At 68.8% G+C, this 56,657-nt stretch carries 51 protein-coding genes and 2 pseudogenes; 24 read left to right on the forward strand and 29 right to left on the reverse strand.

What is annotated here, in order from left to right; genetic code table 11:
- Nucleotides 1-78 precede the first annotated feature (78 nt).
- Nucleotides 79-516, reverse strand: a complete 438-nt coding sequence (locus tag ACWD0F_RS45165; protein WP_449888277.1) for a hypothetical protein — start codon at nucleotides 514-516, stop codon at nucleotides 79-81.
- Between the two features lie 531 nt (nucleotides 517-1,047).
- Nucleotides 1,048-1,482, reverse strand: a complete 435-nt coding sequence (locus tag ACWD0F_RS45170) for an organic hydroperoxide resistance protein (protein WP_449888279.1) — start codon at nucleotides 1,480-1,482, stop codon at nucleotides 1,048-1,050.
- 104 nt (nucleotides 1,483-1,586) lie between these two features.
- Between ACWD0F_RS45170 and ACWD0F_RS45175 the strand changes: the two genes are divergently transcribed.
- Genes ACWD0F_RS45175 through ACWD0F_RS45185 form a run of 3 tightly spaced genes read left to right on the forward strand, consistent with a single transcriptional unit; the run spans nucleotide 1,587 to nucleotide 3,946 of the window.
- On the forward strand, nucleotides 1,587-2,540 hold the full coding sequence (locus tag ACWD0F_RS45175; RefSeq protein ID WP_449888280.1) for an LLM class flavin-dependent oxidoreductase: 954 nt from the start codon (nucleotides 1,587-1,589) through the stop codon (nucleotides 2,538-2,540).
- A complete protein-coding gene (locus tag ACWD0F_RS45180; protein WP_449888281.1) occupies nucleotides 2,540-3,247 on the forward strand; it encodes an alpha/beta fold hydrolase in 708 nt (235 codons plus the stop codon). Before ACWD0F_RS45175 ends, ACWD0F_RS45180 begins: the two co-directional genes overlap by 1 nt.
- Before the next feature lie 9 nt (nucleotides 3,248-3,256).
- The gene (locus ACWD0F_RS45185; RefSeq protein WP_449888282.1) at nucleotides 3,257-3,946 is read left to right on the forward strand and encodes a winged helix-turn-helix transcriptional regulator; all 690 of its coding nucleotides are present in this window, start codon (nucleotides 3,257-3,259) and stop codon (nucleotides 3,944-3,946) included.
- 105 nt (nucleotides 3,947-4,051) lie between these two features.
- Here ACWD0F_RS45185 and ACWD0F_RS45190 read toward each other — a convergent pair whose 3' ends face one another.
- From ACWD0F_RS45190 to ACWD0F_RS45200, 3 genes are all read right to left on the reverse strand, one after another.
- Nucleotides 4,052-4,597 (reverse strand): hypothetical protein, encoded by a 546-nt coding sequence (locus tag ACWD0F_RS45190; protein ID WP_449888284.1) that lies wholly within the window; start codon nucleotides 4,595-4,597, stop codon nucleotides 4,052-4,054.
- A gap of 405 nt (nucleotides 4,598-5,002) precedes the next feature.
- Nucleotides 5,003-5,443, reverse strand: a complete 441-nt coding sequence (locus ACWD0F_RS45195; protein ID WP_406314659.1) for a nuclear transport factor 2 family protein — start codon at nucleotides 5,441-5,443, stop codon at nucleotides 5,003-5,005.
- A gap of 151 nt (nucleotides 5,444-5,594) precedes the next feature.
- The gene (locus ACWD0F_RS45200) at nucleotides 5,595-5,831 is read right to left on the reverse strand and encodes a hypothetical protein (RefSeq protein ID WP_449888286.1); all 237 of its coding nucleotides are present in this window, start codon (nucleotides 5,829-5,831) and stop codon (nucleotides 5,595-5,597) included.
- Nucleotides 5,832-6,328: 497 nt separating this feature from the next.
- Between ACWD0F_RS45200 and ACWD0F_RS45205 the strand changes: the two genes are divergently transcribed.
- Nucleotides 6,329-6,709, forward strand: a complete 381-nt coding sequence (locus tag ACWD0F_RS45205; RefSeq protein WP_449888287.1) for a hypothetical protein — start codon at nucleotides 6,329-6,331, stop codon at nucleotides 6,707-6,709.
- Between the two features lie 391 nt (nucleotides 6,710-7,100).
- Nucleotides 7,101-7,583 (forward strand): annotated as a pseudogene (locus tag ACWD0F_RS45210) (hypothetical protein); the annotation flags it as partial.
- A 208-nt stretch (nucleotides 7,584-7,791) separates the two neighbouring features.
- Here ACWD0F_RS45210 and ACWD0F_RS45215 read toward each other — a convergent pair.
- Complete coding sequence (locus tag ACWD0F_RS45215) at nucleotides 7,792-8,265, reverse strand: SNF2-related protein (RefSeq protein WP_449888371.1); 474 nt, start codon at nucleotides 8,263-8,265, stop codon at nucleotides 7,792-7,794.
- A 311-nt stretch (nucleotides 8,266-8,576) separates the two neighbouring features.
- On the reverse strand, nucleotides 8,577-10,172 hold the full coding sequence (locus ACWD0F_RS45220; protein WP_449888288.1) for an MFS transporter: 1,596 nt from the start codon (nucleotides 10,170-10,172) through the stop codon (nucleotides 8,577-8,579).
- Between the two features lie 841 nt (nucleotides 10,173-11,013).
- Here ACWD0F_RS45220 and ACWD0F_RS45225 point away from each other — a divergent pair.
- Both ACWD0F_RS45225 and ACWD0F_RS45230 read left to right on the forward strand, forming a co-directional pair.
- A complete protein-coding gene (locus ACWD0F_RS45225; RefSeq protein ID WP_449888290.1) occupies nucleotides 11,014-11,874 on the forward strand; it encodes an SDR family NAD(P)-dependent oxidoreductase in 861 nt (286 codons plus the stop codon).
- 10 nt (nucleotides 11,875-11,884) lie between these two features.
- A complete protein-coding gene (locus ACWD0F_RS45230; RefSeq protein WP_449888291.1) occupies nucleotides 11,885-12,418 on the forward strand; it encodes a MerR family transcriptional regulator in 534 nt (177 codons plus the stop codon).
- Here the strand turns inward: ACWD0F_RS45230 and ACWD0F_RS45235 are convergent.
- Both ACWD0F_RS45235 and ACWD0F_RS45240 read right to left on the reverse strand, forming a co-directional pair.
- On the reverse strand, nucleotides 12,394-12,726 hold the full coding sequence (locus tag ACWD0F_RS45235; protein ID WP_449888292.1) for a hypothetical protein: 333 nt from the start codon (nucleotides 12,724-12,726) through the stop codon (nucleotides 12,394-12,396). The genes ACWD0F_RS45230 and ACWD0F_RS45235 overlap by 25 nt on opposite strands.
- Nucleotides 12,727-12,907: 181 nt before the next feature.
- A complete protein-coding gene (locus tag ACWD0F_RS45240) occupies nucleotides 12,908-13,477 on the reverse strand; it encodes a hypothetical protein (RefSeq protein ID WP_449888293.1) in 570 nt (189 codons plus the stop codon).
- Nucleotides 13,478-13,836: 359 nt separating this feature from the next.
- On the opposite strand from ACWD0F_RS45240, the gene ACWD0F_RS45245 reads away from it, so the two are divergent.
- Nucleotides 13,837-14,445 (forward strand): GNAT family N-acetyltransferase, encoded by a 609-nt coding sequence (locus tag ACWD0F_RS45245; RefSeq protein WP_449888294.1) that lies wholly within the window; start codon nucleotides 13,837-13,839, stop codon nucleotides 14,443-14,445.
- Nucleotides 14,446-14,784: 339 nt separating this feature from the next.
- On the opposite strand, the gene ACWD0F_RS45250 is transcribed toward ACWD0F_RS45245, so the two are convergent.
- The 3 genes from ACWD0F_RS45250 to ACWD0F_RS45260 all read right to left on the reverse strand — a co-directional run bounded on the left by ACWD0F_RS45250 (nucleotide 14,785) and on the right by ACWD0F_RS45260 (nucleotide 17,128).
- Nucleotides 14,785-16,077: an MFS transporter gene (locus ACWD0F_RS45250; protein WP_449888295.1), complete on the reverse strand. Its 1,293-nt coding sequence runs from the start codon at nucleotides 16,075-16,077 to the stop codon at nucleotides 14,785-14,787.
- The gene (locus ACWD0F_RS45255; RefSeq protein WP_449888297.1) at nucleotides 16,074-16,613 is read right to left on the reverse strand and encodes an ArsR/SmtB family transcription factor; all 540 of its coding nucleotides are present in this window, start codon (nucleotides 16,611-16,613) and stop codon (nucleotides 16,074-16,076) included. Before ACWD0F_RS45255 ends, ACWD0F_RS45250 begins: the two co-directional genes overlap by 4 nt.
- 128 nt (nucleotides 16,614-16,741) lie before the next feature.
- Complete coding sequence (locus ACWD0F_RS45260; RefSeq protein ID WP_449888299.1) at nucleotides 16,742-17,128, reverse strand: hypothetical protein; 387 nt, start codon at nucleotides 17,126-17,128, stop codon at nucleotides 16,742-16,744.
- Nucleotides 17,129-17,178: 50 nt separating this feature from the next.
- On the opposite strand from ACWD0F_RS45260, the gene ACWD0F_RS45265 reads away from it, so the two are divergent.
- Complete coding sequence (locus tag ACWD0F_RS45265; RefSeq protein WP_449888301.1) at nucleotides 17,179-17,442, forward strand: hypothetical protein; 264 nt, start codon at nucleotides 17,179-17,181, stop codon at nucleotides 17,440-17,442.
- Nucleotides 17,443-17,653: 211 nt separating this feature from the next.
- Here ACWD0F_RS45265 and ACWD0F_RS45270 read toward each other — a convergent pair whose 3' ends face one another.
- Nucleotides 17,654-18,301 carry a TetR/AcrR family transcriptional regulator gene (locus ACWD0F_RS45270; protein WP_449888303.1) on the reverse strand — a complete coding sequence of 216 codons (648 nt, stop codon included), beginning with the start codon at nucleotides 18,299-18,301 and terminating at the stop codon, nucleotides 17,654-17,656.
- A 160-nt stretch (nucleotides 18,302-18,461) separates the two neighbouring features.
- Between ACWD0F_RS45270 and ACWD0F_RS45275 the strand changes: the two genes are divergently transcribed.
- On the forward strand, nucleotides 18,462-19,931 hold the full coding sequence (locus ACWD0F_RS45275; protein ID WP_449888304.1) for an MFS transporter: 1,470 nt from the start codon (nucleotides 18,462-18,464) through the stop codon (nucleotides 19,929-19,931).
- 20 nt (nucleotides 19,932-19,951) lie between these two features.
- Entirely contained in the window at nucleotides 19,952-20,281 is a 330-nt protein-coding gene (locus tag ACWD0F_RS45280) for a hypothetical protein (protein ID WP_449888305.1), read from the forward strand.
- Here ACWD0F_RS45280 and ACWD0F_RS45285 read toward each other — a convergent pair.
- Both ACWD0F_RS45285 and ACWD0F_RS45290 read right to left on the reverse strand, forming a co-directional pair.
- Nucleotides 20,263-21,198 (reverse strand): SDR family oxidoreductase, encoded by a 936-nt coding sequence (locus tag ACWD0F_RS45285; RefSeq protein ID WP_449888306.1) that lies wholly within the window; start codon nucleotides 21,196-21,198, stop codon nucleotides 20,263-20,265. The genes ACWD0F_RS45280 and ACWD0F_RS45285 overlap by 19 nt on opposite strands.
- Before the next feature lie 81 nt (nucleotides 21,199-21,279).
- On the reverse strand, nucleotides 21,280-21,912 hold the full coding sequence (locus tag ACWD0F_RS45290) for an NADPH-dependent F420 reductase (RefSeq protein ID WP_449888307.1): 633 nt from the start codon (nucleotides 21,910-21,912) through the stop codon (nucleotides 21,280-21,282).
- A gap of 269 nt (nucleotides 21,913-22,181) precedes the next feature.
- Here ACWD0F_RS45290 and ACWD0F_RS45295 point away from each other — a divergent pair, with 269 nt between their 5' ends.
- The 4 genes from ACWD0F_RS45295 to ACWD0F_RS45310 all read left to right on the forward strand — a co-directional run bounded on the left by ACWD0F_RS45295 (nucleotide 22,182) and on the right by ACWD0F_RS45310 (nucleotide 28,444).
- The gene (locus ACWD0F_RS45295) at nucleotides 22,182-23,093 is read left to right on the forward strand and encodes a LysR family transcriptional regulator (protein WP_449888308.1); all 912 of its coding nucleotides are present in this window, start codon (nucleotides 22,182-22,184) and stop codon (nucleotides 23,091-23,093) included.
- Between the two features lie 275 nt (nucleotides 23,094-23,368).
- The gene (locus ACWD0F_RS45300) at nucleotides 23,369-23,848 is read left to right on the forward strand and encodes a MarR family winged helix-turn-helix transcriptional regulator (protein ID WP_449888311.1); all 480 of its coding nucleotides are present in this window, start codon (nucleotides 23,369-23,371) and stop codon (nucleotides 23,846-23,848) included.
- Between the two features lie 95 nt (nucleotides 23,849-23,943).
- Complete coding sequence (locus ACWD0F_RS45305; RefSeq protein ID WP_449888312.1) at nucleotides 23,944-25,548, forward strand: MFS transporter; 1,605 nt, start codon at nucleotides 23,944-23,946, stop codon at nucleotides 25,546-25,548.
- Nucleotides 25,549-26,197: 649 nt separating this feature from the next.
- The gene (locus ACWD0F_RS45310) at nucleotides 26,198-28,444 is read left to right on the forward strand and encodes a tetratricopeptide repeat protein (RefSeq protein WP_449888314.1); all 2,247 of its coding nucleotides are present in this window, start codon (nucleotides 26,198-26,200) and stop codon (nucleotides 28,442-28,444) included.
- Between the two features lie 11 nt (nucleotides 28,445-28,455).
- Here ACWD0F_RS45310 and ACWD0F_RS45315 read toward each other — a convergent pair whose 3' ends face one another.
- The 3 genes from ACWD0F_RS45315 to ACWD0F_RS45325 all read right to left on the reverse strand — a co-directional run bounded on the left by ACWD0F_RS45315 (nucleotide 28,456) and on the right by ACWD0F_RS45325 (nucleotide 35,381).
- The gene (locus ACWD0F_RS45315) at nucleotides 28,456-28,617 is read right to left on the reverse strand and encodes a hypothetical protein (RefSeq protein WP_449888315.1); all 162 of its coding nucleotides are present in this window, start codon (nucleotides 28,615-28,617) and stop codon (nucleotides 28,456-28,458) included.
- Nucleotides 28,618-28,793: 176 nt separating this feature from the next.
- A complete protein-coding gene (locus tag ACWD0F_RS45320; protein WP_449888316.1) occupies nucleotides 28,794-32,894 on the reverse strand; it encodes a DddA-like double-stranded DNA deaminase toxin in 4,101 nt (1,366 codons plus the stop codon).
- A gap of 54 nt (nucleotides 32,895-32,948) precedes the next feature.
- Complete coding sequence (locus ACWD0F_RS45325; protein ID WP_449888317.1) at nucleotides 32,949-35,381, reverse strand: S1 family peptidase; 2,433 nt, start codon at nucleotides 35,379-35,381, stop codon at nucleotides 32,949-32,951.
- A gap of 914 nt (nucleotides 35,382-36,295) precedes the next feature.
- Here ACWD0F_RS45325 and ACWD0F_RS45330 point away from each other — a divergent pair.
- Entirely contained in the window at nucleotides 36,296-37,438 is a 1,143-nt protein-coding gene (locus tag ACWD0F_RS45330; RefSeq protein ID WP_449888319.1) for an RCC1 domain-containing protein, read from the forward strand.
- A 322-nt stretch (nucleotides 37,439-37,760) separates the two neighbouring features.
- Here the strand turns inward: ACWD0F_RS45330 and ACWD0F_RS45335 are convergent, their stop codons facing one another.
- Both ACWD0F_RS45335 and ACWD0F_RS45340 read right to left on the reverse strand, forming a co-directional pair.
- Complete coding sequence (locus ACWD0F_RS45335; protein ID WP_449888322.1) at nucleotides 37,761-38,579, reverse strand: hypothetical protein; 819 nt, start codon at nucleotides 38,577-38,579, stop codon at nucleotides 37,761-37,763.
- 156 nt (nucleotides 38,580-38,735) lie between these two features.
- A complete protein-coding gene (locus ACWD0F_RS45340) occupies nucleotides 38,736-40,718 on the reverse strand; it encodes a hypothetical protein (RefSeq protein ID WP_449888324.1) in 1,983 nt (660 codons plus the stop codon).
- A gap of 266 nt (nucleotides 40,719-40,984) precedes the next feature.
- Between ACWD0F_RS45340 and ACWD0F_RS45345 the strand changes: the two genes are divergently transcribed.
- The gene (locus ACWD0F_RS45345) at nucleotides 40,985-41,185 is read left to right on the forward strand and encodes a helix-turn-helix domain-containing protein (protein WP_449888326.1); all 201 of its coding nucleotides are present in this window, start codon (nucleotides 40,985-40,987) and stop codon (nucleotides 41,183-41,185) included.
- A gap of 299 nt (nucleotides 41,186-41,484) precedes the next feature.
- Nucleotides 41,485-42,342, forward strand: a complete 858-nt coding sequence (locus ACWD0F_RS45350; RefSeq protein WP_449888329.1) for a site-specific integrase — start codon at nucleotides 41,485-41,487, stop codon at nucleotides 42,340-42,342.
- Nucleotides 42,343-42,477: 135 nt separating this feature from the next.
- Here ACWD0F_RS45350 and ACWD0F_RS45355 read toward each other — a convergent pair whose 3' ends face one another.
- Nucleotides 42,478-43,581, reverse strand: a complete 1,104-nt coding sequence (locus tag ACWD0F_RS45355; RefSeq protein ID WP_449888330.1) for a Gfo/Idh/MocA family protein — start codon at nucleotides 43,579-43,581, stop codon at nucleotides 42,478-42,480.
- Between the two features lie 83 nt (nucleotides 43,582-43,664).
- Between ACWD0F_RS45355 and ACWD0F_RS45360 the strand changes: the two genes are divergently transcribed.
- The 3 genes from ACWD0F_RS45360 (at nucleotide 43,665) to ACWD0F_RS45370 (ending at nucleotide 47,965) form a co-directional block, all read left to right on the forward strand.
- Nucleotides 43,665-44,312 (forward strand): TetR/AcrR family transcriptional regulator, encoded by a 648-nt coding sequence (locus tag ACWD0F_RS45360; protein WP_449888332.1) that lies wholly within the window; start codon nucleotides 43,665-43,667, stop codon nucleotides 44,310-44,312.
- A gap of 407 nt (nucleotides 44,313-44,719) precedes the next feature.
- Nucleotides 44,720-46,825 (forward strand): prolyl oligopeptidase family serine peptidase, encoded by a 2,106-nt coding sequence (locus ACWD0F_RS45365; RefSeq protein WP_449888335.1) that lies wholly within the window; start codon nucleotides 44,720-44,722, stop codon nucleotides 46,823-46,825.
- A gap of 474 nt (nucleotides 46,826-47,299) precedes the next feature.
- Nucleotides 47,300-47,965, forward strand: a complete 666-nt coding sequence (locus ACWD0F_RS45370) for a hypothetical protein (RefSeq protein WP_449888337.1) — start codon at nucleotides 47,300-47,302, stop codon at nucleotides 47,963-47,965.
- A gap of 674 nt (nucleotides 47,966-48,639) precedes the next feature.
- On the opposite strand, the gene ACWD0F_RS45375 is transcribed toward ACWD0F_RS45370, so the two are convergent.
- A complete protein-coding gene (locus ACWD0F_RS45375; protein WP_449888339.1) occupies nucleotides 48,640-49,176 on the reverse strand; it encodes a MarR family winged helix-turn-helix transcriptional regulator in 537 nt (178 codons plus the stop codon).
- Nucleotides 49,177-49,227: 51 nt separating this feature from the next.
- On the opposite strand from ACWD0F_RS45375, the gene ACWD0F_RS45380 reads away from it, so the two are divergent.
- Nucleotides 49,228-49,947, forward strand: coding sequence for an SDR family NAD(P)-dependent oxidoreductase (locus ACWD0F_RS45380; RefSeq protein WP_449888342.1), 720 nt, complete (start codon nucleotides 49,228-49,230; stop codon nucleotides 49,945-49,947).
- A 90-nt stretch (nucleotides 49,948-50,037) separates the two neighbouring features.
- On the opposite strand, the pseudogene ACWD0F_RS45385 reads toward ACWD0F_RS45380, so the two are convergent.
- The 4 genes and pseudogenes from ACWD0F_RS45385 to ACWD0F_RS45400 all read right to left on the reverse strand — a co-directional run.
- Nucleotides 50,038-50,271 (reverse strand): annotated as a pseudogene (locus tag ACWD0F_RS45385) (site-specific integrase); the annotation flags it as partial.
- Nucleotides 50,272-50,605: 334 nt separating this feature from the next.
- Complete coding sequence (locus ACWD0F_RS45390) at nucleotides 50,606-51,790, reverse strand: hypothetical protein (RefSeq protein ID WP_449888344.1); 1,185 nt, start codon at nucleotides 51,788-51,790, stop codon at nucleotides 50,606-50,608.
- A gap of 22 nt (nucleotides 51,791-51,812) precedes the next feature.
- Complete coding sequence (locus tag ACWD0F_RS45395) at nucleotides 51,813-52,178, reverse strand: RNA polymerase sigma factor (RefSeq protein ID WP_449888346.1); 366 nt, start codon at nucleotides 52,176-52,178, stop codon at nucleotides 51,813-51,815.
- A gap of 155 nt (nucleotides 52,179-52,333) precedes the next feature.
- A complete protein-coding gene (locus tag ACWD0F_RS45400; protein WP_449888372.1) occupies nucleotides 52,334-52,930 on the reverse strand; it encodes a recombinase family protein in 597 nt (198 codons plus the stop codon).
- Nucleotides 52,931-53,355: 425 nt separating this feature from the next.
- Here ACWD0F_RS45400 and ACWD0F_RS45405 point away from each other — a divergent pair, with 425 nt between their 5' ends.
- Complete coding sequence (locus ACWD0F_RS45405; RefSeq protein ID WP_449888348.1) at nucleotides 53,356-53,547, forward strand: hypothetical protein; 192 nt, start codon at nucleotides 53,356-53,358, stop codon at nucleotides 53,545-53,547.
- A 170-nt stretch (nucleotides 53,548-53,717) separates the two neighbouring features.
- Nucleotides 53,718-54,038 (forward strand): DUF6247 family protein, encoded by a 321-nt coding sequence (locus tag ACWD0F_RS45410; RefSeq protein ID WP_449888350.1) that lies wholly within the window; start codon nucleotides 53,718-53,720, stop codon nucleotides 54,036-54,038.
- Nucleotides 54,039-54,078: 40 nt separating this feature from the next.
- Here ACWD0F_RS45410 and ACWD0F_RS45415 read toward each other — a convergent pair whose 3' ends face one another.
- The 3 genes from ACWD0F_RS45415 to ACWD0F_RS45425 form a co-directional block, all read right to left on the reverse strand.
- Nucleotides 54,079-55,137 carry a hypothetical protein gene (locus tag ACWD0F_RS45415; protein ID WP_449888352.1) on the reverse strand — a complete coding sequence of 353 codons (1,059 nt, stop codon included), beginning with the start codon at nucleotides 55,135-55,137 and terminating at the stop codon, nucleotides 54,079-54,081.
- 548 nt (nucleotides 55,138-55,685) lie between these two features.
- Nucleotides 55,686-55,919, reverse strand: a complete 234-nt coding sequence (locus ACWD0F_RS45420; protein ID WP_449888353.1) for a hypothetical protein — start codon at nucleotides 55,917-55,919, stop codon at nucleotides 55,686-55,688.
- 469 nt (nucleotides 55,920-56,388) lie between these two features.
- Nucleotides 56,389-56,598: a hypothetical protein gene (locus ACWD0F_RS45425; protein ID WP_449888355.1), complete on the reverse strand. Its 210-nt coding sequence runs from the start codon at nucleotides 56,596-56,598 to the stop codon at nucleotides 56,389-56,391.
- Between the last annotated feature and the right edge of the window lie 59 nt (nucleotides 56,599-56,657).

The following is a 56,657-nucleotide window of genomic DNA, read 5'->3' on the forward strand; positions in this document are numbered from 1 at the left end:
TCGGCGGGCGGGCTGCTCAGCCAGCTCATCGCCGTGGAGGCGCCGGAGCGGGTACGCTCGCTGACCCTCATCGCCTCCTCACCGCTCGGCGGCGGGCCCGCTCACCCGTCCCCGAGCGGCCAGCATCTCGTGCACCCGATGACTGTTCACCAGCGTCATAGCCTGGCCCGTCACCACACCGATGCCGAGCAAGTTGTACGGCTCGTGCTCTTCGGTGATCTTGTCCCAGACCTTGCCCGGTGCCACCTCCTTCCCCAGCATCTGCATGTACGCCGCATCGCCCGTCCGAATGAGCCGCCCGCGCAAGCCCTCGCCCAGATCGGCGGAGACGTCCTGGTCCTGCCCCTTGGTGACCACAGTGGCGCTCTGAACCCCCTTCGTCGCCACCCGCTTGACGTCCGAGTGCGCCTGCAGATAAGTCCTGACGTATCCAGCCACCTCGGGAGCGGTCTTCGCTGCCGAGCCGCAACCCGCCATCAGCAGCGCCAACACGGCGATCATCACGTATCTGGACATGCCCGGGATGCTCGCACGACGGTGTGCAGAACCCTTGGGGCAGGACGTGCAGATTGTGCGCAGAAAGGTCCGTCCGTACCTTCCGACGGTCAAAGGCTCTTCGCTCACATCGCCCGCATGCTAGAGATCAACATGCTGCGGACCAATCATCCGAAAGTCGTCGAGACGCCCGCCGAATCTCCTCGCCATCAGCATGCCGCAGCTCCTGCCCAATGGCGCTGTTGTGTCCGTGTTCGCCCCGCTACGGTGTGTCTCGTCCGTTGGCGGGGTGAAGACCGACACCGATGAGCACCTGCTGGCGTTGACGCTCGCGCTGAAGTGCTTTCAGCGGCTGGGTCGTTTCGCCAAGTCCCGCGAGGTGCCGCCAGCAGTCCCTGCGACCGTCTCAAGGCCCTGGGATGTGACCGCGTCTACATCGACAAGATCAGCGGAACTCTGGCCGCCCGACCGGAGCAGATCGGCTCCGCCCAACGCACACGCCGCGCGATGGGTGCACTCTCCATGAAGGCGCACCCATCGCGCGGCGGGAGGTCACAGTCGCGTGCCGTTGACGACCAGCGCCACGTCGATGTTGCCGCGGGTGGCGTTGGAGTAGGGGCACACCTGATGCGCCACCCGGACCAGGTCGCCGGCCTGGGTGGCGTCCGCGATCGACGGCAGCCCGATCTCGAGTTCGACACCCAGCTTGAATCCGCCGTTGCCGGCGGGGATGAGCATGACCTTCGCGTCGATCGCCGCGTCGTCCGCGCGCAACTGCTTGCGCTGGCCCACCAGCGCCAATGAGGCGGCGAAGCAGGCGGCGTAGCCGATGGCGAACAGCTGCTCGGGGTTGGTCCCCTCGCCGTCCCCGCCCAACTCCTTGGGCTGTCGCAGGTCCACTTCCAGCCTGCCGTCGGCGGTGCGCCCGTGGCCGTCCGCCCGGCCGCCGGTCACGTAGGCCTGTGCGGTGTAAAGCGCGCTCGTCATATGAGGTCCTCTCAGTTCGTCTTTCTCGAAAATGAATCTTAGACTTCAAAATCAGGAAGTCAACGCCTAGGATCAGGAACCTGACGACCTTGAGAGGCGACCGCATGACTCCACGGAAAATCGGCTACCTGCTGCCGACACGCGATCAGGCCGTCCGCGGCGACCACGATCCGGAGCAGCTGATCGACCTGGCACGCCGCGCTGAGGCACTGGGTTTCGACTCCGTCTGGGCCGGCGACAGCCCCGTGACCAGGCCACGCGCCGACCCACTGCTTCTACTGGCGGCCGTGGCCGTCGCCACTCGACGCATCACACTCGGTACCGCGGTGTTGCTGCCCGCGCTGCGCCACCCGATCCTGCTGGCGCACCAGCTCGCCACCTTGGACCGGCTCGCCGACGGGCGGCTGATCGTCGGTATGGGCGGCGGGTTCCCCAACCCCAACACCGAGGCCCAGTTCGCCGCTGTCGGAGTCGCCTTCCCACGCCGCATCAGCCGCCTGGAGGAGTCGATCGAGGCGATGCGGCGGCTGTGGACCGCAGAGGAGGTCTCCTTCACCGGGCGCCACTTCGACTTCCATGACGTGAGGCTGGCTCCTGCGCCGACTCGGCCGGCAGGCCCGCCGATCTGGCTGGCGGGAGGCGGCGAACCGGCGTTGCGGCGGGTGGCGCGGCTGGCCGACGGCTGGCTGCCCTATCCGCCCGCCGTACCGGATTATGCTCGCGACCTGGCCGTCATCCAGCAGTCCGCGGCCCGCACGCTCTCCCCCGCGCTGTACGCGACGCTGTGCCTGGACGAGGATCCCGAGCGTGCGCGCAGGCGTCTGCGAACCAGCATCGAGCGCTACTACAACGCCCCGCTGGAGGCCGTCGAGACCATCCAGGCCATGTTCGCCGGTACGGCACACCAGGCCGCCGGCTGGCTCAACGCCTACACCGGCGCCGGAGCACGCCACGTGGTGATCCGCCTGGCCGTCGACGACCACCACACGGGCCTGGAAGAGTTCGCCGGCCGCGTTCTGCCCCTGATTCGCCCCATGGCCGGCACGGAAGGACACTAATGACCACCTTCGTCCTCGTACACGGCGCCTGGCACGGCCCCTGGGCCTGGGACCGCCTCACCCCGTTCCTTCACCGAGCGGGAGCGCGCACCATCACTCCCTCCCTCACTCTGGACGGCGACATCGGCCTGCACGCGCACGTCCAGGAGGTCCTCACGGCCCTCGACACCCTGGCAGCTGATTTGAGCGACGATCTGGTGCTGGTCGGGCATAGTTACGCGGGCCTGGTCGTCCGGCAGGCGGCCGATCTGCGGCCTGATCTGGTGGACCACGTCATCCTGGTGGACGGCTGGGCCGGCGACGACGGCGCCAGCATGTTCGGCCTGGCGCCTGCGGCCTTCGTGCACGCGATCCAGGCCGCCGCCCGCACCAGCGCAGGCAACCAGGTCCCCGCCCCAGCTCCGGCGATGTTCGGCATCACCGACCCCGACGACGTGGCCTGGCTCACCCCGCGCCTGCGCCCCCAGCCCCTGCGCACCTTCACCGAGACGACCCGGCTGAGCGGAGCGATCAACCGGATACCGGGCACCGGCATCTATTGCCGGCCGCAGACCTATGCCTTCGACCAGTTCGCCGCGGCGATCGGCTACCGGACCATCGTCCTGGACGGCCCGCACGACGTGATGCTCACCCACCCGCAGGATCTGGCCCGCCTCCTCTTGGAGGCCCACGCCTTTCAGTTCAATAACAAGAAGCTTCAGGATTAGAATGCTGAAGTGGAACAGCGAACCTACAACCAGTACTGCGCGACCGCGCGCACCCTCGACCTCGTCGGGGAACGCTGGACCCTGCTACTCATCCGCGAGCTGCTGACCGGCCCCAAACGCTTCGGCGACCTGCAACACAGCCTGCGCGGCCTGGGCACCGGTCTACTGGCCGCACGGATGAAACATCTGGAACGCGAAGGACTGGTCCACAAGGTCACCCTCCCTCCACCGGCCCGCACCGCCGCCTATGCCCTCACCCAGGCCGGCGAGGAGCTCGGCCCCGCAGTGCTGGCTTTGGCCCGATGGGGCCTGAAATGGGCGATGGACGAACCCCTCGAACAGGAGACCTTCCACCCCGGCTGGGCCGTGCTCGGCCTGAGAGCGTGCTTCGACGCCGAGGCGGCCACCGGCTTGCACGCACTGTATGAATTCCGCGTCGAGGAGGAGATCTTCTACGCCCGCATCGACGACGGCACCATCGAAACGGTGCACGGCCCGGCCCAGCACCCCGACGTGACCCTCACGATCGGCGGCGAGGTCTTCCGCGACCTCGCCGCCGGCCGGTCAACCCTCGCCGAAGCGATCAGCAACGGCGTCGCCTCCGCTTCCGGCGACCAACAGGCCCTGCGCCGACTGCACCGGTTGTTCCGCCTCCCACGTCCGCAAACCCGATCAGCCGCACCAGCCCCCGCGTCATGAACCCGGCCCATACGATCTCGGCCGGTGCCCCATCAGGTCGACGGCAGGGGACCCACCGAAGGGCCCTGCGAATGCGACCTCTACCCGCTCCTCAGGCCGGCCGGGTCACTCGGCCACCGTGAAGTAGGCGGTCGGATCAAGGGAGTTGAGCACGATCCAGCGCTGCGCCCTCGCTTCGGCGGGCGCCTGGCCGCCGCCCGCCGAAGCGAGGAAGAAGCCCTGCACGTCGAGAGCGATGCGGGGATCGTCGTCGATGCGCCGCGCCCCCGCGGACATCGGCGCGACCTCGATCGTGACCACCGTGGTGCCGCGACCTCGGTGCACGGCGGCGCGCACGGTTCGGCCGTCGAACGTGATCTGCACCTTCCCGTCGCGCGCCATGCGCCGCGCGCTCGGCAGCTGGGGATCGGGACGGGTCTGGCGCAACGACGTCCCCCACAGGTCAGCGAGCACGGTGCCGATCTCGGCGTCGGTGACCTCGGCCAGCGGCCGGTCGCGGCCGAGCCGGTCGATGGTGCGGTCGATCGCGGAGGCGTAGGCGCGGTGAGTGTTGGGATTGGCCGTGCGCGCCGTGGCCAGGAAGGCGTCGGCGGCCGCGGCGAGAGTGACATGCCCGCCGCGCAAGGCGGCGACCTTCGGCGCGGCACTCATGCCGGCCGCCGCGCGACGTCGGTGGCGATGTACCGGATAACGCGCCGGAGTCGCGCACCGCCCCGGCGAGGGGTTCTCCTGGTCGCCGCGCCGCCATGATCGCAGAGCACGCCGACGTCGGCTACTCGCCCACGGCCGGGTAGTGCCGAGACCCCGAACGCGTCCATTTCATCCCCCGAGGAGCAGTCGGATGTCCCCCTCGCCCACCTGTGCGGCTTTTGCCCGGGAGCGGCACCCGACGCCGGGCTGTAGAGCGTCCGAGCAGGGACCGCCATCGCATGGCTGATCGTCTATGTGGCACTGCCGAGTGATCGACGTCCAGTGGCCGCGGGACCGCGCCGACCGGGCGGGACAATAGTGCCGGTGCTGTGACCGACGCGTTCCCGTGGCTCGCGTACGCGCCGCTTACTCCGCCGAAGCGACCAGGCGGGCGGGGAGCGGGGCCAGAGAGTAGTTGTCCCAGATGAAGGCGTCCATCTGGTGCTGGTCGGCGGAGAGATTGACCACCCGGTCGACCTTGCCACCGGCGTTGAAGTGCCACACCAGTGCCCATAGGGTGTCGACCTTGCCGATGCCCTCGGTCGTCCAGCCACGGTGGATGTCCACGACGTACTCCTCGTTGGCCTCCAGGAACAACGGGTCGGCCTGGAAGCCGGACCTGCCCAGTTCAGTGAAGAACGCCACGACTTCCTCCGCCCCGCGCTTGACGCCCGACAGGGGGTGGTGTCCAGGGATCGTCCACTCGATGTCATCGGCCAGCACCTCGCGGATGCCGGCCAGGTCGTGGGCGGCGTACGCGGTGAAGAACCTGCCGATGGCTTCGATCTTGCTGTCTTGAATCGTCACGGCCAAAGCGCCTTTCGTTAGGTGAGGCAGCCTCCTGAGTGGGAGGCAGCGCAACAGTAATGCACAAGCGGAACTGGTCAAGCCCGGCCCGCTGTCGGCCGGTTACCTGTCCTTGATCGAGTCGAGCCGGCGTCGTCCGTCACCCGAGGTGCTACGGCATCTGGCCGAACAGCTCGGCACCACGTTCGATTACCTCGCCACCGGACGGCAGCCGGACCTGTGGCAGGAGACCGAACGCCGGCTCGCCTTCGCCGAACTGGCTCTCCAGCACGCCACCACCGAGGACGCTCTGCACGAGTTCGAGGAAGTCTCGCGATCCGGCCCCGCCCGCGTACCACGCGCGGGCCGAACTCGGCCGGGCCTGCGCGCTGGAATTGCTGGGCCGCACCGAGCAGGCCCTCTCCACCTACGAAGCCCTGTGGGAGGCCGCCGTGCCGGGCACCGCGCTGTGGGCCGAACGGGCTACCGACATTCTGCGCTGCAGCCGGGATCTCGGCGACTACGGCTATGCCGTCGACCTCGGGGAACGAGCGATGGCCACCTTCAAGGATCTGGGCGTGCAATGGAGTGACAGCGCAGTGCGGCTGGGCGTCACCCTGGCCGGCGTCTACATCCACCGAGCCGACCTGGTGCGTGCCGCCAGACTGCTGCGACGCCTCATCGACGTCTCCGACCGCACGGGTAGTCCGCTGGCCAGAGGCTCGGCCTATTGGAATGCCGCCGTCACCGCCCACTACCAAGGCCACAGCGCCGACGCCAGTGCCTTTGCCGACCGCGCTCTGGCCCTGTTCGGCGAAACCGACCATCAGCGCAACCTGGCCGTGCTGCGCACCTTCTACGGCGAACTGCTCTTGGACGGCGAACCTGCCGACCTGGGTCAAGCCCGTGAGTTTCCTCCTGGACGCGCACGACCGGCTCACGCAACTGGCCAGCCCGGCGGAGATCAGCGAGTGCGAGACCTACCTGGCCCGCGCCGCGGTGCAACTCGTCGACCTCGACGAGGCGCTGCGCTGGGCGCTGGCCGCCCGCTCCCGACTCACCGCCGACGCGGCACCGGTGGCCGAGGCCGAAGCCTTGATCGCTCTCGGCATGGTTCACCTTGCGGCGAACGACTCGGCGCAGGCGGTCGCCGCTTTGACCGACGGGGAACGCGCGCTGGACCGCGCGACTCCGGGACACGCCGTCGTCACCCTCTGGAACCGGCTGGGCAACCTGCACGAAGAACGCGGTACAGGGCCTTTTCGATCGCCAGGGTCACGGCACTAAGAAGCTCGGCCGCGGTTGTGGCATGAGTGTGGCTTGGAGGCGGGTGGGCTGTGCGGCGCGGGGGGGCCGACGATGAGATGGTGAGCACCGCGAGGCAGGAGCCGCAAGGAGCCGGGGCCGTGAGCCCCCCGGCCCGATCCGGGCGGGTTGCCGCCGGGACGGGCCGCGGGTCGGCGATGGCCCGCTATGAGCTGCTGGCCCCACATCTGCACGAGGGCGTGCCGCTGGCCCGGCTGGCGGCGGGGCAGGGCGAGAGCGGTGTCACCTACCGGACGCTGCAGCGCTGGCTGGCGGCCTACCGGCAGGGTGGATTGGAGGCGCTGGCCCGGGCCGGCCGAAAGGACAAGGGGCTGCGCCGATTCCCGAAGAGCTGGTGGCCTTCATCGAGGGGATGGCGCTGCACACGCCGCGGCCGAGCGCGGCCCCGATCCACCGGAAGGCCGCTTCCGTGGCCGCCACCCGCGACTGGCCGATCCCCACGTACTGGACGGTGCACAAGATCGTCAGCTCGCTGGACCCGGCGCTGGTCACCCTCGGCGTACAGGGCAGCAAGAAGTTCCGCGAGACCTATGAGCTGGTCTACCGGCGCGAGGCCGCCAAGCCCAACGAGATCTGGCAGGCCGACCACACCGAGCTGGACATCTCGGTGGTCGACGACAAAGGCAGCCCCGCCCGGCCGTGGCTGACCGTGATCGAGGACGACCACTCCCGCGCCATCGCCGGATACGCCGTCAACCTGGAAGCCCCCTCGGCGCTGAGCACCGCGCTGGCCTTGCGGCACGCGATCTGGCGCAAGACCGAACCGTCCTGGCACGTGTGCGGCATCCCGTCGATCCTGCACCTCGACCACGGCGCCGACTTCACCTCCGCACACCTGCAGCAGGTGATGGCCGAGCTGAAGGTCACACCCGTCTTCACCAGGAAGGGCCAGCCGCACGGCCACGGCAAGATCGAGCGGCTGATCGGCACCGTCAACCAGATGTGCCTGGCCCACCTGCCCGGCTACGCACCGCGCGGCACCTGCGACCGGGCCGGGCAAGCCGCCCTTACCCTGCCCGAACTGGACACCGCGATCGGCCGGTTCATCCGCGAGGTCTACAACCAGCGACCCCATTCCGAGACCAAGACAGCACCACCGTGCCCCTGTCCACCGCGGGCAGCGGCCCGCCGCGCCAGATCGTGGTGCGCAGGCCGGGTGCGAACCGCGCGATCTCGTGTGCCCAGTTCCCCACCAACGACGTGGGACAGACCACCAGTTGCGGCCCCTTCTCGGCCCGTCCGGCGACACAGCCGATGGTCTGCAGGGTCTTGCCGAGTCCATCTCGTCGGCCAGCACCGCGCCGCTGTGCGTCTCGATGGTCTCGCGCAGCCGGCTCACCCCGCGTACCTGATAGGGGCGCAGCTTGGCGGTGAGCGCCGCGCGCATCTCGGCCCCCACCGAGGTGGTGCGGCGGAAGACGCCGCTCGCGTGCTCCGGCGTCGTGACGGCGACACCGGTGGCGTCGGGGACCGCGTGCGCGGCGATCGGCAGAGCCGACTCGCCGCCCGCGATCCACGACCGCCAGACGTCCACCGACCGGCCGGGCGAGTCGAGGGGCACGGCCGCGAGCCGGTCCGGCTCGATCAGCACGCAGTCGACGTCGGACACCTTGAGCCTGCCGAGGTCCGGCGTCGGGACGACCAGGGGGACGGTCTCGACGTCACCGACCGGCGGGGCTGCCCCCACGGCGCCGTCGGCCCAGGTCCACAGGGCGAACATGTGCCGGTCGGGCAGGTACGTGGCCTGACTGCCCGATCGCGTCTCGGGGAGTTTCTGCCTGGTTCCCATGGCGTCAGCGGGCGCCCACGTCGCCGCCCTCGCGGGCGGTCAGGTCCTCGGTCCCGGCCCGGGGGCCGTCTCGTCCGTGGTCGGGCCGCCGTCCCGCGCGGGCTCCGGCGCGCCCCCGGCAGCCGCGGGCTTGCGGACCGAGCGCAGGGCGCGCAGCAGAACGGCCGCGCCGAAGAGCGCGATGAACATGATCCAGACCGCGCCGGCATGCATGGCGTGGACGTACGCGTCGTCGGCGGCGTGCCCGAGCGCGGGCAGGTGGGACGTGGTGGCGATGTGCCGCGCCTGTTCGGCGGAGACCCGCGCCTGCTCCCGTAGCGGTCCGGGGACACCGTCCAGCGACGGCTCGATCGCGCGTCGGTACCCGATCGACATGATCGTGCCGCCGACGGCGATACCGAGCACACTGCCGGTCTGGCGCACGGTGTTGGTGACGGCCGCCCCGGCACCGGCCCGCTCCAGCGGCAGCGTGCTGATCAGCGCCGCGGTCACCGGGCCGAGCACCATGCCGATGGACAGGCCCTGGACCAGCAGCACGACCTCGATCCAGAGGAGGGGCGTGCCCAGTCCGAAGAGCCCGTACGCGCCCATGGTCAGCGCCGCGACGATCAGCGCCGGCACGGCGACGAGCCGCAGCGACCAGCGGCGCACCAGGCGGGCGCCGACGGGCGCGCCGAAGATCGCGCCGAGCGCGGTCGGGAGGCCGGCCAGGCCCGCCTCGATCGGCGAGTAGCCGCGCGCGCCCTGCAGGTAGAACGCGTTGTAGAAGGTGACCGCGGACACGGCGAACAGAAGCAGGCCGAGCGCCACGTTGCCGCCGCCGAACGCGCGCTGGGCGAGCAGCCGGGGATCGAAGCTCGGCAGCTTGCTGCGCAGTTCGACGCGGACGAACACGGCCAGCAGGATCAGCCCGCCGACGATCGGCGCCCAGACGTCCGTACGGCCCCAGGCCGCCACCTGACCCGCGCGGATCAGTCCGTAGGCGAGCGCCGCGAGACCGGTGATGGACAGCAACATCCCGGCCGGGTCCAGCGGTCGCACGACGGGGCTGCGGAAGTTCGGGACCAGCAGGGCGATGCCGATCAGCGCGAGGACCACGACCGGGACGTTGACCAGGAAGACCGAGCCCCACCAGAAATGGTCGAGCAGCACACCGGCGAGCACCGGGCCCACGGCCATGCCGACACCGGCGGAGGTCGAGGAGATGGCGATCGCGGTCGACCGCGCCGGGCCGGTGAACGTCCACATGAGGATGGCCAGGTTGGCCGGCATGATCAGCGCGCTGCCGACGCCCATCGCCGCCCGCGCGGCGATGAGCTGCCCCGCGTCGCCCGCGTACGCCGCCCACACCGAGGACACGGCGAAGACCACCAGGCCCGTCGCGAGCACGACCCGGTGGCCGAAGCGGTCGCCCAGCGCACCCGCGGTGAACATCAAGGTGGCGAAGGCCAGCGTGTACGAGCCGGTGGCCCACTGCAGCTCGGCCGGGCCGGCGTTCAGCCCACGGACCGGGTCCGCGAGGGTCTCCAGGGTGGTGCTCAGGACCGTGTTGTCCAGCCAGATCAGCAGTGAACACACCATGAGAACGGCAAGAATCAACTGCTGCCTGGACTTCGGCAACGTGGATGTAGTCATGAATACCTTCGGACGCGATTTAGAAAAGCTGACGAGCGGACCGTAGACAACCATCGGGCGTATGTCAATTCCGAGACGGCCGGCAACGGTCGGCGATTATCCGGCGCCCCCGAGGGCATGCCGCCAAGCGTTCTGTCAATTCCTGAAGATGTGAGCGGACCGGCGGTTAGTGCGCTCCCGTAGGCATACCGCAAGCGCCCTGTCAATTTCTGATCCTGTTGTTTGACTTCACGTGAATTTCGTGCCCCACCCCGTGTTCTGCCTCTGCTCCGCGCCCTGTCCCACCCCGTGCCCGGCGTCGTGCGCTGCACCGGGAGCAGGAAGGGGGTGGGCGCCAGCGCCGGTGCGGCCGAGTACCCAGATGACTACCCGTGCGGGCGGTCCTTTCGGCCTGCCGGTTCAGCAGCCCGAACGTTCTTCCCCGCGTACTTTTTGAATAAGAGAATTAGAATTCACCCAGATCAGTGGAACGGAAGTCGCCGGGGTATGCATGGAGAGGCAGGGGCAGAGCTGACCGCATTCTCGGCGTGCCCTAACTCTGGCGGTTCTTCTATTCGCGCCCACCAATTGATGTTCGGACCGGTGGTCCCGAAGGCTTCGTTCAGTCGGTTGCTGAGATCGCGAAAGGTGCCGCGCTCGGGTTGCTGTTCAGGCGTCCGGGTGGCGGACGGCTTCGGCGCCGGGCAGGCCCCATCGGGGCCCGGCTATGTCGAGCCTGTCGGCGACGAGATGACGGCATGCACCCTCGATCACGCCGGTGGCGGGCCTTGTCGCCTTCCCGGCGTTTTGGTGGTCACGTCGGTTTGCGTTCGAGCGCGCTCAAAGTCCTAGCGTTGCCGCCATGACGACACAGACCTGGATCATCACCGGCGCGTCCCGCGGCTTCGGGCGCGCCCTGGCGGAGTCGGCGCTCGCGGCGGGCGACCACGTGGTGGCGGCGGTGCGCCGGCCCGAGAGCGTGGCCGATCTGGAGGCCACATACCCGGACAACTGCCTGATCGCGAAGTTCGACGCCCGAGACATCGCCGCGGCCGCGGACCTCGTACGCGACACCCTCGACCGCTTCGGTCAGATCGATGTGCTGGTCAACAACGCGGGCCGGGCCGTGGTCGGAGCGGTCGAGGAGGTCAGCGACGCGCAGCTGCGTGAGTTGATGGATCTGCACCTGTTCGGCCCTGCCGCGCTTGTCCGCGCGGTTCTGCCCGCGATGCGCGAGCGGGGCACCGGGACGATCGTGCAGATGAGCAGCCAGGGTGGGCGTACGTCGTTCCCCGGCGTTTCGGCGTACTCCGCGTCGAAGTTCGCCCTCGAAGGCTGGTCCGAGGCCCTGGCTGGGGAGGTCGCGCCGTTCGGGATCCGGGTGATGATCGTCGAGCCCAGCCGGTTCAGGACCGGCTTCAACGGGGGCGACGTGCTCGAGTTCGTCGAGTCGTCCGCGACCTACCGGGACTTGCTCGCCAACGTCCGTGCGGACATGGCCGGGACCGACGGCCGCCAGGAAGGTGACCCGGTGCGGGCGGCCGAGATCATCGTGTCCCTCGCGCACGGCGACGAGGTGCCGCTGCGGCTGCCGCTGGGGCGCGAGGCCGTCGAGCGCATCTCGGGCGCCTACCGGCGCGGCCTGGACGAGGTCGAGCGGTGGGCCGAGACCGCCCGCAGCGCCGACTTCGAGGGTGTCCCTGCATCGGCACGGCCCATCTAGGCTCGTGGTCATGGCCACCGACGATCTGATGAGCAGGGCGCTCGATGCGCTTGGGGACGACGGTCCGCTATCGGTCGAGGCGATCCACCGCCTCGCTGACCTGGACCACCTGCCCGAGACGATGACGATCGCCGAGGTTGCCGACCTCCTCGACATCTCGCCTCACACGCTGCGCTATTACGAGCGGGCCGGGCTGGTCGAGGTGGCCCGCGACGGCAACGGCCATCGCGTCTACGACGCCAAAGCGGTTCGGCGCCTGGTGTTCCTCACCCGGATGCGGCTGTCCGGTATGCCGATGCGTGACCTGCAGCACTACATCTCGCTCGTCGACTCCGGAGCGCACACGGTGCCCGAGCGGCTCGATGTGCTGGTCGAACATCGCGACACCATCCGCCGCCGGATCCGTGAGCTGGCCCTTTCCCTCACGGCGGTCGAATACAAGATCGCCACGTACGGGGGCTCGACCGGGCCGGACGTTCAGGCCCTCGGCACCACCACCGACCGAAGCCTGGCCGCGCGTCAGCGCCTTCCAACCCAGGAGTAGAAGGCGCCCTGCATATGCTCGAAATAGTGATCGACGTGATCCTCTGACCACTCCACGTCCTCAAGGAGTCGGGCTGGATCGCCCTGTGGGCTCCAGGCGTAGCCGTAGGGGCTGGCCACGGTCTCGCCCTGTTGGAAAACGACCACCCCGCGCTCGCGGCGGACCTCCTCGAAGTCCATTCCGCCGACGGTGCGGGGGCCGAGCCGGTCACCGTCCCCCATCGTGCGGGCGAACGCCTCCATCTCTGCGGCTGAGCGGATGAACCGCTGGTCATCGGTGCCGCGGAAGGCCACGAGCGCCACTAGCACGGCGCCCGCGAGGACGAGGACGCCGAGGAACGCTAAAAAACCCCGAACGCGAAACGCCGACTGGCATCGCGGCCCCCAGGTGATCGTCGTGGACAGAGTTTCCGGTGATCGTAAACCGGCCGGACAACGTCATGCCAGGGTGACGACGTTGTCCGCGGTGCCGCGTCGCCAGGCTGACGCCTTACGGAAACAGCTGCCGCAAGTCGGCGAGGCGTTCCCGGGTGGAGTCGAGCTGGTCCTTCCAGTCGCAGTACAGCGCCTGCCAGCCGAACACCCCGCGCATCTCAATCGCCCGCTCGAAGTACTCGGCAACCCCGATGGACATCGGAAACAGCTGCCCGCGATGCTCTAGCCACAGCGGAGCCGACCCCGCCCGCAGTTCGAGCTTCACCTCAACGGCGTCGCCCGCTCGAGGGTGATATTCGAGCACGCACAGCCGCTCATGCAGTTCCCGCAGCTCGGCGGGCAGATCGTCCCACCAGGCGGGCGCGCGGGTCAGCGGGGCCGGAGCCACCCAGCAGAACTCGCCCCCGTTGTGCTCCACGCCGTCCAGGCGGTAACGCCAGGCCACTCCCACCTTGTCCTCCCTGGCCGCGACCAGGCGCTCCGTCAGCGGGCGCAAGGCCGGGTCCAGCTCGCAACCGGGGACGGCGCTGGTGGCCGCCTCCTGGGTCCGCTGCCAGCGCAGGTCATAGTCCGCCACCGGATCGCCGATCGGCTTGACGATGCGCACTCCAGTCTCCGCTCTCACGGCAAATTGCTTCATAGCGAGCGGTCGTAGAGGGTGGCTGATCAGGTGGTGCGTCGGGGTCTGGTCCCCTTCTTGTGGTGAGCGGGACGTGCGAATGCCTCGCCGGTGGCCAGGATGCGTCTGACGTCGTGACAGGGCGCGCGGTGTTGGTTGGGTGAGCCGGGCGGGCGTCCCGGGCCGGGCCAGGCGGAGCTGGGTGTGCGCGGCCAGGATGAGCCAGGTCCACCGATCGGCCGCCTCGGGGTCGCGGATCTTGGGGGTGGTCCAGCCGAGGGTCTGCTTGAAGGCGCGCGGGCTCGTTCCTCGTTCGAGATCCGACCGCGATGCAGGGGGATCGCGCTTCCCCTACCTTATCGATCATGATACGAGTCGCCTGCTCGAAACAGCTCCACGTGCTGGAAGCCGACGAGTTCGAAATAAGGACTGCCGGGCCTTGGGCTGTGAAGGCAGCCGATGCAACCGCGTGCGATGCGGATGCGCAGCGTTGGCTGGGCTGGCTGCCCGAGATCGTGCGAAGCTACGAGCCATTACGCGATGACCTTCTCAACCGTGTGCTTGACGACGAACCAGAACCCGTCGACCCTAGATTCTTCGCGCTCATCAACAAGCGTGGCCGACGCATCATGGGGTTCGTGGCGATCACGCTGCAACGAGGCCGGTTCGAGATGGGCGGCAGCTTGGCGCCGGCCTACCGGGGACAGGGGCTGGGAGCACAGCTGTTCACGTTCGGCGTCACCCTGGCGCACGACCACCTGGGACTGTCGGACATCTACGCGGGCGTCGAAGTCGGCAACATCGCCTGCCGGCAATCCCTGCTCAAGGCCGGGATGACGCCGGTGAACGGTCCTGCCCAGCACACCCTGCCCGATGGACGGGTGATCAGCAGCTTATGGTTCAAGAGCAGCGTGGTGCGCGGGTTCGTGTGCGGGCCCGGGCGACAGAGGCCGAAGTGGTGGCCTGCGCGGTAAGGCCCGGTAACGCTTATCGGGGACCACAGTGGTGGAGCCGGATGGCGCGCGGCGAGCGGCCGGAATCAGGCGTCGCCGTACTGGCCCGGGGTCAGGACCGGTGACAGCGATCGGCGGCGGCCGTCCGCCGGCAGGTGGATCTTGATGGTTGACCCGCCGCGGGAACGGCCTGAGCACTCTCCGGCCTGACCACCTCCGCCTGCCGGGCGGCCAGCGCGGGATCGACCCGGTTTGTCCCAGCGGCTTCCCCCTTTTTCCCGCCGGGCGCCGGAGCGGGCGGCGTGCTGGTGCGCTCGGACGGTGGTGGACGGAGGTGTTGTGACCTGCCAGCGATGACCGTCACCTGGATGCGGTTTGTACAGCGATCTCTTCGGCGGGGCGCTGGTCGGCGGGGTCGGCTTCCGGGTGCGCGCTGCGCAGTGCTGCTTCGACGCGGCGGTTGCTGGTCATGGTCGCGGTGACGGTGGTCATGGTGAGGAGGAGGCCGGCGGCGGCGTAGAGCGGGGTGCGCAGGTCGTACGTGGTGGCCAGCCAGCCGCCGAGCAAGGCGCCGAACGGGGCCGCGCACATGGCGAGCATGCGGGAGGTAGAGGCGACCCGTCCCATCAGGTGGGCCGGGACGATGGCTTGCCGAAGGGACGGCCCGAGCACCATCGTGGCGCCCATGCCCGCCCCGCAGACGGCCAGCGCGAACCCGGCCACGTACGCATTCGGGGCGGAGGCCAGCCCCAGGATGGCGAGGCCCTCGACCGCGGCCGTGCAGGTCAGCGCGGTGCCGGTGCCAAGGCGCCGGCCGAGGAAGGAGGCGATGCCCGCGCCGAGCAGGCCGCCGGCGGCCTCGGCGGTGAGGAGCAGGCCGAAGCCGAAGGCGCCGAGGCCGAGACGTTCACGGGCGAAGAGGGCCAGGACGGTCTCCACCGCGAGGAAGGCGACGTTCCCGACCGCCGGACGGAGCGCGAGCCCGAGCAGCAGCCGGTCCCGGAAGACGTAGGAGGCCCCGGCCCGCGCCTGCCGGAGCAGCGACTCGCGGGCGCTCGCGGCAGGCGGCGACATGGCGGGCAGCGACCGGACGAGCAGCGCGGACAGCGCGAACGACACCGCGTCGGCGAGCAGCGGAACCGGACGGCCGAGCGCGAGCAGCGCACTGCCCGCAGGTGGCCCGGCGAAGCCGGACGCTGCGGTCTGGGCGCCGCGCAGACGAGCGTTGGCACGTTCTAGCTGGGCAGGGTCGCGGCCGAGCAGATCCGGCAGGTACGCCGTGGCCGCCGTGTCGAAGAACAGCCCGCCGAGGGCGAGCAGGAACGCGACGGCCGCCAGCAGCGGAATGCTCAGCACGTCGAGCGCGGCCGCCGCAGCGGGTACGGCGAGCAGCACCGCACGCGCGGCGTCGGTGACCCACATCGCGCGGCGGCGGTCCCAGCGGTCCACCAGAGCACCGCCGAGCACCCCGAACAGCAGCCACGGCAGCGTCCCGGCGGCCGTGACGACGGCGAGCGCCATCGGATCCCGTGTCAACGTCAACGCGAGCAACGGCAGCGCGGCATGCGTTACCCCGTCGCCGAGCGAGGACACCGTCTGCGCGGTCCACAGCCGCCCGAACCCGGTCGGCAACTTCCTTACCTCTGAGGTCACTTGGACTCGCCCTCTGCCTGCTCGCGCGGCGCCGGCCGGAACAGCGCGAAGGCGAGCCGCGCCTCCGGCAGCGCCGGATCCGACAGCTCCTGGTACTCATCCGCCAGCGCCTCCAGCCGCGCCCCCAGCTCCCCGAACTGCTCATCGGTGAGCCGCAGATGCGCCATCCGCACGTGCCGCCCACCCTCCACCGGCGCCGCCTCCAGGTCCGCCACCGCATGCCGCATCAGCACATCCGGCTGCCCCGGAACCGGATCCGGCAGCACGATCGCCCGCGCGGCCATCGCGTAGTACCGCTCGATCACCCCCCGGACCTTTCGCGTCCGTACCACCTGCACCAGGCCGGCCCGCTCCAGCAGTCGCACGTGATAACTCGAACTGCCCTTCGCCAGGCCCAGCCGCTCGGCGATCTGCGTGATCGTCGCAGGCTCGGCGCGGAGCAAAGCCATGATCCGGTGCCGCGTGAGATTGGAGACAGCGCGCAGCTGCTCGTCAGTGGAGACGTGGAACGTCTCTGGAAGATCGCTGTCGGACATGAGGGCAATGGTCAACGATCCTTGACCATTGCGCAAGGGGTTTCAGGCCGTTGCGCGAAGCTTCTACCGTCTCGGCGACGGGCGTCTCCTCCGGCGGAGGAGACGCCTTGCGGATCGTGGCCGTTCAGTTACAGTTTGGGTGTTCTGTTCTTTCGGGGGTCGGCTTTCTGCGGGGCGCCCATGGCCTCGATCGACCGGACCGTCTCGATGTGCGTGTGTGACCACAGCGCGGCCAGCTTCTGCGCGTCCTCGACCGAGGGCAGATGCGTGACCAGCCGGCGCAGTTGGCGGCCCGGCTCACGCAGGGCGCGCAGCCGGACCCACTCGGGGATGGCCACGCTGATCACCAGCGCGGCGTATCCGAGTACCGTGACGGCGCCGGCGATGAGCAGGCCCGTGGTGCCCTGGCTCGCCGCGGCGGCGTTCAGGCCGGCGGCGTCTGGCAGGCGTACCGGCTCGGTGATCACTACCAGCAGCGCGGCCAACAGCCCGACCACCATCAGGCTGTCCGGCATCGGCGCGGGTGCCGCCGGCACCCCGGCTTTTCGTCTCCCCGCGTGCGGCCATGGTGAAGGTCACCGAGCCCCTTACCGTCAGGGTGAAGCCCGTCGAAGGCTCAGCGGGCTACCTCTTCGGCTTCTTCCAGCGCGGCAAGATGGTGTGGGAGAACCAGCGGGACGAGGGCCATCTGTCCGGCACCGAGTACGTGATCGAACCTGGTGGCGAGGCTCACACGCACCTGCGAAAGGGGGCGCTGGAGATCTGGGCCCGAGCGCTCATCGACGGCCAATGGAGCGAGGCCCGCGTCATCACGATCACTTTGGTGTGATCAGGACTGAGCCATGCTGTTGACCTGTGGTAACCGCGACCTGGACCGCAACCGCTGGTTCCGCATCACCCGAGTGGGGCCTCAATTCTCATCCGTGATCAAGTCTGCCAAGATCACCAACTTGGAGTCCCAGAGGGGTTATCACTCCTGAAGTGACAACCTCGGCTACGTGGAAGAGCTGTAGGGCAGGACCTGAACGGGTGCATCGGCATCAGGCTCCGGCCTGAAGGCGGAGGCCTGCCAGAGTCAGCTCCAGTGCGGCGAGGAACTGCTCCCTGTCGTCGTGCCCGGCGAACTCGTCGGCGATCTCGTGCACGAACGGGAATTCCTCGGCGTCGAGCGCACGCCACCTCTCGGCGTAGCGACCCAGGTACTCCTCGCGGCCCACGTGGCCGTCGAGCAGTTCCTGGGGCATCTCCGCCCCCAGGTCAGCAGCCGTGCCGACCACGACGCCCACGATCGCCGAAACGGCGTGGAATCGCTGTCGAGGCGTCAGGTTGAGGCGAAGCGTTTGCCGGCCGAGCTTCTCATACAGTCGCAACGAGTTGCCCTGGACGTCGGTGTTGCGCATGAAGTAGGCCGCCAGCCATGGCCGGTCCACGATCACGTCGAACAGCGTGACGGCCATCACGCGTAGGTCATCGATCGGGTCGTCACTGCCCGCCTGTCCCTCGACGGTGGTCAGCACCCCGCCGATCACGTGGTCGGTGGCGCGGTCGAGCAGTTCGCCCTTGCTCGAGACATACCAGTAGATGCTGCCGACGCCGGTGCCGAGCCGGGCGGCGAGGGCACGGAATGTCAGTGCCGACTCGCCAGCCGCATCGAGCAGGGCCACGGCCGCGGTGAGGACGGCCTCCATGGAGTGCGAAGCGCGTTGCCGCCCTCGGGAAGGACGATCAACGGAGTGTGTTCGCGGGCGTGCCATAACACCCATTCAATCACAATTTGCACAATCATCGAACCTCGTTCTATCGTAGAACGTCGTTCGATAATCGGCGACACCCGAGAGGAGGCTCACCATGACCGCCACCACCGCTCCCGCCACGTCGCGCACGTACCCGTCATTGCGCGCGGCATGGATTCCCCTGGCCGCGCTGTGCTTGGCCTTCTTCGTCGAGATGGTCGACAACACGCTGCTCTCGATCGCACTGCCCACGATCGGTCGTGACCTCGGCAGCGGCACGACGGCGCTGCAGTGGGTCACCGGGGCGTACTCCCTGACCTTCGGCGGGCTGCTGCTCACCGCCGGATCGATGGCCGACCGCCTCGGGCGCCGACGCGTGCTGCTGATCGGACTCGCCGTGTTCGGCCTGCTCAGTCTGGGCGTGGTGGCCGTCACCACTGCCGGGGAGCTCATCGCCCTGAGAGCCGGACTCGGCATCGCCGCCGCAGCGATGGCGCCCATCACCAACTCCCTGGTCTTCCGGCTCTTCGACGACCAGGCGCTGCGCATGCGGGCGATGACCCTGATGATCGTTGTCGGCATGTCCGGGTTTGTCCTCGGCCCGCTGCTCGGTGGCACCGCGCTCGCCCACGTGCGGTGGGAGTGGCTGCTGGTCATCAACGCCCCGATCGCACTGATCGCGGCCATCGGCGTCCGGCTCGGCGTCGCAGCCGACGGGCCCGAGGACCTGACCACCGACAAGCTCGATCTGCCTGGCGCCCTCCTGAGCATCACCACCATCGGCCTCGCGTGCTACTCGTTGACCAGCGGTGTCGAACACGGCTGGCTCTCCCTGATCACCCTCGCGTCGATCCTCGGCAGCGTGGCCGCGGCCGTCGCGTTCGTGCGACACGAGCGCCGCAGCGCATCGCCCATGCTGGACCTCAGCCTCTTCTCCAACGGCACCGTCCGCGGGGCCGCCATCGCGCAAATCGGGACGTCCATCGCGATGGCCAGCGTGATGTTCGGGCTGATCCTCCACTTCCAGTACGCCTACGGGTGGAGCCCCGTGCGGGCCGGCCTGGCGAACCTGCCGATCATCGTGACCATGATCGTCGCGACCCCCATGTCCGAGTGGCTCGCCAAAAGGTTCGGCCACCGCATCGCCTGCCTGGTCGGGGCGGCCTGCCTAGCCGGCTCGCTGGCCGGTCTCGCCTGGGGCGTCGAGCACGGGTACGCCGCCATCGCGATCTCCATGGTCGTGATGACCGTCGGACTGCGCACTGTCATGACGATCTGCGCCATCGCACTCGTCGAGGCGATGCCAAGCAACCGCACCTCGATCGGGACCGCGCTCAACGACACCACCCAGGAGGTCGGAAGCAGCATCGGCACCGCCGTGGTCGGCACCATGATCGCCATGCTGGTCACCACCCAGCTGCCCGCAGGCACCTGGAGCGACGCCCTCGTGGCGTTGTTCTTCCACGGCGAACGGATCACCTACGCCGTGCTGGCGGTGATCGTCGGCCTGATCGCGGCAGGCGGTGCACTCACGCTCACCGACTCCCGCGGCACCGACTCCCACGGCACCGACGAGCCGGCCTGAAGCGTCCGAGCTGAGGTGGCATGAGCGGGATAGCCGGCGATCAAAGCGCATCGTGCGGATTCCCGAAGGTGTTTCGGCCGTCGTTGAGTCAGGTGCTCGCTCGCCATCGTGATCAGCCGGCCGAGGAGACGATGCGGATCGAGGCGGTGTCGAAAAACAACCCGGCAGACCTCAACGTGGCGCTGGAGAAGCCGGTGGAGGCCGGACTGGAGATCCTCCGGTATTCGACGCTGGACCAGATGGTCTCCCGAGTCCGGTTGCAGGTGAACACGGAGATCCTGGCCGGGGTGCGGGCGCGGATGAGCGAGATCGAGCCGCCGGGTCCGTGCCGTCAGCTGGCGGAGAAGTAATGGCCGTTGTCCAGATCGGCGAGCAGGCCGGGCTGAGCGGGTTCCCAGCCGAGGGTCCGGCGGGTGATGAGGTTGGACGCCGGGTAGTTCTGCGTGATTATGTTCGCGAGGAACCCAAAGTGTCCCGGCACCATCAGTACGTCCGCGGGAACGCTCACGGCGGGCAGGCCCAGACGGCTGCCGATGGCCTCGGCGATCTCGCGGAGCGGGATGCCCCCGTCCCCGACCGCGTGCCAATATTTGCCGGCCGGCCCCTTCTCCAGCGCCAAGCGGAACAAGGAGGCGACATCGCGGACGTGCGCGGCGTTCCACAGGTTCGCGCCGTCTCCGGGGTAGCCGGCGAAGCCCTTCTCCTTCGCGAGCGCGATCAGCTGCACGAGGAAGCCGGCACGATCGGTCGTGCTGTGCGCGATGTTGGCAATCCGCACGACCGAAGACCGCACTCCCCGCTCGGCGAGGCCGACTACGGCGGTTTCCACGACGTTACGAACCCGCAGCGTACCCTTGTACTCATCGCCGCCGGGAAGGGCCGGGTCCTCCTCGGTGGCCGGCCGGCCCAGGTTCCCGGGCGAGCCAATGCTCCCCGCCGCGACCAGCGGCTTTCCGGTTCCCGCGAGTGCCTCGCCGTACGCGAGCATGATCGGGAGCTCCGCGGCGGCCACGGCGTCGATCCCGCCGGACGGAAGCAGATCTTGCCTGTGCGCGACGTGGATGACGCCCTCGGAGTCCGCGGCCGCCTCCTTTAGCCCGTCGAGATCCTGGAGGTCGCCGCGACGCACCTTCGCGCCGAGTGCGGACAGCGCCGCCGCGGCCGTGTCCGACCGTGCCAGGCCGGTGACTTCGTGCCCGGCGGCGATGAGCTCGGGGATGATGTACGAACCGGAATGGCCGGTCCCGCCAGTGACGAAAACGCGCATGCTACTTCCTTGTAAAGGTCGGTGTAGGGGGCTGTTCTTCTCGTGCCGTAGATCGACTGGCGTGATGTGGTGCGGGTGCGCTCAGCTGAGAATGCTGACGCCGAGGAAGAAGTTGGTGTGCTTGACGGAGTGGGCGACGAGGCCCAGCTGCAGCAGTGCGGCGTTCTCCAGTGCCCGCGCCATTGGCAGCTGCCCGGTGTCCATAGGGCGCAGTCCCAGGCTCTCGATGAACGCCGACACGCGTGCCTTTGCCTGCGCGTCGTCGCCGGCGATGAACACGTCCAGTGGGCGACCCTCGGCTGGGCCGGCCGCCAGGACATGGGAGAACAGGGTGTTGAACGCCTTGACGACATGCGCGCCGGCAGGGGCGACCTTGGCGATCTCCTGCGCGCCGGAACTGCCGTCGGGGGTGACAAAGCCCGTAAAATCGGGCGAAATGGGGTTGGTGATGTCGATGATGACCTTGCCGTCCAGCGCGTCCCCGTACTCGCTGACCACCGCCGCCGCGCTGGCGTACGGCACGGCGAGGATCACGATGTCCCCGGCCGGGGCGGCGCCGGGCGTCCCGGCAGTGGCGCCGCCGAGCGCGGCGGCCAATTCCTTGGCTTTGGCCGGGTCGCGGCCGATGATCTCGACTGCGCTGCCGCCGGCGAGCGCCCGGCCGGCCAGGGCGCTCGCCATGTTCCCCAGGCCGATAATGCTGATGCTGCTCATTGATGTGCCTTCTTTTTCTGGAGCTAAATAGGACACCATGCCCACGCCGTCGTCGTTAACGGGTATGTCGTCGAATGACGCGATGAGCCTGGCTCAATTTGTGAAGTGCTCATTCTGGTTCTGGACCCTGCTATCAAGTCCCGATGTCGAACTCTTATGCCGAATTCGCTCCGGCCCCATCGGTAAGGGTGCCATTGGCCTGAATGGGTGTCCAAGACCTGTTTCAGCCGTGGCGATACCCTGGAGGCATCGCCGGACCGGGAGGCCCCATGGATCTGGACCTGCGCAAGTTGCGCTACTTCGTCGCCGTCGCCGGCACGTTGCACTTCGGGCGCGCCGCCGATGAGCTGCATATCGCGCAGCCGGTGCTCAGTCGGCAGATCCGCGCGCTGGAACAGGATCTCGGCACCCCACTGCTGACAAGGGACAGCCACGGCGTGGCGCTGACCGACGCCGGCAGGCAGTTGCTGACCGACGCCGGCCCGCTGCTGGCCTCCGCGCACGCGGTCCGCCGCCGGGTGACCGTGGCCGCGCGGGGCAGCCGACGGCTCATGGTCGGCTTCCGGGCGGGCATCGCGGTCGCCCCGGCGGTACGGCTGTTCGCCGACCGGCACCCGGACGTTCTGGTGGACGTGCAGCGGATCGAATGGGACGACCAGGCCACGATGCTGCTCGACGGCCGCATCGACGTCGGCTATGTGCGGCTGCCCATCGACGAGACCGGCCTGCGCGTCACCTCGCTGTACACCGAGCCGCGGGTGGCGGTGCTGCCCGCCGGCCACCGATTGGCCGGCAAGGAGCAGATCACCGAGGCCGACCTGGCCGGCGAGCCGCTGCTCTGGCATGCCGACACGAGCACGCAGCCCACCAGGCGGCCGCACCCTAACGCCGGGTACGTGGTGCGCGGGGTGGACGAGACGCTCGAGCATGTCGCGGCCGGCCGGGGCATCTCGTTCCTGGCCCGTTCGGCGACCGTGTTCTACTCACATCCGAACATCAGCTACGTGCCCGTCCCGGATCTGGCGTCGGATCAGGTGTGCCTCGCGGTGGCGGCATCGCACACCTCGCCGGTGGTCGACGACTTCTTCACCGCGGCTCAGGCGGCGGCCGAGATCACGGCAGAATGTGGGAACTATGAAATGTGGCAGCTCGGAGGCGGTGCCCTTGCAAAGCACAATTGAGCAGTTCGGCTGACGACAGCAGCGCCAACAGAGGGCGGTCATCTCCGCCTGCGGCCAGCCCTTGGCCGCCTGCCGGGCCAGCCCGGGGACCGTGTCCGGCACCGCGACCGCCGCGCCCGCCCACAGCAGCGGCCGCGTCAGCATCCGCCGCGGCCCGGCCGCCAGCACCCCGGACGGATACCTTCGAGGGGCCAAGTCGATCACGAAGGTCGCCATCAAGGATCCGCCATTTCAATAGCTAATCTAGTTAGCGAATTGTGTAGTAGTATAATTTCATGACTAGTGGAGCGAAGTCAGCCGCGCAGAACTGGGTGACCGGGGACCCGATCATGGAGGGCCTGCAGCAGATCGGGTTGCTGACCCGCCTGGTAGAACAGCGACTGGGCCAGGCCCTGGGCATCAACTCCACCGATCTGTCGGCGATCGAGCACCTGATCACCGACGGCCCGCTGACGGCCAAAGACCTGGCCGATCGGCTGCAGGTGTCCACGGCGGCGAGCACGCACATCGTCGACCGCCTGGAGCGGGCCGGTCACGTCACCAGGCAGCCACACGCCACCGACCGCCGCAAGGTTCTTGTCCTGCTCGCCGACACCTCGAAGGCGCGGCTCTTCGAGCTCCTCACCCCCCTGCTTGACGGGGTGGGCGAGCGCGTCGGCAAGCTCAGCGGCGCCGAACGGGAGGTCATCGAACACTTCCTGGCCGGTGTCGTCGAGATCTACACCGCCGCCGCGGAAGGCATGACCTCGTCCTGACCCCCGCCGCCTCACCGCGGCACACGCCCGCCCGGTCGCGCCCAAGCGCGGACCGGTACTGAAGCATGCCCCTTTCCCCGTTCGGAGTTTTCCGCATGTCCACGCATTCCCCCACCCGCCGCTGGCTCGGTCTGATAGCCATCGCGCTGGGCGTCGCGCTGATCGTGGTGGACACCACGATCGTCAACGTGATCATCCCGCCGATCATCGAGGACCTGAAGGTCAACGCCACCCAGGCGCAGTGGATCCAGGAGTCCTACGCGATCGTCTTCGCCGCGCTGCTGCTGCTGACCGGCCGCTACTCCGACATCCTCGGTGCCAGGCGGGTCTTCCTGTCCGGTGTCGTCGTCTTCGGCGCGACCAGCCTGCTGGCCGGGCTCGCGCCGGGTGGTGGCCTGCTCATCCTGGCCCGCTTCCTGCAGGGTGCGGGGGCGGCGATGATCCTGCCGACCTCGCTGGCGCTGCTGAACGCCACCTTCACCGGCAAGGCACGCGGCCAGGCGTTCGCCGTATGGGGCTCCACCATCGGCGCCGCCGCCGCGTTCGGCCCCGCCCTGGGTGGCTGGCTGTCGGAGCACGCCTCCTGGCGCTGGGCCTTCGGCATCAACATCCCGCTGTCGCTGCTGATCCTGGCCGGCGGCATGGTGTTCCTGGCCCGCTCGCCGCAGAAGCCCGCCCGCATCGACGCCGCCGGCGCGGCCTTGTCGATCCTCGGTCTCGGACTGCTCGCCTTCGCGCTGGTCGAAGGCCGCACCTACGGCTGGCTGGCCACCATCGAGCCGCTCGAGATTCTCGGGTTCACCTGGGGCGGCGGCCCCTCGCCCGTCCTGGTGGCTCTGGTGCTGTCCGCGCTGGCACTGATCGGCTTCGTCCGCCGGCAGGCCGTCCTCGCCAGGGGTGCCGACGCCGGCAAGGCGCTGATGGACGTCCGGCTGTTCTCCATCTCCTCCTTCCGCAACGGCAACATCGCCACCACGATCATCGGTCTCGGCGAGTACGGGATCATCGCGGTCCTGCCGCTGTGGCTGCAGTTCACCCTCGGCTACAGCGCGGTCCAGGCGGGCCTGTCCTTGCTGGCCGTGGCGGTGGGCAGCTTCGTGGCCAGCGGCGCCAGCTTCGGCCTGGCCGCCAAGGTCTCCGCTCTCGGCCTGGTCCGGATCGGGCTGGCGCTGGAGGCGGCGGGCCTGGTCGCGCTCGGGCTGATCGCCGCGACCGACAGCCCGTGGTGGACGATCGCGGGGGCCCTGTGCCTGTACGGCGTGGGCGTCGGATTCGCCACCGCCCAGGTCACCAACGTCGTCTTGGCCGATGTGCCCGAGACGAGTTCGGGGCAGGGTTCCGGCGTGCAGAGCGCCTTCCGGCAGCTCGGCTCGGCACTCGGCATCGCCGTACTGTTCACGGTGTTCTTCACCGCGCTCGGCACCAACCTGCAGGACACGCTGACGACGTCGGGCCTGCCCGTCGCGCAGTCCGAGCAACTGGCGCGCACCGTCACCGACAGCGCGGGCGCCGCGATCGCGCCGCTGGCCGCCGACCCGAACACCGCGGCCGTGGCCGTGGCCGCGCGCGAGGCGATGACCGGCGGGCTGGCCCTCGGCTCCTACGCCGGAGCCGGCTTCCTGCTCCTGGCGCTGCTGGCCACCGCCATGATCCCCGCCGCCAGGAACACCGGCCGCGACAGGCAACCAGCCCACCACTGAATCAAAGAGAGGTGTGAGAATCACCTAGAGCCCACGGAAAGTGTCCGATACTCCAGCCTGCACGAGGGGATCGACACCAGCACCAGCCCCCGATCACCTACTTATTACGGCGGCCAGGCCAAGCTCGCGGCCCGATCGCCGCCGTGCTGTCCGAGCCTCACGCTCGCCGCCGTCCTGGTGTGCTGGGGAGCCGCGTAGCGCCGATACGGCGGCATGGCCGCTTCATGCTCCGTTGTTGCCGGCCTCGGCGATGAGTGCTGAGGCCAGTCCGGCTGTCTGGGCGGCGATCTCTCGCGCTGACATCTGCCTGCCGGTGTCCAGCCACCAGACGATGGCCTGGAGTCGTCCCCGGCTACGGCACGCCCGACTCGTTCGCCATCGAGGACCTCCCGATCCCCGAACCCGGTCCAGGCCAGCTCACCTGTCGGGTGGAAGTGCGGTTCGTGCTGGCCGAACCCAACGGCCAGCACCGATGGGTGGATGTGAGCCACATTCCACTGCCGGATGGCACGCCGCCGGCTCTCGACGTCGCGCTGTATGTCAGCGTCGGCGGGCGCCCAGCCTCCGATGTGGTGCACCGAAAGGCGCCTGGCCCATCACGGTCTCGATCCCCCATCCACATGATGTGTTTCCTGAGACGATGGCAAGCGTGGCCACAACGCCGGACCCGCCCCGCGTTGGCCGCCGCCTGATCGTCGTCGCGGCCGGTCCGATCGCCGGGGTGGCGGCCGGCGGGCTGACCAACCTGCTCACCACGAGCTGGAACTGGTGGCTGTTCGGCGGGCTGGTGGCGCTGGCCTGCCTGACCAGCGCGGGCACGCTGATCGCCCTGCCTCATCTCGGTTCGTCGCCACCCCGTGCCGGGGAACCGTCCGGCTCCCCACTGCCGCCCCCGTCCGGAACTCGGGTCTTCGTCGGTCGCGGCAAGGAGCTGGGTCGTCTGACGAGCCCTGCCGGCCACCGGCTGCTGGTCGTCTCCGGAATGCCGGGGGTTGGCAAGACCGAGTTGGCCGTCCGCGCCGTTCACGAACTCGCCGCCCACTACCCGGACGGGATATTCTGGCTGGAGCTGCGCACCTACGCCGCCACCGAGTCCAGGCGGACCGGCACCGAGGCGCTGCGTACCCTGCTCAACGCCCTGAAGGTGCCGCCCGACCCGGCCGCGGCTGGGCTGGCCGAGCTCGCCCGCGCCTGGCGGACCGCCACCGCGGGGCGGCGCCTGCTGATAGTCCTGGACGACGCCGACTCCACCGAGCAGGTACGCCCTCTGCTGCCAGGCGGGGACAGTTGCGCCGTAATCGTCACCACGCGGCACGTTCTGGTCGGCCTCGACCCTGACCACATCCTGACCCTTAACCCGTTCACCAGGAGCCAGGCCACCCGGCTGGCGGGCGCGATCCTGCGCCGTGCCGGGCTCAACGACCCCCGGGCTGCCGCGGACATCGCCGCGGCGTTCCGGCTCCCGCTCGCGATCCGCCAGATGAGCGACCTCAGAGTGGCCGACCCCGCCCAGCGCGTGGCCGACAGGGCTACGAGCGACAAGCGCGATCAGGATGAGACCGCGGCCGCGTTCGCACGTTCCCTCGCCGCGCTCGCCCCCGCTGTCCGCCTCGTTCTGTGCAGGACGGCGCACTACCCGGGATCACTGATCACCGCTCCCATCGGCGCCGCCCTCACCGGCAGGCGGGCCGAGGAAACCGCCGCCCATCTGGCCACCCTCTACCAACGAGGCCTGCTCATACCTGACACCAGGATCGGCGGCTATCGCATGCACGACGCGGTGCGCGCCGCCGCCTTGACCGAGTCCGCCAGGCGCGACACCATCAAACGCCTCGAGGCGGCTGAGGAGCGCCTCTTCCAGTACATCTCCTGCGCAGTCGAGGCCGCGTCCTTCGCCCTGTACCGCAGCCTCTCCGTCACCGGCAAGAAGAAGCGCCAGGCCGATCTGCTGGTTCCGCAGTACGACTCCGACATCGCCGCCCTGCATTGGATCGACCAACACCACGCCGACCTCCTCGCGGTAGTCAGACGGGCCCTGTCCATACCCATCCCGGGTGCATGGGGCCTCGTCTACCACTTGTCCCTCTACCAGCGGATGCGCGGCTTCTACGCCGAGGTTGTCGACCTCAACAGCCACGCGCTCAAGCTGGCAGAACACGCAGGAGACCGGCTCGGTCAGGCGGCCATGCAGCAGAACCTCGGTATGATCGCCAAGCGGACCAGCGACTATCGCGCCGCCCTCGGCCACCTCGCGACCGCGCTCTCCCTCTACACCGAGGTGGGCAACCGCACCGGCCACATCGAAGTGAACAACGAACTCTGCGTCATCTACCAATGGTTCGGCGACCTGACACGAGCTCGAACACACGCCACCCGCAGCCTTGAGGCCGCTACGGCCGGCGGCGACCTCATCGAGCAAGCGTTCACCCACACCCACCTCGGTATCCTCGACCGGAAGGAGGGCAAGCACGCCTCCGCCCGCGACCATCTGACCCGCTCGATGACGTTGTTCGAAAGAGCGGGCCAACGCCGCGGCGTTGCCATCTGCCGCTGCGAGCTCGGCATTCTGGATGAGGACCTGGGCCGCCACCAGGACGCCCGGACCCACCTGGCCCAGGCACTCTCCCTGTTCGAAGACCTGGCCGATCTCATGAACCAAGCCAACACCCACTACAACCTGGCCGTAGTCCACCGTCACCTGGGCGACACCGCCACCGCCCACGGGCACGCCACGACCGCACTCACCCTGAGCCGCCAGATCAGCCACATTCAGGGCCAGGCTGACACCCACGAAGAACTGGCCCTGCTGTCCGATGACGAACCGACCGCCCAGGCACACCTGACCGAGGCCCAAGCCCTCCGCGACCGTCTCCGCCAGCGTAACGCGGCACTCTAAGCTTGTTCCTTTCATCGTCCGAGAGGATCCACGTGGTCGATCGCGCCGACGTTCGGGGTGTCGGCGGCGGTCGGGGTGTTCTTCGGTGTGGCGCTGGCGCGGAGGTCGGCGCGGCCGAGCACGAGATCGCCTCGATTGCGCCGGGATGTTCCCACGCCTAACTTGTTCTTCATCGTCCTGATTGTTGGAGTGCTGCGAGGGTGCGGCCGCGTTTGACGGTCTTGCCGACGTCGTAGCGGGGCGCGGGCCGGCGGTTGGAGCAGCCAGGCCCAGCGGTCATCGGCCTGGGCGGCACGAAGGCGCGGCGTCCCTCGACGACCGCGCCTCCATCCGTATGCATCCCGCAGGATCAGTCCCGCCAGCGGCCGACCCCACGCACGGTGACCTCCAGCAGTTCCGCCGGATTGTCCGGATCCGGATAGTAGATGATCATGGTGGTACCGGCCGGCAGCAGCAGTTTGATGGCCTGGATGCACCCGGCCACGATCTGGCGCTGCGCATCGGGCCCGGTGCCGCTGATCGGCACCGCGTCGCAGACACCGCCGCGGTTGTTCATGACGAGCCGCAGCGTGTTCTCCTTCAGCGCCACCTCCCGCGTGGCGACGCGGTAGGCGAGCTGCGTCTCGAGGTGCCAGGCCGGGGGCGCCAGGGGCAGGCCGAACTGCTGCGTGTACAGCAGACTGAGACGGTGTTCGAGGGCCGCGAGGTCGTCGTGCAGACCGCTCTCGACGGTGTAGTTCGCCCACTTCTCCAGATCGGTGACCGGTGGCAGAGTCGCGATCGGCAGGCCGTGGGCATCGAGCACCCGTCCGGACTCGTCCACGATGTAGCCCTGGTTGTTGAGACGTTTGATCGTCTCGCTCACGTCCTTGAGCTGGCGCGCCGTGTCCTCGAACGGGCAGTGTCCGCCTTCCTGGACGCATCCGATCGGAACTGTGCGCAGTATCGACGTTGCCAGCTCGGTCTCGCGGGTCGCCCAGAGGATGGATAGATCAGATTGGCGGGCGAGCAGGTACATCGTTCCCCAGATCGAGTTGTACTCGCCGAACCGAAGTTCCTCCGGGACGTGTGACGCCACGAAGGTCCCCCTCCACTGGGACGCATACTTATCCCAGTCGGGATCTTCGGACAGTTCCAGGGCTCCAGTGAGGCAGTCCCTGATCGACTGCGCCGCATCCGCGACACCGCCCTTGAGGGCGTTCTTGCAATCGCCGACCAATCCGTACTGGGAGGCGGCATTGAACAGGTCCGCGCCGGTCAGGGCTATGTACTCTTCGGCGAGGCGTTGAGCGTCGGTCTCCCGGTTACCGATTTCCCTTGCCGCGAAGGAGAATATCGGGCTCAGGACGATGGACATACAGGCGTCCTGGGCTTTGCCGACGAACTGCCTCTTGCAGTGCTCGACGTTGTCCTTGGCGAAGCCGTCCGGATCGTGGAGCGGCCCCTTGGGGTCGTTCAGGATCTCTTCAGCGCGTGCGTCGCAGTCGTTGTATCCAGGGTTGCCGAGTATGGGGGCATCCTTGCAATGCTCTTTCAGTTCCCTCTTGAGCTCGCGCAGATGTGCCTCGGCCTCTTCCCGATAGGTCGCGAACACTTCCGCGGCGATGCGAGCCGCCTCGGACGCGCTCTTGCCGGCCGCGATCTGCGCGGCGTACGCGGTGTCATAGGCGGCATAGGCGCTGGCCGCGTCCTGTGCCGCCGAGACGGCCGAGGCGCGGGCCCAGCGGGCCGAGAGGGACGCCGACCTGGCCGACTGCTGGGCCTGCTTGGTCGCGGCGGCGGCGGTGCGGACGGCCTCGGCGGCCCGTTCCGCGGACGCGGCGGCGTCGCGGGCGTGAGCGACGGCCTCGGTCGCGAACTTCCTCGCCTCCTCGGCCGCCCTGCCGGCGTCGTTCGCGTAACCGATGGCCTGCTCCGCCGCACCGCGGGCCTCCGCCGCCGCCGCCTGCGCGGTGCGCGCGAAGTCGACGGCCTGCTGCGCGATCTGCGAGGTCTCGATCATCAGGGAACTGGCGATGTAGTTGTGCGTCGCGGTCGCGTAGTCGCGCTGGGCCGCACGGTGCCGCTCCACCTCCAGGAACTCGACCTGCATCGCCGTCGTGCCGGCCAGCGCGATTTGGGCGCCGTTGCGTACCTCGGTCCCGTGAGAGTCGTCCCCGGCGATCACGCCGACCTTCGCCCGGACGTCGATCGCGTAAGCGGTGTTGTGCTCCGTATCGAGGAACTTCTTGCGGGCGTCCGGGTCGTCGGAACGCAGGGCGATGTTCGCCGCCTCCTCGATGTGGGTGTGGCCGGTGCTGCGGGCGTCAGAGAGGATGCCGTTGACCTCCTCCCGGTCCTCGGCGGCTCGCTCGGGGTAGTCCGGGTCCTTGAGGAACGCGATGACGTCGGACCATCCGCTGTCGAGAGCGTCCTGAGCGGCTGCTCTCATGGCCGCGCTGCCGGTGATCATGAGGCCGGTCAGTGTCGTGCGGTCGTCCTGCTCTTCGGCGGACGCGAGTCCGCTCTTGATGAACTCGATGACAAGGAGGTCATCGTCCTCGCCGAGAGCCTTCATGGCCGCCGAACTGGTCCATGTGCCGGGCACGGTCGCGAAGTAGCGGGCCACCTCCCGCGCCTTGAGGGCCGCCGATGCGGCCTCGGTCTCCGGCGCGTTGACGACCTCGGCGATCAGCGCGTCGATCTGCGGGGTGTGGTACTGGCCCATGGGCACATCGAAGCCGCGAGCCTCCCCCAATCGGGCCTCGGCGGCTTTCTGGCTGATGTGCCGGGCGAAGGACAGCTCAAGTTCCAGCTCGTTCTGGAGTCGTTCGGCGTCCGCCTCACGCGCCGCTTTGTAGACGATCTGGGCCGTCTCAGCTGCCCGCAACGCGTCCTCCGCCGCGCGGTAGGCGTTGTTCGCGTGCTGCGTCGCCAGCTCGGCCGCGTTGACGGCGCTGCCCGCATGCTGGGCCGCGCTCGCCGCGGCGCTCGCCGACTGCTCCGCGTAGGACACGGCGCGCGTCGCCGCGTCGCGCGCCTTTCCGGCCGCGTCCTTGGCGATGTCCGCCTGACGTACCGTCTCCTCGGTGGCGCGCCTCGCCCGGTCCGCGCTCGCTTTCGCCCGCGAGGCCGCCGCGAACGCGTTTCGGGCCTCGGCGCTGGCCTCCCCCGCATAATGCCCGGCGGCCTCAGCCGCGCGTCCGGCGGCCTCGGTGTTCGCCCTGGCCGAATTGGCGGCGGCGACCGCGGCGTGCGCCTGCTCGGTCACGACGATGATCTGATTGATGGGCGAGATCAACGCGGTGATCTCCGGACCGATCCGCTGCATGTCCCGGTTGCGCTTCTCCGCTGTGGCAGCGGCTGCCGCGTCCAGCTCTGCCGCCGCCGCGGCCGCCCACGCCTCGTCCGACTTCGTGTGCGCCCGCGCCGCTGCGGTCGCCGCGCGTGCGGCGGCCCCTGAGGCTGCGCGCGCGGCCGTCGCCGCTGTCCGCGCGGCCTGTACGGCGACCCGGGACGCAGCCGCGGCGCGGTCGGCGGCCTCAGCAGCGCGTTGGGCCTGACGCTTGGCCTCCGCCGACTCCCGCCCGGCCAGCGAGGCGAGGCGTTGCGCCTCTTCCGCGTCGCTCTTGGCCGCCGCGGCCTCGGCTTTCGCACGGTCGGCCTGCGCGACCGCGGAGATCGTCTCGAACGCGGCGCGGCGGGTCGCCTCCGTGGCGCTCGCCCGGAGATCGTTCAAGGTTTGGGCCTCGTTGTCCCGGGCCTGGGCCACTCCCCAGTCGATCTGAGCGAAACGCTCCAGCATCTCCTGGCTGCCGTCCTGGAGCGCCCGGTTGGCCGCGGCCTGCACCTGCGGGCCCCCTTCGGACATCGCCCGGTTGACGACCACGCGCAGGTCCATCCGGTACGGCACCCGCCAGCCCGAGTCGATGAACTTCCCCAGGTCCCCACGCGACCCGTTGCGCAGCACCGCGTTCGCGGCAGCCTTGACCTCCGGTCCGCCGGCCGCTTTCATCTTGTTCACGCTGGCGCGCAGGTCGATCTCCCGGGCGGTCTCCCAGCCACCGTCGAGGAACTTCGCCACGGCGCCGGGGTCGTCCGAGACCAGGGCGGCATTGGCAGCGGCGGCCACCTCAGGCTCGCCCTGGGACTTGATGCGACCGACCTGCTCACGGTCGTCCTGCGCCACGAGCCGGGGAAGCTCGGCGAGCAGGGCACAGACCGCCGCTCTGTCCCCGAGCAGCGCCCTCTCGGCGGCCGGACGCACGTTCACGCCGCCCGTCACCCACGCTTCCAGAACCACCTGACGTTCGCATACCGGTGCTGGGGGCGGGTCCGCCGCCGCTTTCGCCTCGCTGATGGGGCCGCCTGCGAGAAGCAGCGAGAGCACGGCGCCGATGACCCCGGCCGTCCTGCCACCACGTAACGCTCGAATCGTATTCACTTCCACCATTTCCGTCGATGTGGTCAATGAATGGGCTGAACGGCCGGCCGGAGCTCATGCGCCCGACCGGCCGTTCAGTACTCAACTGACGACCCGCAGTTCCAGGAGGGTCTCGCTGCAGTTCTCGGGATAATCCGGGTGGCTCGCGTCACAGGTGGTGGTATCCGAGCGTCCGAACTGTTCGCTCTCGTCCCGTTCGACGCGCTTGGTCCGCTCCGTTCCGGTCTCCACGTTGACGACTGTCGCGTCCACGTCGTGGCCGGCGCCCGGCGAGCGGCTGTCTCCCTGAACCTCGAAGACGTTCGGGATCCGGAGCTGCACCCATCCCGTGGGCGCGAGGACCTTGAAGCACACCGCCATCACCCCGAGGTGCGGCTCGCCGACCACGGGCTGGCCGTTCAGCAGGCCCGGGAACACCTTGAGCACGCCGACCCCGTTCTCCGGGGACGAGCTGCACGAGACCCAGATGATCCCGCCGTTCCCGGAGGTCAGCTCGAAGTTCTTCTGCTCGGCCTTTTCCGTACCCCAATCGGTCTGACCGGAGGTGCCCGCGTATGCGTGCGGGTAGTGCGCGGGGTAGGCGAACCTCTCCACGATGGAGTTCAGGCCGATGACCGGCGTCACGGTGACCGGAACCACCCGTACCGGCGGAAGAGCCCGTCCGGTGAAATAGGTGATCTGGTCACCCGGACGGTAGGCGAACAGATGGCTCTGCCCGCCCGTGCTCGTGAAGTCGAAGGTGATGATGCGGTCCTTCGCCAGCTCCAGGTTGTAACCGCCGATGCCGGTCGAACTGTGGAACACCGCCGTGAACGAATTGCCCGCGTCGTGCCGCAGGATCCAGGCCGTCTTTCCGCCCGGACGGTAGAGCAGCAGGTGATCCAGCCTGCCCGTGTGCTCGTAGTCGTAGGCGATGATCTGATCCGACGTGCTCTTCAGGTCATAGCCACCGATGCCGGCCGAGCTGTGGAAAACGGCCCTGAACGTGCTCCCCGCACCGTGCTCGAGGACCCAGGCCGTCTGCCCGCCCGGACGGTAGAGCACCAGGTGGTCCGGCCTCCCCGAGCTCGTGTAGTCGAAGGCGATGATGCGGTCCTTGGCATCCTTCAGGTTGTACCCGCCGATCCCACCATCGGCCGTGGCGAAGACCGTCGTGAACGTTGCATTACCGTTGTGCCGGAGAATGTGCGCCATACCGGTCCCCGGCCGGTACAACAGCAGATGATCCAGCTTCCCCGAATGCTCGTAGTCGAAGGCGATGATCTGGTCCTCGGCACCCAGCAGGTCATATTCGCCGATGCCGGCCGAGCTGTGGAAAACGGCTTTGAACGTGTTGCCCGCACCGTGCTCGAGAATCCAGGCCGTATGCCCGCCCGGCCGGTAGAGCAGCAGATGGTCCAGCTTTCCCGAACCCGTGTAGTCAAAGGCGATGATGCGGTCCCGGTTGTCCTTCAGGTCATAGCCACCGATACCAGTGGTCGTGGAGAAGACCGGGGCGTAGGTTCCGTCCGTTCTCCGCTTGACGATGAAGACGATCTGCGAGCCCGGACGGTAGAGCAGCAGGTGATCCAGCTTCCCCGAATGGTCGTAATCGAAGGCCACCGCCTGATCACGGTTGTCATCCATGTCATAGCCGCCGATACCGGTCACGCTGCCGCCGTACTGTGCGAAGGACGTGGTGGGCTCGATCGCGACCGTGCGGATCCAGCTCGCCAGGTCGTCCACCCGCGCCGTATCTCCCCCGCGCGCCCCGTCGCCGGCCGCGCCCAGGCAGCCTCCCTGGCCCGCGCCGGAGCTGATCCCGACGAGCTCCGCGCGGTTCCCGCTCGTGCGCAGCACCGGCGCGCCCGCGTCCCCCTGACAGGCGCTCACGTCACTGCCGTTCGCCCCGGTCCAGCCGAACGAGCCGGCGTCCACGGCCCCCGCCACGACCGGCGCGGCATGTACCCGGTTGGGCGCCCACTGCTCAGCCGTTCGTCCATAGCCCACGACCTGCAGCGCGTCCCCCGCGGCCGGAACGGCGGAGCCGACCACGGCAGGTGTGATGCCGACTGCCCGCAGCGACAGCTTGACCAGCACGACGTCCCGGTCGGGGTGCGGGTGGATCCATTCCACGGGCAGCACCCGCCCGCTCGTACCGGACAGATCCGTCCTGCCGACCGTCACCGTCGTCGCCGTCTTCGGCGCTCCGCTCGTGACGGACTGCCCTTGGGAGGCGAAACAACTGGTGGCGGTGATCACCCATTGCGGGCTGACGAGGGCTCCGGTGCAGCTGTGCGTCTCGCCGACGTTCACCTTCGCCACGAAACCGTACGTACCGTCGGCCACCGGGCCGGCGCCCTTGACGGCCTGGGCCGGCGTCGCCCCTGCCCAGAGCACTGCGGAGGAGGCGACCATCAGGAGGCAGAGGGTCGTGATGTGTAAGGACCGAATGATCCGCTGGAGGTTCACGGCACGATTGTGAAGATCAGGCCATGCGCTAACCAGGGCGCTACCCGGACATAAGCCGGGCATTTCGGAACCTGTCAATTTGATGAAGGCGGTTGAGCTGGGCTAATTCAGGACACCGATCCGCTGCCGGTCAGTCAGCCTCTGCAGTCCGGCACGCCGTCGGATGCGCCGCTCCCCTGGTGGTGCGAAACTCCCGGGCCCACGTTCTCGCCGAGCGCCACCCTGGCCGCGACCCCGAGCGGAATCGCCCGGGGCTGGCGCATGCGTACGTTCCCCTCGCCCGACATCCACTCCTTCCGCGATGTCGCCACCGCGCGGGACGGCTCAGTCTGGGTGGTGGGCTCTCGCCAGACGGCAGGGTCGCCGACGGCCTGCGGGCAGAGCACGTTGACGCCCTGACCGGTGCACCGGCCTGTGGCGGCAGCAGGACGAGACGCTGCAGGCGCCGGAGATGGCGGTCTGCCCCTGCCCATGCAGTTGAGGATCGCTGAGTGCGATGGTCAGGACTGTTCGTATGAGGCGCTTGGCTCCAGGCATGTCACCGCGGATGACGGTGCCGGTGATGACGAGGCGGGCAGTGACCGCCTGCTCGACGTCATCGACAGCGGCACCTACCACCAAGGCGAGCAGGCCACCCGGGATGGAACAGACCTTCGCCCGCGTCTACGGCGGTCAGCCGGGATGAGGGGACGACGGCCGCCCCTCGTGATCCACCTAAACCCCAGCCAGATCACGGACCGCACCACGCGCGCCGAGAGTTAGCCGGCAGGGTCAAGGGCACGAACAAACCGGAGTCCCAGACCGCTCACACGTCCGTCGTCGCGGACCTGGCGACTGATCAGGGCCGACGTGCTTGGGCGAAGGCAGAGGGATCTTTTCTGAAGAGCTGGATCGCGGCCGAGGCCGGATGGAACAGGGCGGAACGCCTTAAAGGCGTACGCCCTGAAAAGGGGAGTCCATTTCGACAGGGGGGATTCATGAGGTACCGACCCGCGCTGACCGCGTTCGCAGTCATGATCGCGCTACTGGCGCCGACGATCCCGGCGCCGGCCGGCGCCGCCGTGCCCCAGGCCACAGCCTGGGGCCAGAACGTTCATGGCGAACTCGGTGGCGGGTTCACGGGGAACACATCACCCGGCGGCTCGAACCCGCTCCAGGTCGTCAACGGTCACACATACGCCGAGATCGCGCCGGGGCAGTCGTACACCGTTGCACGCGACACCAGCGGTCAGGTATGGCATTGGGGCAGGTACGTCACCGCCACGGGGACACGAACCATCATCAATCGAGAGCAGGTGCCGACCCTGACCGACGTCGTCGACGTGGCCGCGGGGGCCAGTTTCGGCATGGCGCTGAAGTCCGACGGCACCGTCCGCATGTGGGGCGAGAACGACTACGGCCAGCTCGGCCTCGGTGACCTCGACCGGCGCCTCACGCCGGTGCCGGTGAGTATCCTTCCGCAGATCAAGAAGATCTACGCCTCCACCCGGCACGCCTTCGCCACGGGCGTCAACGGCGTGACCTACGCCTGGGGCAACAACTTCTACGGCCAGCTCGGCGATGGCACGACCGACGAGCGCCACTCACCCAGGGCGATCTCGCTGTCCCAGATCTCCACGCTGTCGGCAGGTGAGAACCACACTCTGGCCCTCTCTGGAGGCACGAACGAATTGTTCGCCTGGGGCCGCAACAACCAGGGCCAGCTGGGCGACGGCACCATGACCGCGCGCCCCAACCCCACCAAAGTGCTGGGCAATCTGCATGGCCTGGTCGCGGTGGCCGCCGGGAGCGAGCACAGCATGGCCTTGGGGGCGACCGGCTTCGTCGTGACATGGGGCTCGAACGCCTACCTCCAGCTCGGCATGCCGGGTATTCTCCGGCGGCTCCAGCCGGAGCTGGCTCCCCACGTCGGCGGCGTCGCCCGCATCGCGGCCAGCACCTACGACAGCCACATCATCAGGGACGGGAAGGTCTACTCCTGGGGCCGACGCGACTTCTGCATGCTGGGCTCGTGTACCCAGCCGTTCCACCGCGACACGCCGTTCGAGGTTCCCGGCATAACCGGGGCGCGAGAGATCACGGCGGGCCCGCTGACCGTGTTCGTCCTGACCACCACCTGACCAATCGAGTAGGAGGGTAAGGTCGCCTCACCCTCCTCTCACACCGCCGGATGCGGGCCTGCATCCGGCGGTTCGTCAAGCCGTGGTTCTGAGCCCGCACCAGGTGTTCTGGAGTCCAAGCAGGTTAAGGTCTTCCCAGTGAGCGTTGGGCAGAGCACACCGGAGAACTGGTGACCCGGTGATGCGCCAGTACCCCTTGCTGCCGATGGCCCCCTCCCGTGCCGTGTGGGCGGGGATGCCCAATCGGCGGAGGTTCCGGCGCTTGGCCGAGCAGCGTTTCCATTCCTTCCAGCGGATCTGCCGTATCCGGCGGCGGAACCACTCAGCCGACGTTGGCCAGGCGTAGGGCGTGGCCGGCGTGTAGGGCGGCGTGCTGGGCTGAGTCGGTGGTGGTGGCCAGCCGGGTGGACAGCGCGGCCATGCCGATGTCCAGGTCGATGTGCCGGTCGGCCGGTAGGTGGGCTTCGATGGCTTGTACCAGGGCTGGTTCGATGCCGGGCAGAGTGGCCAGGCGGGCCAGGGCAGCGCCGCCGGCGTGCAGCATCAACGCGGGCCGGGTGGTGAGCAGCGGGTACAGCTGCGTGGTGGCCACATGCGGCCACCGGCGAGCGGTCTCGATCAGCATGGTCAGGGCCGGGCGGGTCCACGGCGGCGCCTGCACCTGGTCAGCTTGCCCGGCCGGGTCGGGAAGCAGGCTGGACAAGGCGTGAGGGGCCCAGTCGTCATCAGCGGGCTCAGCCGAAGTGCGATCGGGAATGGCCAAGGCGGCGAAGTCTTCCGCGAGCCGATCCGGATACAGCGGCTCCAGCACCGTGCCGGCCTCGGCCGGCGGATAGCAGTAACAGTGATCATCATGCAGTGTGTCGGCCCGCTCGACGGTCTCGACCAGATCGGCATGCTGTAACGCCAGCCGGGCGTCCGGGCGGGCCAGCGGCCGGGTGAACGTAGCGGTGAAAACCGTCCGGCCCATGGTGATCGGGTCGCTGGCCAGCGGTTCAGGCAGACGATGATGGAGCTCGGCCCAGTGCTCGCGCTCACGGCGCAGCAGATAGGCCGAGGCGCGGGCCGGATCGGCGGGTTCCTCCTCATCGTGGCGGTGAGCGTCGACCGCCGCCAGCTCCGCGATATGAACGGTCAGCACCTGGTTGTGGGCGTCGACGTCCGCTTCACCCGGGGCAAAGTAACTCTGGGTGACAACAAAGACGGAGGTGCTCTGCTGACCGTGGCCCCAGTTCCTGGGTGGATCACCCTGTCAGTGGCTGCTGAGAGGGCGTCAAGGTGACCGCTTCTGGTCGCGTTATTGGCGGGAGAGTGCGCGAGTGAGGCCTGCCAGGATGGTCGTTGCGAGGATCCACCCTGCAGTGATCATCGCCGCGGCGAGCCACTGTTGTGCTCCGCGCGGGCCGAAGGCGCTCTCCTGGCCGAAGCTGATGATCGGGAGGAGCAGGTCCAGGGTGTAGAGAAAGGCGTTGAAGGGGGGAGCCTCGCCTGGCTTGAAGGCCGGTGGCTGGTGGGCGGTGAAAACGACCGTGCCGATAAGGAGAAGGGCTGCGAGCCAGAGCGCAGCGCGGAAGGGTCGATAGCCGTACCCGACGGTCCAGTCCTGCACATATCCCCACAGCCGTGCCCCGAGCCGCCGCCCCGAGCGGCGGCGACGCTGTTTGGCGAGCAGCACGTCCCGAGCAGCCTCATCGTGGCCCTGCCGGCGGTAGACGGCGGCCAATTGCTCATAGGGTTGAGGTTGGTAGTCCTCCCTGGCCAGCCAGTCAAGTCGCTCCTGGACAGGCAGGGGAGCCTCCAGGCCGTCATAGGTGAAGCCGTTCATCAGGACGTGAGCAGGCCACCGGCTGGGAGCGTCATCGAGTACGCCGACCCGACTGTGGCGAAGGTCGACGGCCCGCAGCAGTTCCGTCTGGGGCCCGATCTTCAGCGAAGCCGCTTCTACACCACGAAGGTGAAGGTCACCGTCGATGGTGGTCTCCGCAAGGCACAGTGTGGCGGCGATGCGGGAGTTCCTGATCGAGACGTCTCCGGTGGCCGCGAAGCCTTCGCAGCAGTCGATGCCCCCGCCCGCGTTCACCTCCCACAGGGACAGAACCCGTCCGCCGGGATTACTGAGGGCGGCACCGTGAAACTCCAAGCTGCCCTCGATTCGGGCGTTGATGAGCACGATCTCCCCGTCGGCACGGAAGCCTTCGCTGCAGCTGAGCCTGCCGGTGACCCCCAGCCGACGCAGGGAAAGCGCCGTCGCACCCGGGTTGGACAACGTCCCGCCGTCGAGGTTGACCGATCCGCGGACCTGGGTGGAGTCCAGAAAGACCTCTCCGTTCGCCACAAAACCTGGTGTGAGCCGCAGTCCGCTGCCGATCTCCATCAGCGGCGCGTTCAGCGCGCGTCTTCCCGGATTGGCGAGGCTCGCCTGCGCGAAACGAAGCGAACCGGCCACGCGGGCTCCGCGCAGAAGGACTTCACCTTCGGTCGAGAAGCCGTCATCGATGCGCAGCCCGCCCTCGACACTGAGTCTCTCCGCGTTCAGGGCGATGCCGTCCGGGTTGGACAGATGGGCTCCGCTGAAGACGCACCGGCGCCCTATCCGGGCGTCCTGCACGCTCAGCTCCCCCCAGGAGCGAAAACCGCGGGCACACGACAACCCGCCGTCGATGACGACCCCCTCGGCGGTGAGGCTGAAGCCGCCTGACCGCCCGACCCGTGCGCCATCGAGGGTCATCGTCCCGCCGATCCTGGCGCCAACAACGCGTAACTCACCGCCGATGACGGCGTTCGCGCACAGAAGATCACGGTCGACAATCAGGCCGTCGGCATGGACGGCCTGAAGTGCGTGGATCGCTGCGCCGCTGAGATTCAGCGTCCCGGACACGTGGGCCCCGGCGAGCTGGATCGGGCCGGCCATCTCGCAGCCTTCCAGGCGCAGTGCCCCGCCGATCACAGCGTCTACGGCCTGCAGTCCGGGTGCTCGGGAGGCCGCGAGGTCCACCAGGCCGGTGCGGGCTCCGGTGAAGACCGGCGTTTCCTCGAACTCGCACTTGGTCAAGACCAGAGGGTGTTGTACCTCGGCGTACGACAGGTCCAATCGGCCCGCGATCCGGGCGCCGGACAGGTGCATGCCGGGCGTCTGCCCTGCAAGGCGTTCCCGGGCGCCGAGCAACATCCTTGCGATGATCGCAGCCCGAACGGGGGTGCCGGGAAGATCCACAGGACGCGCTGAGGGAAACGCCTCCCAGAGGGCGAGTTCCGGCTCGGACAGATCCTCGATGATCACAGGGCACTCCTGGAAGGTCGTACGCGTCGTTGAGGAGAGCCTCCAAGGTCACCACCTGTCTCAGCAACCTTCATGCCCGGCCCATCTCTTGGATCGCAAAGTACGCGATTCGCAGAAATGATGATCCCATCGCCAGAGAAAGATCAGGGCGGCCGGCGGTTTCGCGACCCGCTAAGTCTGAGATAACCATCTGGACAATCCGGCTCAGGACAACGGGGCCGCTGGCATCTGGAAGGCCAGCGAGTTCCAGCGGATGCTCGCCGAACGTGGCCTGGGTCATCAGCGCCGGCAAGATGTCGGGACTGTGGTCGGGAAGCCCCAACGTGGTCAAGCTCGACGAACTCGACGTCATCTGCACCGTTCTGGGCTGCGGCGTCGACGAACTACTGATCCCCGAACCCGAGGCTGTCGCCGAGCCGCGGCACCACAACGATGACAAGAGCACGGCGGTCGGCCAAGATCGGTAAGTCACCCCGCGCACCGGGGCCGGGCGGTCGCTACCGCCTCGATGAACTGCGCACACTGCGGCACCCCGTTGCCGGGGAAGCGACGCCGGAATCAGGTCTACTGCAGAAACTCCTGTTCAGCGTTAGCCTCCTACTACCGGCGCAAGAACGGCCAGCCGGTCCCGCCGCGCTGGCAGCACCCCGCATTGACAGCAAATGATCCGGTGCTGCGGGCAGCGGCACATCACGCCCAAGAACTCGGCCGAATCGGCGGCTGGAACCCCTCCACCACCAGATGCGTGCTGGATGGCCTCGTCACGGTGCTGACTGACCTTCCCGCAGGTGAGCGTGTCTCGCTCAGCGAGGTCCGAGCCCGGCCGCACCGCAACGGCGACACCAGGTCACGCCCTCGGTCCGCGTCCAGCATCTATGTCTACTTCGGCTGCATTAGGCCGTTCCTTGACGACTGGGCGGCGGGCTACGACCACCTGCGGGAGGTCACCCGCTCCGACATCCGCGCGGCGCTTGGACCGCTCAGCGGCTCACGACGTGCCTCCGCGACCAGCGCCCTGAGGTCGCTGGTCGGATTCGCCAAGAAGCGCGGCCTGATCTTCTCCAACCCGACGACCGGGCTGAAGGGTCGCCCGGCGGACTTCGCCCTACTCCCAATGGCTGATGAGGAGATTCGGGCCATCGAGCAGTTGGCCGACGACCTCGCCGGACGAGTCGTCATCGCCCTGGCGGCCGAGAACGCCGCTCGCACCGGAGCCATCCGAGGCCTGACGCTCGATGACCTCGACCTGGCCAACCGGCGGATCACCCTGGGTGGCCGTCGTCAGCGACTGGGCGACCTCAGCCACAGAGCGCTCCGCCGCTGGCTCCGCCACCGCCGCACCACCTGGCCGCACACCTCCAACCCACACGTCCTCATCAGCGACAAGACCGCCCACGGCACCGGCCCGATCAGCCAGCAATTCGTGACGCTGCGGATGAACCGCACCGGATGCAGCGTCGACCGGATACGCAAGGACCGCATCCTCCACGAAGCCCTCGCCGCGAGGGCGGACCCGCTCCACCTGTCGTTGGTCTTCGGGATCTCCCACAGCACTGCCGCCAGATACTCCGCCGTCGCCGGGCACCTGCTCTCCGACGAACTCGACCAGGCGTCCCAGCAGTGATCCCATTGGAGCGGTGCCTCAACTGGTTATCCGGGGTAGTCAAGCGAACTGGCTGGTCAGTCGCTTGAAGGTCTGTCAAGCAAGTAGGCCGGAATGCAGCAGCAGCTCGTTCAGGCCGTTGCTGCCATACGTTCATCACGAGGACTTGGCGCGTTCGGGTTCACTCGAAATGCGCTCGATCAAAGCGTGCAGCCGTTGGGCGTCGCGGAAGCTTGGCCCGTGCCGGGTGTGATCGTGCAGGTCGGCGGCCAGTCGTCGGTACAGGCGTGCGACATTGGCCGCCTCGATCGGCAGCGCGGAGGCTTCGTCGGCGTCCGGCAGGATGGGGTCGGGCGCCGTCGCGCCCGGCCGCCAGTGCCACAGGTCGAGCGGGCTGATCTGCGGCTGCGCCGCCTGCGGCTCGGTCTCGGGTGCGGACAGCAACATGAGCTTGCCGGCCGTGCCGGAGATCTCCAGCCGGGTATGGGGGCGGGCGGTCTCGCCGTCGTGCACGTGCACGGCCACCACGGCGCCGCCGTCGAGTTCGGCGATGGCCAGGAACTGGTCAGGTGCGGTGACCGCGATCGCCTCGCCGGTTTCGGCGATGCGGTGTTCCTGGACCCGTACGGCGGTGCGCGCGCTGAGGTCACCGATGGGACCGAGCACGTGCTGCACCAGGTCGAGCATGTGCCCGCCGAGGACCTCGACGAGCCCGGCGCCGGTGGTCGCGTCGTAGGTGTAGGCCGTCCACGCCGGGACGTCGAGCGTTCCGCCTTTGGCGCGGGAGCTGAAGAGGTTCGCCGACAGGACGGTGCCGATCGCGCCGTCGGCGATCATCTCGCGCGCCCGCGCCACGGCCGGCGCGAAACGCGCCTGCAGACCGACGACGGCGAGGACACCGGCCTGCTCCGCCGCCTCGGCCAGCGCCGCGGCTTCGGTGCTGGTGCGGGTGAGCGGCCATTCGCAGTACACGTGCTTGCCCGCCTGCAGGGCGGCCGTGACCAGCTCGACGTGCGCCGGCACCTTGACGGTCACCACGACGAGGTCCACGTCGGGATGCCGGGACAGGGCCACGGGATCGGTGAAGGCGTGCGCGGCGCCGAAGCGTTCACGTGCGGCGTGCGCGCTCTCGGCCCGGGTCGTCGCCACCGCCGCAAGGGCGAAGTGCGGCGAGGCATTGATGGCGGGGACGTGCGCTCGCGCCGCCCATCCTCGGTCCGGGTTGGCCCCCAGGATCCCGACCCCAATTTGCTGATGCATCTGCCACCTCACAACCGGATCAACTTGTTCCGGTTGCTCACTATAACTGGAACATCTTGATCCGGTTACGTTAGTCTGGGGGTATGACCGCGGTTGAGGCCCTGTTCGCTGACGACGGCACCCGGCTGCGCGCCGACGCGCGCCGCAACGCCGAGCGTCTTGTGGCCGCCGCGCGGGCGGCGCTCAATGAGAAGGGGCTCGACATTACCGCCCGCGACGTCGCCAACCGCGCCGGAGTCGGGCTCGGCACCCTGTACCGCCGCGTCCCGTCGCTCAACGCCTTGCTGGCCGCTATCCTCATCGACACCCTGACGGAGATGACCGAGTTGGCCACCCGCGCCCGCCAGGAGCCGGACCCGTGGACGGCCTTCGCCGGCTTCGCCGAGGCCTACGTGCAGCTACGCGCGTCGAGCTGCGGCCTGCACGCCGCGCTGTCCGGGGCGGACGCCGATCCCCTCGACCTCGCGCTCCACATCGACCGACTTCGCGAGGAGGTCCGCCACCTGATCGAAGACGTGCAGGCAGCCGGCGCGATCCGCGTCGACCTCGACTGGCGCGACATCCCGTTCCTACTGGCCACCGCCATACCCGCTGACCGCACCATCGGCCTGACCGCCAGACCGGACCAGTGGCGGCGCAACCTCGCCGTCATCCTCGACGGCCTGCGCCCCCTGGATATCGGTGAGGCAAGTACGCGGACACCCTACTTGCCTCACTTGGCCGACTACTAAGAGTCATCAAAGACAACGGGAACTCTGATTAACTCTCCGCATTTTCCCCTCACCAACCGAACTCGCGCATGTTCGCGATGAAAGTCCTTCAATTCGGCTGAACTCACGGCGGACCTGTCGTTAAGGAAGCTGTCACCAAGTACACCCGAGCGGAGTTGACCCAGGTAGCAGGGCAATCGCGCGCCGTGAAACAGCTCTTCAGGCAGTCGTCGCAAGAGGATCAGCCAGTAACGGCCCACCTGCTGCCACTCGACCTGCGGCACAGGCCAGGCCGGGTCGGATGTGGCCAGCTGCATGACCCGCTGTCGCGTCATCGACTCGCATAGCCGAGCGCGACGGCACGGCGGCGATCTCGGTCACCGTCACCAGCTCACCCGGCTTCGCGAGCGCCGCCTATGATCATGCGGATGAGCGACATCAGCGGCCCCCCGATCGCCCGAGTGGACGTGGTGCGCGACGTTCACCACGGCGTCACGCTCGACGATGCCTACCGGTGGATGGAGGCGGACGGCGAGGAGTTCCACCGCTGGCTCGACGGCCAGGCCAGCCATGCCCGCGAGCAGCTGGACACCCTGCCCCGCCGGGAGGAGCTGCTGACCCGGATCCGCGAGCTGGGCGGCGCGCTCCCGCAGTACTCGGACTTCACGCCGGCGGGCGACAGGATCTTCTACCTGGCGCGCGAACCGGGCGCCAGCGTACTCGTGCTGATGGTGCGTGAGCCCGAGGGAGCGAGCAGGGTCCTGTTCGACCCGGACACCGTGCCCGGCGAGGCGCACCACGCCATCGCCTGGTACGTGCCCTCCCCCGACGGCCGCCACATCGCCTGCGCCGTCTTCCCGTCCGGGTCGGAGGAGAGCACGATCCAGGTCATTGACGTCGGCTCCGGTGCCATCCTGGAGACGATCCCGCCCACGACGCGCTTTGCCTTCCTGAGCTGGCTGGAGGACGGCCGGTCGTTCGTCTTCCACCGCTTCGTGGCTCCTCCGGCGGGCGCTCCGCCGGAGGAGCGCCGCCTGGACAGCCGTTCCTTCCTGCACCGGCTGGGCGCCGACCCGGCGCGGGATGAGGTGGTGCTGGCGCGCGGGCTCAACCCCCACATCGAGCTGACCCCGCAGGATCGGCCCTTCCTTGTGGTGCCGCCGCGCGGTGAGTGGATGCTGGCGATCGTCTCCCGCGGCGCACTCGGCCCCTGGACCAGCGAGCAGTTGAGCGATTGCTCGCTGTACGTGGCGCCACGAGCCGCGCTCGCCGATCCGGCCACCTGCCCGTGGCGGAAGGTAGCGGGCGTGGCGGACGGCGTGACCGCCTTCGCCGCCAGCCACGACACCCTCTATCTGGTCTCCCATCGGGACGCGCCCCGCTCCCACGTGCTGGCCGTTCCGTTTGCCGTACCGGATCTGTCTCGAGCCCGGGTGGTCGTGCCCGCGGGTGAGCGCGTGGTGGAGGCGGTGCGGGTCGTCGGCGACCGGCTGCTGGTGCGCGATCTCGACGGTGGCGTCCATCGGGTACGGCATGTGCCCCTGTCCGGCGGCGAGCCCGCCGACCTCCCGCTGCCGGTAGAGGGCGCCATCTGGGAGTTGACCACCCACCCGGAACGGCCCGAGGCCCTGCTGCTGGCGGCCGGTTGGACAGACGCGCCGCGGCTCTACCGCTACGACGGCGAAACCCTCGAGGACACCGGACTGGCGCCCCGCTCACCGGTCGACTTCGGCGACGTGCACGCCCGCACCCTGCATGTGCCCGCGAGGGACGGAACACAGATCCCGCTCACCGTCATCCACCACAAGGACCTGGAGCTGGACGGCGACAACCCGGTCCTGCTCACCGGCTATGGCTCCCATGGCATGTCCGAGCTGCCTGAGTTCCGTCCCGAGATGCTCGCCTGGTACGAGCGTGGCGGCGTCTACGCCGTGACGCACCTGCGCGGTGGCGGCGCCTATGGCCGGGAGTGGCACGAGGCCGGGCGTGGCCTGCGCAAGGAGGCGACCATCACGGACTTCATCGACTGCGCCGAGCACCTCATCGCCCTGGGCTACACCCGGCAGGGACGGCTGGCGGGCGAGGGCGTCAGCGCCGGCGGCATCCCTACCGGCGGCGCGCTGGTGCGCCGGCCGGAGCTGTGGGCTGCCATGGCGATGCAGGTGCCGACGGTCAACGCCACACGGACCGAGTTCAGCGAGAACGGGCCGATCAACGTGCCGGAGTTCGGCAGCGTCACCACTGAGGACGGCCTGCGCGGTCTGCTGATCGCCGATGCCTACCTGCGGGTCGAGGACGGCGTGCCGTACCCGGCGGTGCTGCTGACCACCGGACGGCGCGACGCGCGGGTGCCGCCGTGGCAGCCGGCGAAGCTGGCCGCCCGCCTGCAGGCGGCCAGCGCCTCCGGCCGGCCGGTGCTGCTGCGTGTTGAGGAGCACGGCGGTCACGGCGCCGGCTCGACCCGAGAGCAGGAACATGCCTTGCTCGCTGATGTGCTGGCCTTCCTGTTGCACGCTTTCGAGGCGTCACGATGAGTACGACTGAGCAGCGGGCCCTTCGTCATGGCGCGTCGCTGTCGTCCGGCGGGCCGCTCGATCCCGGCCTGCGGGTGACGCCCCCGAAGTGACCGCCTGGTGCCGCCGTGCCGTCGCTGAGCACCTCGTGCCCGCCCCCGACCCGGTCGCGGCTGGCATCGACGGGTCCGGTGCACCCCGCAGCAGGAGCAGGCGGAACCTGTGCGGTGTCGATCGGGGCATCGAGCGCTCTCTTCAGCGAGTTGTGGCCGGTCAGTGGCGTCGGCGGCCTGGGTCGTGTTCGGCGAGCGCGGCGGCGACGGCTTCAGAGCTGGGCTGGACGTAGATGGCCCGATGATAAGAATCGCGCCGTACGGCCCAAACGAGCGACATCCCGCAGGCCACGGTGCGCAATGACGCCGTCCACCGAGGGTGGGGCCGAAGCCGTCCAGCATGGGGTGGATCATTCATGGCTTCATAACTTATAGTTACTAAGTGATTACGATTAGCAATATTCCCCGTCAGGGAAACCACTGCTCTTCCTCCACAAGCGGCATAGGCCGCCGGCAGAGCCGGCGGCGGGGAATCGCGACGGGACTAACAACCCTGGCCCTGCTCGCCGTGGCCGTGGCCCCGGCGCCCGCCGCCGCCACGGCATCCGCCCACCCCGCAGCCAGAAGCTTCGCCATGGCCCCCAGCAACGGTTCCGTCGGCTTCATCTACGTGGGAACGGAGATCGGTCAGACCAAGCTGACCTTCCAGTACGACGGCAGCGATAACGAGATCTATTACAGCTCGTACCTGGCGTATACCAGTCAGAGAGACGGCAAGATCGCCAGTCAGCGGTACTTGTTCTCGGACCTGAAGAAAGAGAGCGACGGGTTCTCCTGCCTGCTCAAGATGACAGACGGGTACTACGAGGGCTACTGGCTCGACTCCAAGGACGGATACCTGCAAGCGGTTAGCTCCAAAGCCAACGCCGGTCGCTGGCGGTTCATCGACAAAGGCGCCTACTATCACTGGCTGCAAGTCGACACCAACCGGCACGTAAGGGTCGTCCCAGAGTGGATCAGTGGCGGCGGCAGCCGGTACGTCCGGGCCCTGCACGGCGAACCCCCAGCGGATGAGTACAAGGCCCAGTTCAACATCAAGCTCAACTGACGATCTGCAGTAGCCGGGCGGGCCGCCGACCCCTGAGGTCGGACACGCGACCTTCGCGGTTCTGCTGTTGGGGTGCTGGTAGAACCCAGCCCCCCAACGGCCCCAAAGGGCCCTCCGCTCCCGAACATGTCCCGAGCCGCCAGGTAGCGCTGAGTAACCGGGAGCCTCTGGACGGGTTGACATAAGAGTTGTTAGCGAGCAACGCGACCTGCGAAAACGTCCCTCCCGCCGTTATCACGATGGCGGCGCCGGACTCATCCCCGAACGCCCGAACCGAAACCCGCCCTCGGCGGCCCGCCTAGTTGCGCACCGTGATCTGCGGCGATGTCGCTCGTTTGGGGCATCTAGCACGATTCTCACCGGTACCCCATGTTGCGCGAGCATCGGGCGCTGAAACGGCTGACGTCAGCCGACCGATCCCTGGCCGAGGGGCGCTGGGCGACAGGTCACTCGTGGTCCTGGACCCGTGCCCCGGCCGACCCGGTTCCCGAGGCTGACGCCACTGGCACCGCCTCAACGCGGACCTGGCCCGGCTGTCGGCCAACAGCCGGCACGTCATCGCCGATCGGGCCGGTCACTACATCCACGACGACGAGCCCGAACTGGTCATCACCGCGATCAGGGACGTCCTGCGCGGCGCGCGTACGGGACGCCGGCTCGACCCCTGAACGCGGTCACGAGCTGCTGACGTGAGGCGGCTCCGTGGTCGCGATCCTGTGCTGGACATCGATGGTCAGCTTCTTCAGCAGCCCCGCCAGCGTGTCCCGCTCCACCGCCGTCAGCCCCGCGACCAGGGACGTCTCCCGCCCGAGAACCGAGTCGACCGACCGCTCGATGAGCGCGTGACCCGCGTCCGTCAGCGTCACGGCGACGCTCTTGCGCCCGGTGTCGCCGGGGCTGCGCCCGATCAGGCCCTCCCGTTCGGCCTTGGCCACGCGCTGGGAGATCGCCCCGGCCGTCACCAGCGTGCGGCGAGCCAGCTCGCGGGTGCTCAGCCTGTAGGGCGGCCCGGAACGGCGCAGCACCGACAGCAGGTCGAGCGTGGCCGCGTCGATCCCCGCGGCGCGCAGCACGCGGACGCGGTCGTCGGCAAGAATCTTGGCCAGCCGCCAGATCGGCGTCACGATCTCGATGGAGTCGGTCGGCGTGCCGGGACGCTCGCGCTGCCAGGCGGCGGCGATCTCCGCAGGGGTGGTCGGACTGTCGGCCATCTGGGCATCCTCCGCTATGTTAAGGTCTAAACATAGCAGTCAGGGGGAAACATGGGCAGGACCGTACTCGTCACCGGAGGAACCAGCGGCATCGGCCGGGCCGTCGCCGCCCGCTTCGCCGCCGACGGCGCCGACGTCGTCATCACCGGCCGCCACCTGGAGACCGTCGAGCCCGCCACCGAGGAGCTCGGCGTGCGCGGGCTGGCCTGCGACTCCGCCTCGCCTGAGCAGGTGGCCGCGATGGCCGCAGAGCTGGGCGGCTCGCTCGACGTGCTCGTCAACGCCGCCGGCGGCCTGCCCGCCGCCCCGGCCGACGGGACGCCACCGCTGGAGGCGGTCGCCCAGGAGTGGCTGTCCAACGTCTTCGCCAACGTGCTCACCGCGGTCCTCACCACGGCCGCGGTCCGCGACAGGCTCGCGCCGGGGAGCGCGATCATCAGCATCGGGTCGATCGGCGCCGAACGCCTTGGCGGCTCCTACGGCGCCGCCAAGGCCGCCCTCGCCGCCTGGAACGCCTCCCTCGCCGCCACGCTCGGCCCGCACGACGTCACCTGCAACGTCATCTCCTCCGGGTACGTCACCGGCACCAACTTCTTCGGCGCCGGGATGACCGAGGAACGCCACCGGAAGCTTGTGGAGGAAACCCTCGTCAAGCGGCCAGGCACGCCCGACGACATCGCCCAGACCATCTTCTTCCTCGCCTCTCCCGGCGCCCGGCACATCACCGGCCAGACCATCCACGTCAACGGCGGAGCGTTCACCACCCGCTGAAGGCGGGTTCAGAGCCAGATGGTGCCCAGCCAGGCGGCCGCGGCCGCCCCGGCCAGCAGGACGACGGCTGGGCACCCGCCGCAGAAACGCCAGCAGCCGCAGCATGTCCGACGGGCGCAACTCCCGCCGGCCGAGGCTCTCCCGCGTCAGGAAGAGGAACAGGTAGCGCAGGTCATAGCCGTACGCGCTCAACGTGTTCGGCGAGAACTCCCGATCGGCCAGATACGCCAGAAACCGGCAGACAGGGCTTACCGGCTCACCCGCCTCATCGACCAGCAGTACCCGGCGGACGATGCCGCCCTCCCGCTCCTTGACGACCCTCATCTCGGCCTCTTCGCCTTGCGGCAGCAGGGATGTGGGTCAACGTATGCGACGAAGACGCGTCAATGAGGAGAAACTCCGTGGTCATCCCAAGCGATTGTCCAGATAAGAACATGTATGGCAAGTTCGAGCTCAACATGAGCAAACAGCTCGACCTCGGGCCAGTCTCGGGCCTGGAAGTCCAGCAGGCCAGCTGATCCATGCAGGGAGCCAAGGCCGCGTGAGCGCCGTTGTCGCCCCTGCGGAGATCCAGAACTACTTGAACGCGCCTGTCAGCTGAGTCGTCTACCGCGCAGACCCCGGCCGCGCGCTCATCGCCGCCGGGGTCGGCACCCTTTCACTTCCCCTTCTTGCACCCCTTCGGTGGAGAAGCCGGCGGCCCGGTCCAGCCCGACTCGAGGCCGCGGGCCTGGTAGCCCATGACCTCACCCTTGGCCGTCCCCAAAGCGGTGCGGGCCGCATAGGAAACGTGCGAGAGCGTCTCCCCCGTCCCCGGATCCAGGATCTGCCTGGAGTAGACCGGCAATTCCTTGCGCGGCTTGTTGGAGTACACCAGGGAGCCTCCCGCCCCGCCGAAGTCCACGGATATACCCCTTCTGCCCAGCGGATCCGTCACTGTGCCCACGACCTTGGTGGTCGGCAGACCGGCCAGGACGCGGATGATCGCGGCGCGCTGGGCGGGGCTGAGCGGCATGCCCAGGAGGTTCGCGGCGGTAGGCAGGAACTCCTCGAAAGGCTGCGTGAAGCCGCGGCCGTACCAGATCTCGTGGTAGACGCGAAGCTGCTTCATGAGCGCGGCCGGCTCGGTGGGGATCGCCGCCAGATCCGCCATGGTGAACTCGCTGACCGTAGTGTCGGGATAGTTTCCCGTGGGATCTATTCTCAAGGTGTACCTGCAGTCCTCCGGCTCGTCGGCGACCGGAATCGAACCGCACGGCCCGCTGTTCTCGCAGTGCCCCTTGACCCGGGCGGGAGCTCCCGCCGCCCGCCAGGCGCGCTCGTCCTCGGCCGTGGCCGGACGGGCGCTGACCTGCCGCCACACCTGCGTGAGCACCAGATCAGCGAGGTCGCGAGGCTGCCAGGTCTCGCGGCGGCCGACCAGCACGAGCCTGTAGCCGCCGGTGGACAGGCTGTTACCGTCGATCCTCACCTCGTGCCAGTAGGCGCCGCTCTCTGCGGGGAGCTTGTCGATCCTGTCGGCCAGGTCAAACAGTTCCTGGTTGGTCCTCGGCGGACTGAGCACGGCAGGGGCCGATGCCAGGTTCGTCACCAGCGCGAAGACCAGGGCCACGATCGCGGCCGTGGACAGCGGCGCCCACAGGACCCACAGGCGGGACCGGGTCCGCGAGGCAGGGGCGGCCGGCAGGGTCCGTCTTGGGCGCGATGGCCTGCGCGAGGGTTCTTGTGGTGCCTCGGCGGCGGCCATGAACAGCATGTCGTCAGCGGAGATGCGTGATCCGCGGTCCAGCGAAGCCGGGCGGGCCATGGCGAGCAGGTCCATCGCATCGGGCTTGCGGCTCATCGCAGTGTCCTTCCTGGAACGGTCACAGGCTTTCGGGACGGGGTGGTACCGGTGGCTTCGATCGCCGACTGCAGTCGGCGACGCGCTCCGTGGCGTGTTCGCCCACGTCGGTGACGGCCTCTTCCATCCACGTTCGCAATTCGGCTTCCAGAGATTCGCGCCGGGCGGCCTGCCGGAAGTTGTCGCGCAGAATGTTGCGCGCGACGCGGAGGAGCCATGGCAACCGCGCGTGGTCGGGGATGCTGTCCAGACGCCGCCAGGCCACCAGGAAGGTCTCGCTGACCACTTCCTCCGCGAGTTGATGTCCGGCGCGACTTGCCGCATAGCCGTACACCCGCGCTTGGTAGGTGTTGTAGAGCGCGGTGAAGCGCTCATGGGGGTTTGGCAAGCCGGTTCCTTCGGTCGGGGACAAATGTTCATAGAGCAAGTGGTCCGAAGGAGGGCTTTCTTACATCCCGATTCCGCATCTTCCTATCAGTTCGGCCTCGGGCTCCTGCCATGACCCGACCCCGAGCGGGCCGACTGGCCGACCCGGCGTCCCGCCTACGCCCTCTCCGGGGGCTTCTTCGGCTGGCGGCGTACGGCGTCGCCCTTCAGGTGCCCGTACACCGTCGAGCGCGGCACCCCGAACAAGTCCGCGATCTGCTGGACGGTCTTGACCCTGGCGTCGTACAGCTCCTGGGCGAGGGCGGCCTGGTCGGCGGCGAGCTTGGGCCGGCGTCCCCCGACCCGGCCGCGGGCGCGGGCAGAGGCCAGGCCGTCCATCGTGTTGGCCACGATCAGCTCGCGCTGCAGCTCGGCCAGGACCGACAGCATTCCGAACATCGCGCGGCCCTCCATCGTGTCGGTGTCGATGCCCTGCTCGATCACATGCAGCCCCACCCCGCGCATCCGCAGGTCCGCCCCGAGGGTGACCAAGTGCAGGACCGAGCGCGACAACCGGTCCAGCCGGGTGACCTTCAGCGTGTCGCCCTGGCGCAGCAGCTTGAGGACCAGATCGAGACTGGGCCGGGCGGCCTTGGCGCCACTGGCCTTGTCCAGATGGAGGTGACGCCCGCTGTCACAATTCCTGTATCGCCTGTCACGATCCGTCGCTGGCCGAATACACCTCCCAGCTGTGCGAGACCGGCCAGGCCCCAGCCAGCATCGAACAAGCCATCGCCGCGGTGCGTACCATGCACCGTCTGTCCGGGCATGCTGGCCAGCCCGCCACCGAGGCCGCCCGCCTCGCGCTGCGCGCCTACAAACGCCGCCGCGCCGAGGACGGCGGCCGCGGCCAGCGCGAAGCCCCCGCCCATCACCATCGACGCGCTGCGCGCCATGGTCGCCGCCTGCGACCTGAGCACGCCGATCGGGCGGCGCGACCGGCTGCTGCTCGTGCTCGGCCTGGCGCTGATGGGCCGCCGCAGCGAACTCGTCGCCCTCACCCGCGACGACGTGCGCGAGGTCGCCGACGGCCTGAAGGTCACCATCCGCACCTCCAAGACCGACACGGCACCGTTGGCCCCTCCCTCGGCGCCGACGCCGTCAACGTCATCGTCCGCGACCTGGCCATACGCGCGAACGTGCCCTACGCCCACACCGTCACCGCGCACAGCCTGCGCGCCGGCGGCGCCACCGTCGCCTACGCCGCCGGCGTCCCGGTCGCCGTCGTCGCCAAGCACGGCCGCTGGGCGCCCGCCTCACCCGTGGTTTTGCGCTACATCAGGGCCGTGGACCGCTGGCGCGACAACGCCATGCGCAATGTAGGGCTCTGAACAGCCAAAACGCGAAGACCAGCACGCGCGGGATCCGGCACACCCGCCCGACACTCCCATGGACGCGACCCGTGCCGCGCGCCGACCCGGCAGGGACAACAACCTCGGACGGCTCCCTGACCAGGCGTTTGGCTGCCTCGAGTGCACCGACACGCGAGGAGGCCACCATAGTGAACACCGCACCGGAACCGCTGCCGGACAAGACGCTGCCGGCGATCCGCCAGGCGCTGTCCCATCCGCGCGACCGGGAAGGGTTCGACGCAGGACTGCCGGTGGCCATGGAGAAGGCGAGGGCCGCAGGCGACTGGCGCGAAGTCGAGGAACCGGCGTCCCACTGGAGAAGGTGCTCGCCAGGCGAGCCGCCGAACGGCAGAGGCCCAAGCCGGACCGCGAACACCCGTGAACCGTTAGGCGGCCGAGCCTACGAACACCCTGCACACGAACGGATCGGGCACGGGGGTGAGGAACCGGCGGACAGCCGTGGGTGCTAAGAACGATCAAGAAGCGCTCACAGCTGAAATATCTCGGGCCTCAATACATGCTGAGCGCGTCGACGCGGTCCATGAGGTCGGAGTACTCGCTGTCCGCGTCGTCGATGATCTCCTGAGGTGTGCGCGCTTCGCGCCATCCGAAGTGGTCCTCGGCGATGCGGGCGATCGCGGGCTGCGGGTCGGCGTCCCAGTAGGAGGAACCGAAGGTGATGGCCTCGTAAGGGCCGATGCCGCCCGCGAGTAGGTAGAGCAGGTCACACAGGTCCGGCGCGACCGGCCCCATGGCGCCCTCGCTCTCGAGGAAGACGACGGGCTGCTCCTCGATCGAACGTCCCTGGTGGACCAGCCAGAAAGCCGCCAGACCGCCGCTGCCGTTGTGGCCGAACACCCGGAACTCCCGTTCGGCCGCGGGGTTGCCGGTCCACGCGTGCGGCCCGCCGAGCGTGAAGTGGTCGCTCATCTCGAAGTCGATCTCGCCAAACCCGTGCGCGCCCTGGTGGTCGTGCAGTGCCCGCAGGGCCGCGGGGAAGGGTTCGTCGGCACTGGGTTCCGGCCAGGACGGGTACTCCCGCGCCGGCGCGGCCGCCAGGACCGCATCCGCCGACTTCAGCAGTTCAGGATCGTCCTCGTCCCGCTCGTTGAGCGTCAGGAGAAACCAGATGAAGCGGCCGTCGTCGTGGTAGCGCGCCTCGAGGGTGCTGCGCTCGTCGCGGCGCAGGATGTGGACGATGTTCCCGTACTCCTGGACGCTGCTCTGCAGTGCCCGCGTGCGTGCCTCGGGCTCGGGCAGCGCCGTGCTGAGGCCGTCCCCCATCGGCAAGTGGTACTCCTCCCTGATCCACACCTTGGTGAGGTAGCCGAGCAGCGAACCGCATCCCCGCACCCGGATCGAGGGATAGCAGCCGGGCACTCGCGCGGTCGCCTGGTAGGTGAGCTCGAACCCGTGCGTGTCCGAGCCGGTCGGGGAGATGTCCTCCCGGTCGGTGAACGCAGGAAGGGGCATCAGGGAGTAGGTCCGATGCAGCTCGATCAGGCCCGGATCGTCGGTACGGCGGCCGAGCAAGCCGTCGAGCAGTTCGAAGGGGGGCGATTCGATCATGCCAGAACGCTATCGCCCGATCCGGACACTTCGCCGCCGGACGGTCCTGCTGGCGCGGCGCGACTCACCCGAGGCCAACGCGCCGTTTACGAGGATGAGATGGAACCGCTCATCGCCGACGACTCAATAACCCCGCCGACACCCGTCCCAGCGCCCCACCCGCATTCGAACGGCCAGTGACGAAAGACGAGCCCGCCCGGCTCCTTGACGTGACTGGCCGTTCGGTTGCTGCTCAAGCCCCGCTTCCACCGAGACCACCCAGCTGTACGCGTTGCTCGACGACAAGGTCGCCGACGCCGCGACCGGGCAACCCGCTGAAGAACCTTCACGACCAAGAGCAACCTCACTCGCGCGACCAAGATTCTTCTCAGCGCCAACGGCTGTCCGCCGGTTCCTCGCCCCCGGGGCAGCGCTGCACGAGAGCTGTGACGGGCAACCGCCCGCCTCACCTGGTGAGTCGAGTGGGATCCATCCGGGCCCTCATCCCCGAGGCACCACGGGCGATCCCCTCCCCGTTCCGTCCCAGCCGCCAGGCGCCGTCAACCACGTCAATCGTGGTCGCCGTCCCAGCGGTAGCGCTCCCGCAGCAGTTGCTGCTCACGGATAGACAGCCCGGACACGGACAGGAAGTCCTCCAGACTCGTCCGTACGCGGCCAGGGCTGTGCCGCCAGGCATGTGTGACCAGGTCACCATGCCGGATGGAGGCATCCTCGTCGCCCGCAGGCGCCACATATTCGGCCGCCAGCAAACCGTAGCGGTGGTGATGGTGTGCCGACAGCACGGAGGGAACCATAGCGGTGCCCCGGGACGCATGAAACAGAGGCGAACCCGGGGCTCATGTCGCCCACGCCAGCAGCCAAGGCCTGGCTGAAGCATGATGGAGGCCATTTCGGTCCAAGCGACGCGGAACAGGGTTAGGGGAGACGCGGATCTTTGCCAGTGCGGGCCCCCGCCCGGCACCCACGAAGCCGACGCGATCCGCCTCCTGGCCAGCTGGAACGCCGACAACCAACGCAACAACAACCCGACAGCAGCGACACCTGGCCGAAACCCCGAGGACTAACGTGATCGCCCTGGCCTTCCAGCCCCGACAGCAAGCTCTTGGCAAGCGGCAGCGACTTCAGGGCGAGGTTGTCACATCCTTAGTGTGCAGGTTGGTGTCGGGGTCATAGCTGGCCCGGTGGGGTGGGTCGGTGACGATCGGCAGGAACCGGTCAGCCTGGCTCCCCAAGTGGTTCGGCTGAGTCCCGTCACCTCAGGAGGGTGCGCCAGCGCTCGGCCGATTCCATGATGTCCAGGCTGACGCGTTCCAGGTACGCCGCTGTCTTGGCCAGGCGTCGCCCGACGGGGCTGTCGAGCCCGTAGGTCTCGGCCGCCGCCATCGTGGCGCGCGCGGTCTGGAGTGTCTGCAGTTTGTGGCCATTTACCTGGAAGAAACACCTTTTCGCGATTGACAGCATTCCGAATGCAACCTAGCTTTCGATCTGCATAAAACACGTACTATCGCGAACGAGGATCG

The organism is Nonomuraea sp. NPDC002799 (assembly GCF_053592075.1).

Coding starts and splice junctions, on each gene's coding strand:
- ACWD0F_RS45270 (WP_449888303.1), bottom strand. CDS start 18,301: ATGGAGGCCGTCCTCACCGCGGCCGTGGCCCTGCTCGATGCGGCTGGC.
- ACWD0F_RS45285 (WP_449888306.1), bottom strand. CDS start 21,198: ATGCGCGTTTTCGTCACTGGCGGGACCGGCCATTCCGGTTCGTACATC.
- ACWD0F_RS45280 (WP_449888305.1), top strand. CDS start 19,952: ATGAGCGGGATAGCCGGCGATCAAAGCGCATCGTGCGGATTCCCGAAG.
- ACWD0F_RS45165 (WP_449888277.1), bottom strand. CDS start 516: ATGTCCAGATACGTGATGATCGCCGTGTTGGCGCTGCTGATGGCGGGT.
- ACWD0F_RS45325 (WP_449888317.1), bottom strand. CDS start 35,381: ATGCCCGGCTTATGTCCGGGTAGCGCCCTGGTTAGCGCATGGCCTGAT.
- ACWD0F_RS45365 (WP_449888335.1), top strand. CDS start 44,720: ATGAGCGACATCAGCGGCCCCCCGATCGCCCGAGTGGACGTGGTGCGC.
- ACWD0F_RS45220 (WP_449888288.1), bottom strand. CDS start 10,172: ATGACTACATCCACGTTGCCGAAGTCCAGGCAGCAGTTGATTCTTGCC.
- ACWD0F_RS45330 (WP_449888319.1), top strand. CDS start 36,296: ATGAGGTACCGACCCGCGCTGACCGCGTTCGCAGTCATGATCGCGCTA.
- ACWD0F_RS45295 (WP_449888308.1), top strand. CDS start 22,182: ATGGATCTGGACCTGCGCAAGTTGCGCTACTTCGTCGCCGTCGCCGGC.
- ACWD0F_RS45275 (WP_449888304.1), top strand. CDS start 18,462: ATGACCGCCACCACCGCTCCCGCCACGTCGCGCACGTACCCGTCATTG.
- ACWD0F_RS45190 (WP_449888284.1), bottom strand. CDS start 4,597: ATGAGTGCCGCGCCGAAGGTCGCCGCCTTGCGCGGCGGGCATGTCACT.
- ACWD0F_RS45175 (WP_449888280.1), top strand. CDS start 1,587: ATGACTCCACGGAAAATCGGCTACCTGCTGCCGACACGCGATCAGGCC.
- ACWD0F_RS45375 (WP_449888339.1), bottom strand. CDS start 49,176: ATGGCCGACAGTCCGACCACCCCTGCGGAGATCGCCGCCGCCTGGCAG.
- ACWD0F_RS45255 (WP_449888297.1), bottom strand. CDS start 16,613: ATGTCCGACAGCGATCTTCCAGAGACGTTCCACGTCTCCACTGACGAG.
- ACWD0F_RS45355 (WP_449888330.1), bottom strand. CDS start 43,581: ATGCATCAGCAAATTGGGGTCGGGATCCTGGGGGCCAACCCGGACCGA.
- ACWD0F_RS45265 (WP_449888301.1), top strand. CDS start 17,179: ATGGTGAAGGTCACCGAGCCCCTTACCGTCAGGGTGAAGCCCGTCGAA.
- ACWD0F_RS45305 (WP_449888312.1), top strand. CDS start 23,944: ATGTCCACGCATTCCCCCACCCGCCGCTGGCTCGGTCTGATAGCCATC.
- ACWD0F_RS45315 (WP_449888315.1), bottom strand. CDS start 28,617: ATGAAGAACAAGTTAGGCGTGGGAACATCCCGGCGCAATCGAGGCGAT.
- ACWD0F_RS45245 (WP_449888294.1), top strand. CDS start 13,837: ATGATACGAGTCGCCTGCTCGAAACAGCTCCACGTGCTGGAAGCCGAC.
- ACWD0F_RS45360 (WP_449888332.1), top strand. CDS start 43,665: ATGACCGCGGTTGAGGCCCTGTTCGCTGACGACGGCACCCGGCTGCGC.
- ACWD0F_RS45380 (WP_449888342.1), top strand. CDS start 49,228: ATGGGCAGGACCGTACTCGTCACCGGAGGAACCAGCGGCATCGGCCGG.
- ACWD0F_RS45415 (WP_449888352.1), bottom strand. CDS start 55,137: ATGATCGAATCGCCCCCCTTCGAACTGCTCGACGGCTTGCTCGGCCGC.
- ACWD0F_RS45180 (WP_449888281.1), top strand. CDS start 2,540: ATGACCACCTTCGTCCTCGTACACGGCGCCTGGCACGGCCCCTGGGCC.
- ACWD0F_RS45300 (WP_449888311.1), top strand. CDS start 23,369: ATGACTAGTGGAGCGAAGTCAGCCGCGCAGAACTGGGTGACCGGGGAC.
- ACWD0F_RS45260 (WP_449888299.1), bottom strand. CDS start 17,128: ATGCCGGACAGCCTGATGGTGGTCGGGCTGTTGGCCGCGCTGCTGGTA.
- ACWD0F_RS45225 (WP_449888290.1), top strand. CDS start 11,014: ATGACGACACAGACCTGGATCATCACCGGCGCGTCCCGCGGCTTCGGG.
- ACWD0F_RS45290 (WP_449888307.1), bottom strand. CDS start 21,912: ATGAGCAGCATCAGCATTATCGGCCTGGGGAACATGGCGAGCGCCCTG.
- ACWD0F_RS45425 (WP_449888355.1), bottom strand. CDS start 56,598: ATGCTGTCAATCGCGAAAAGGTGTTTCTTCCAGGTAAATGGCCACAAA.
- ACWD0F_RS45170 (WP_449888279.1), bottom strand. CDS start 1,482: ATGACGAGCGCGCTTTACACCGCACAGGCCTACGTGACCGGCGGCCGG.
- ACWD0F_RS45230 (WP_449888291.1), top strand. CDS start 11,885: ATGGCCACCGACGATCTGATGAGCAGGGCGCTCGATGCGCTTGGGGAC.
- ACWD0F_RS45390 (WP_449888344.1), bottom strand. CDS start 51,790: ATGAGCCGCAAGCCCGATGCGATGGACCTGCTCGCCATGGCCCGCCCG.